The organism is Massilia sp. UMI-21 (genome assembly GCA_015277795.1).
Classification (GTDB): Bacteria; Pseudomonadota; Gammaproteobacteria; order Burkholderiales; family Burkholderiaceae_D; genus Telluria.
The window spans coordinates 1,778,956-1,836,626 of the sequence record CP063848.1 but is presented as its reverse complement, the minus strand read 5'-3'; the positions used below and the strand labels follow the sequence as shown (position 1 = coordinate 1,836,626).

At 67.0% G+C, this 57,671-nt stretch carries 48 protein-coding genes, 1 tRNA gene, 1 pseudogene and 1 riboswitch (2 of these 51 only partly in view); of the genes and pseudogenes, 10 read left to right on the top strand and 40 right to left on the bottom strand.

Annotated elements, in window-relative coordinates; genetic code table 11:
- The 27 genes and pseudogenes from IM543_08180 to IM543_08050 all read right to left on the bottom strand — a co-directional run.
- Positions 1 to 2,088 carry the 5' portion of a DUF4962 domain-containing protein gene (locus IM543_08180; GenBank protein QOY95797.1) on the bottom strand. It extends 147 nt beyond the left edge of the window, so 2,088 of the gene's 2,235 nt are visible here — the first part of the coding sequence; its start codon is at positions 2,086 to 2,088; its stop codon lies beyond the left edge, outside the window.
- 284 nt (positions 2,089 to 2,372) lie between these two features.
- Positions 2,373 to 3,170, bottom strand: coding sequence for a glycosyltransferase (locus IM543_08175; GenBank protein ID QOY95796.1), 798 nt, complete (start codon positions 3,168 to 3,170; stop codon positions 2,373 to 2,375).
- Complete coding sequence (locus IM543_08170) at positions 3,106 to 4,380, bottom strand: glycosyltransferase family 4 protein (protein QOY95795.1); 1,275 nt, start codon at positions 4,378 to 4,380, stop codon at positions 3,106 to 3,108. Before IM543_08170 ends, IM543_08175 begins: the two co-directional genes overlap by 65 nt.
- 91 nt (positions 4,381 to 4,471) lie before the next feature.
- Entirely contained in the window at positions 4,472 to 5,992 is a 1,521-nt protein-coding gene (locus IM543_08165; protein QOY95794.1) for an oligosaccharide flippase family protein, read from the bottom strand.
- The gene (locus IM543_08160) at positions 5,992 to 7,455 is read right to left on the bottom strand and encodes an O-antigen ligase family protein (protein QOY96581.1); all 1,464 of its coding nucleotides are present in this window, start codon (positions 7,453 to 7,455) and stop codon (positions 5,992 to 5,994) included. Before IM543_08160 ends, IM543_08165 begins: the two co-directional genes overlap by 1 nt.
- 41 nt (positions 7,456 to 7,496) lie before the next feature.
- A complete protein-coding gene (epsI, locus tag IM543_08155) occupies positions 7,497 to 8,216 on the bottom strand; it encodes an EpsI family protein (protein QOY95793.1) in 720 nt (239 codons plus the stop codon).
- Positions 8,213 to 9,169: an exosortase B gene (xrtB, locus tag IM543_08150; GenBank protein QOY96580.1), complete on the bottom strand. Its 957-nt coding sequence runs from the start codon at positions 9,167 to 9,169 to the stop codon at positions 8,213 to 8,215. Before xrtB ends, epsI begins: the two co-directional genes overlap by 4 nt.
- 37 nt (positions 9,170 to 9,206) lie before the next feature.
- A complete protein-coding gene (gene epsG / locus IM543_08145) occupies positions 9,207 to 10,076 on the bottom strand; it encodes a chain length determinant protein tyrosine kinase EpsG (GenBank protein QOY95792.1) in 870 nt (289 codons plus the stop codon).
- 87 nt (positions 10,077 to 10,163) lie between these two features.
- On the bottom strand, positions 10,164 to 11,570 hold the full coding sequence (gene epsF, locus IM543_08140; GenBank protein ID QOY95791.1) for a chain length determinant protein EpsF: 1,407 nt from the start codon (positions 11,568 to 11,570) through the stop codon (positions 10,164 to 10,166).
- Positions 11,571 to 11,759: 189 nt separating this feature from the next.
- The gene (gene epsE / locus IM543_08135) at positions 11,760 to 12,548 is read right to left on the bottom strand and encodes a polysaccharide export protein EpsE (GenBank protein QOY95790.1); all 789 of its coding nucleotides are present in this window, start codon (positions 12,546 to 12,548) and stop codon (positions 11,760 to 11,762) included.
- A 59-nt stretch (positions 12,549 to 12,607) separates the two neighbouring features.
- On the bottom strand, positions 12,608 to 13,663 hold the full coding sequence (gene epsD, locus IM543_08130) for a peptidyl-prolyl cis-trans isomerase, EpsD family (protein QOY95789.1): 1,056 nt from the start codon (positions 13,661 to 13,663) through the stop codon (positions 12,608 to 12,610).
- Between the two features lie 262 nt (positions 13,664 to 13,925).
- A pseudogene (locus IM543_08125) lies at positions 13,926 to 14,879 on the bottom strand (GDP-L-fucose synthase).
- 5 nt (positions 14,880 to 14,884) lie between these two features.
- Positions 14,885 to 16,000 (bottom strand): GDP-mannose 4,6-dehydratase, encoded by a 1,116-nt coding sequence (gene gmd / locus IM543_08120; protein QOY95788.1) that lies wholly within the window; start codon positions 15,998 to 16,000, stop codon positions 14,885 to 14,887.
- A gap of 306 nt (positions 16,001 to 16,306) precedes the next feature.
- The gene (locus IM543_08115) at positions 16,307 to 17,689 is read right to left on the bottom strand and encodes an undecaprenyl-phosphate glucose phosphotransferase (GenBank protein ID QOY95787.1); all 1,383 of its coding nucleotides are present in this window, start codon (positions 17,687 to 17,689) and stop codon (positions 16,307 to 16,309) included.
- A 27-nt stretch (positions 17,690 to 17,716) separates the two neighbouring features.
- A complete protein-coding gene (locus IM543_08110) occupies positions 17,717 to 18,910 on the bottom strand; it encodes an outer membrane beta-barrel protein (GenBank protein QOY96579.1) in 1,194 nt (397 codons plus the stop codon).
- A gap of 82 nt (positions 18,911 to 18,992) precedes the next feature.
- Complete coding sequence (locus IM543_08105) at positions 18,993 to 19,733, bottom strand: CAAX prenyl protease-related protein (protein ID QOY95786.1); 741 nt, start codon at positions 19,731 to 19,733, stop codon at positions 18,993 to 18,995.
- A 41-nt stretch (positions 19,734 to 19,774) separates the two neighbouring features.
- The gene (locus IM543_08100; protein QOY95785.1) at positions 19,775 to 21,721 is read right to left on the bottom strand and encodes an ATP-binding cassette domain-containing protein; all 1,947 of its coding nucleotides are present in this window, start codon (positions 21,719 to 21,721) and stop codon (positions 19,775 to 19,777) included.
- Positions 21,722 to 21,902: 181 nt separating this feature from the next.
- Positions 21,903 to 21,977: transfer RNA gene (locus IM543_08095), tRNA-Arg, on the bottom strand.
- Between the two features lie 216 nt (positions 21,978 to 22,193).
- Entirely contained in the window at positions 22,194 to 22,709 is a 516-nt protein-coding gene (locus IM543_08090; GenBank protein ID QOY95784.1) for a MarR family transcriptional regulator, read from the bottom strand.
- 8 nt (positions 22,710 to 22,717) lie between these two features.
- Complete coding sequence (locus IM543_08085; GenBank protein QOY95783.1) at positions 22,718 to 24,358, bottom strand: AMP-binding protein; 1,641 nt, start codon at positions 24,356 to 24,358, stop codon at positions 22,718 to 22,720.
- Positions 24,359 to 24,473: 115 nt separating this feature from the next.
- Positions 24,474 to 25,169: a response regulator gene (locus IM543_08080; GenBank protein ID QOY95782.1), complete on the bottom strand. Its 696-nt coding sequence runs from the start codon at positions 25,167 to 25,169 to the stop codon at positions 24,474 to 24,476.
- 76 nt (positions 25,170 to 25,245) lie between these two features.
- Complete coding sequence (locus IM543_08075) at positions 25,246 to 29,502, bottom strand: response regulator (GenBank protein QOY95781.1); 4,257 nt, start codon at positions 29,500 to 29,502, stop codon at positions 25,246 to 25,248.
- Complete coding sequence (locus IM543_08070; GenBank protein ID QOY95780.1) at positions 29,499 to 30,680, bottom strand: patatin-like phospholipase family protein; 1,182 nt, start codon at positions 30,678 to 30,680, stop codon at positions 29,499 to 29,501. Before IM543_08070 ends, IM543_08075 begins: the two co-directional genes overlap by 4 nt.
- 123 nt (positions 30,681 to 30,803) lie before the next feature.
- A complete protein-coding gene (locus IM543_08065; protein ID QOY95779.1) occupies positions 30,804 to 31,964 on the bottom strand; it encodes a 2OG-Fe(II) oxygenase in 1,161 nt (386 codons plus the stop codon).
- A gap of 100 nt (positions 31,965 to 32,064) precedes the next feature.
- Entirely contained in the window at positions 32,065 to 33,855 is a 1,791-nt protein-coding gene (gene ggt / locus IM543_08060) for a gamma-glutamyltransferase (GenBank protein QOY95778.1), read from the bottom strand.
- 103 nt (positions 33,856 to 33,958) lie between these two features.
- Positions 33,959 to 34,717, bottom strand: coding sequence for a 3-hydroxyacyl-CoA dehydrogenase (locus tag IM543_08055; GenBank protein QOY95777.1), 759 nt, complete (start codon positions 34,715 to 34,717; stop codon positions 33,959 to 33,961).
- A 131-nt stretch (positions 34,718 to 34,848) separates the two neighbouring features.
- Positions 34,849 to 35,532 carry a hypothetical protein gene (locus IM543_08050; GenBank protein QOY95776.1) on the bottom strand — a complete coding sequence of 228 codons (684 nt, stop codon included), beginning with the start codon at positions 35,530 to 35,532 and terminating at the stop codon, positions 34,849 to 34,851.
- Positions 35,533 to 35,695: 163 nt separating this feature from the next.
- Here IM543_08050 and IM543_08045 point away from each other — a divergent pair, with 163 nt between their 5' ends.
- Together IM543_08045 and IM543_08040 are read left to right on the top strand one after the other, a co-directional pair.
- Positions 35,696 to 36,208, top strand: a complete 513-nt coding sequence (locus tag IM543_08045) for a DsbA family protein (GenBank protein ID QOY95775.1) — start codon at positions 35,696 to 35,698, stop codon at positions 36,206 to 36,208.
- Between the two features lie 229 nt (positions 36,209 to 36,437).
- On the top strand, positions 36,438 to 37,016 hold the full coding sequence (locus IM543_08040; protein ID QOY95774.1) for a PEP-CTERM sorting domain-containing protein: 579 nt from the start codon (positions 36,438 to 36,440) through the stop codon (positions 37,014 to 37,016).
- Positions 37,017 to 37,300: 284 nt separating this feature from the next.
- On the opposite strand, the gene adk is transcribed toward IM543_08040, so the two are convergent.
- The 6 genes from adk to IM543_08010 all read right to left on the bottom strand — a co-directional run bounded on the left by adk (position 37,301) and on the right by IM543_08010 (position 41,218).
- On the bottom strand, positions 37,301 to 37,957 hold the full coding sequence (gene adk / locus IM543_08035; protein QOY95773.1) for an adenylate kinase: 657 nt from the start codon (positions 37,955 to 37,957) through the stop codon (positions 37,301 to 37,303).
- A 182-nt stretch (positions 37,958 to 38,139) separates the two neighbouring features.
- Entirely contained in the window at positions 38,140 to 38,892 is a 753-nt protein-coding gene (kdsB, locus tag IM543_08030) for a 3-deoxy-manno-octulosonate cytidylyltransferase (GenBank protein QOY95772.1), read from the bottom strand.
- A gap of 10 nt (positions 38,893 to 38,902) precedes the next feature.
- Positions 38,903 to 39,073 carry a Trm112 family protein gene (locus IM543_08025; protein QOY95771.1) on the bottom strand — a complete coding sequence of 57 codons (171 nt, stop codon included), beginning with the start codon at positions 39,071 to 39,073 and terminating at the stop codon, positions 38,903 to 38,905.
- Complete coding sequence (locus tag IM543_08020; protein ID QOY95770.1) at positions 39,054 to 40,082, bottom strand: tetraacyldisaccharide 4'-kinase; 1,029 nt, start codon at positions 40,080 to 40,082, stop codon at positions 39,054 to 39,056. The genes IM543_08025 and IM543_08020 overlap by 20 nt, the downstream gene beginning before the upstream one ends.
- A gap of 84 nt (positions 40,083 to 40,166) precedes the next feature.
- The gene (locus tag IM543_08015; GenBank protein ID QOY96578.1) at positions 40,167 to 40,610 is read right to left on the bottom strand and encodes a biopolymer transporter ExbD; all 444 of its coding nucleotides are present in this window, start codon (positions 40,608 to 40,610) and stop codon (positions 40,167 to 40,169) included.
- A complete protein-coding gene (locus IM543_08010) occupies positions 40,610 to 41,218 on the bottom strand; it encodes a MotA/TolQ/ExbB proton channel family protein (GenBank protein ID QOY95769.1) in 609 nt (202 codons plus the stop codon). Before IM543_08010 ends, IM543_08015 begins: the two co-directional genes overlap by 1 nt.
- Before the next feature lie 1,280 nt (positions 41,219 to 42,498).
- On the opposite strand from IM543_08010, the gene IM543_08005 reads away from it, so the two are divergent.
- From IM543_08005 to IM543_07985, 5 genes are all read left to right on the top strand, one after another.
- Positions 42,499 to 43,872 (top strand): exodeoxyribonuclease VII large subunit, encoded by a 1,374-nt coding sequence (locus IM543_08005; GenBank protein QOY95768.1) that lies wholly within the window; start codon positions 42,499 to 42,501, stop codon positions 43,870 to 43,872.
- 95 nt (positions 43,873 to 43,967) lie between these two features.
- Positions 43,968 to 44,546, top strand: coding sequence for a superoxide dismutase [Fe] (locus IM543_08000; protein ID QOY95767.1), 579 nt, complete (start codon positions 43,968 to 43,970; stop codon positions 44,544 to 44,546).
- A 160-nt stretch (positions 44,547 to 44,706) separates the two neighbouring features.
- On the top strand, positions 44,707 to 45,138 hold the full coding sequence (locus IM543_07995) for a hypothetical protein (GenBank protein ID QOY95766.1): 432 nt from the start codon (positions 44,707 to 44,709) through the stop codon (positions 45,136 to 45,138).
- Positions 45,135 to 46,427 carry a sorbosone dehydrogenase family protein gene (locus tag IM543_07990; GenBank protein QOY95765.1) on the top strand — a complete coding sequence of 431 codons (1,293 nt, stop codon included), beginning with the start codon at positions 45,135 to 45,137 and terminating at the stop codon, positions 46,425 to 46,427. The genes IM543_07995 and IM543_07990 overlap by 4 nt, the downstream gene beginning before the upstream one ends.
- Before the next feature lie 214 nt (positions 46,428 to 46,641).
- Entirely contained in the window at positions 46,642 to 47,331 is a 690-nt protein-coding gene (locus IM543_07985) for a response regulator transcription factor (protein ID QOY95764.1), read from the top strand.
- 26 nt (positions 47,332 to 47,357) lie between these two features.
- Here IM543_07985 and IM543_07980 read toward each other — a convergent pair whose 3' ends face one another.
- From IM543_07980 to IM543_07970, 3 genes are all read right to left on the bottom strand, one after another.
- Positions 47,358 to 48,080 carry a hypothetical protein gene (locus IM543_07980; protein QOY95763.1) on the bottom strand — a complete coding sequence of 241 codons (723 nt, stop codon included), beginning with the start codon at positions 48,078 to 48,080 and terminating at the stop codon, positions 47,358 to 47,360.
- Positions 48,080 to 48,922 carry a MipA/OmpV family protein gene (locus IM543_07975; GenBank protein ID QOY95762.1) on the bottom strand — a complete coding sequence of 281 codons (843 nt, stop codon included), beginning with the start codon at positions 48,920 to 48,922 and terminating at the stop codon, positions 48,080 to 48,082. Before IM543_07975 ends, IM543_07980 begins: the two co-directional genes overlap by 1 nt.
- Before the next feature lie 67 nt (positions 48,923 to 48,989).
- A complete protein-coding gene (locus IM543_07970) occupies positions 48,990 to 49,844 on the bottom strand; it encodes a hypothetical protein (protein ID QOY95761.1) in 855 nt (284 codons plus the stop codon).
- Between the two features lie 323 nt (positions 49,845 to 50,167).
- On the opposite strand from IM543_07970, the gene IM543_07965 reads away from it, so the two are divergent.
- Together IM543_07965 and IM543_07960 are read left to right on the top strand one after the other, a co-directional pair.
- The gene (locus tag IM543_07965) at positions 50,168 to 51,469 is read left to right on the top strand and encodes a two-component sensor histidine kinase (protein ID QOY95760.1); all 1,302 of its coding nucleotides are present in this window, start codon (positions 50,168 to 50,170) and stop codon (positions 51,467 to 51,469) included.
- Positions 51,470 to 51,538: 69 nt separating this feature from the next.
- Positions 51,539 to 52,123, top strand: coding sequence for a hypothetical protein (locus tag IM543_07960; GenBank protein QOY95759.1), 585 nt, complete (start codon positions 51,539 to 51,541; stop codon positions 52,121 to 52,123).
- A gap of 28 nt (positions 52,124 to 52,151) precedes the next feature.
- On the opposite strand, the gene IM543_07955 is transcribed toward IM543_07960, so the two are convergent.
- The 4 genes from IM543_07955 to IM543_07940 all read right to left on the bottom strand — a co-directional run bounded on the left by IM543_07955 (position 52,152) and on the right by IM543_07940 (position 56,220).
- Positions 52,152 to 52,481: a hypothetical protein gene (locus IM543_07955; protein ID QOY95758.1), complete on the bottom strand. Its 330-nt coding sequence runs from the start codon at positions 52,479 to 52,481 to the stop codon at positions 52,152 to 52,154.
- Positions 52,478 to 53,140 (bottom strand): thiol:disulfide interchange protein DsbA/DsbL, encoded by a 663-nt coding sequence (locus IM543_07950; protein ID QOY95757.1) that lies wholly within the window; start codon positions 53,138 to 53,140, stop codon positions 52,478 to 52,480. Before IM543_07950 ends, IM543_07955 begins: the two co-directional genes overlap by 4 nt.
- A 147-nt stretch (positions 53,141 to 53,287) precedes the next feature.
- Complete coding sequence (locus IM543_07945) at positions 53,288 to 54,193, bottom strand: cobalamin-binding protein (protein ID QOY95756.1); 906 nt, start codon at positions 54,191 to 54,193, stop codon at positions 53,288 to 53,290.
- A complete protein-coding gene (locus IM543_07940) occupies positions 54,193 to 56,220 on the bottom strand; it encodes a TonB-dependent receptor (GenBank protein QOY95755.1) in 2,028 nt (675 codons plus the stop codon). Before IM543_07940 ends, IM543_07945 begins: the two co-directional genes overlap by 1 nt.
- Positions 56,221 to 56,302: 82 nt before the next feature.
- Positions 56,303 to 56,540, bottom strand: a riboswitch (cobalamin riboswitch).
- Positions 56,541 to 56,666: 126 nt separating this feature from the next.
- Here IM543_07940 and IM543_07935 point away from each other — a divergent pair.
- Positions 56,667 to 57,671, top strand: partial view of a M1 family metallopeptidase gene (locus IM543_07935; GenBank protein QOY95754.1) — the 5' portion only. It continues 1,212 nt past the right edge of the window; the window shows 1,005 of its 2,217 coding nt (coding positions 1-1,005); its start codon is at positions 56,667 to 56,669; its stop codon lies off the right edge, out of view.

Sequence of the window (57,671 nt, the reverse complement as noted above, 5' to 3'; positions counted from 1 at the left end):
GCCATGGTCCTCGACCACGTTGGTCTTGGCGCCCGGACCGATCCACTTGGCGAAGCTGGCGTTCGCGTTCAGCGAGCGCACGCACAGGGTCTCGGTGCCGGCCGACACCTTGACGTTCTGGGCGTTCTCGACCGCCATGATGACCGGGGTGTGCATGTTCCACTCGTAGGTGCGGGCCACGGTGCTGGACAGGCGATCGCGCACCAGGATCGCATTGCCGGCGTTGCGCAGGTGCCAGACCTGGCGCTTGGCCATGGTCAACTGGCCACCGTACGCGGGCGTGGCGTCGCCTTCCGCGTAGTCATAGCTCGGCTGGGCGGTGAAGGCCGTGATCCTGCCGTTGCGCTGCAGCTGCTCGCGGTAGCCGTTCACCATCTGGCCCTTGCCGCCGTCGAAGGTGATCGCGTTCTGCGAACGGGTCTGGTGGTACCAGTCGGTCCAGTACGGCGAACCGTACCAGTCGTACCAGCCGGCCTTGACCAGCAGCGGCTGGCCGGCGCTCGACAGCAGCAGGCCGTTCTGGTCGCCGTGGCTGTGGTTGAACGAACCGTAGGGGCTGGACTTGAAGAAGGTCGAGATGCGCGAGGACGAAGCAAGATCGCTGTGCATCGCGACCCAGCCGACGGTCGGATAGAAGGCCGAGTTCTGCGGCGCTTCGCGGTAGGTGGTATAGCTGACCGGCAGCGGGTACTCGGCCTGCAGCAGCGACATCGCATCTTCCATGCCGGTGGTGTTCTTCACGTACCAGGAGGCGCGCGGCGACCACATGCGCGAGGCGAAGGCGCGGAACACGCGCGCATCCGGCTTGGTCTCCGAGGCGTCGCCGAAGGCATGCACGCGCGCGCCCGGCGGCGTGAATTCCATCGCGAAGTCGAGGAAGCCGAGGGTCCAGGGCTTGCCGAAGAAGTTCACGCCGCTGGCATGGGTCAGCGGGTCCCACAGGGCCAGCAGGTAGCCGGCCGCATATTCGGCGTAGGCGGTGCCGTTGGCGTAGCCGCCTTCCGGGCCGCCCCACGGGTTCGGGCTCAGCGCGTAGGCGCGGAACGAGAAATCGAACCAGGTCTGGGCTTCCGGGATGTCGCCCAGGGTCAGGGTCGAGATCAGCACCATGAACACCAGGCTGGTGTTGCCGTGCGAGTCGAACGGATACTGGTCGAGGCGGCCGTTGTCGCCCGCCAGGTTCTTGTAGATTTCGGTGGTGCGGACCTTGATCGACCCCAGCCAGCGCGCCTTGCGGGTCGCGTCGAGTGAGCCGGCCAGCAGGTCGATGGTCTTGGCCAGGCCCCAGGCGATCTGGCGGGTGGCCTGGTCCTGGTTGACGTAGCTGGTCGGGCCGGACGGGTTGAGCGCGGCCAGTTCGTCGCCGCGGCGCAGGGCTTCGTTCAGGTAGATGCTCTCGCCCTTCATGCGCCACATCAGCGCCGCCGCTTCCATCTGGCGGGTGGCCTCGTTGATGCGCTGGCGCACGTCGGTCTGCTGGGCCGCCATGGCGGCGGTCAGCGGCGAGCTGATGACGATCGTCCAGCGCGTGTCCGACAGGGACGGCACGGCGGCGATCTGGGCCTTGACCTCGTTGCCGAGGCGGCTCAGGTAAGGCTCCAGCGTGGTGCGCTTGGCGTAGTTCCAGGTCGAGAACGGCGTCACCGACGACGGGAGCGAGCGCGGGCGCGCTTTCGACAGGATGCGCTTGCGCAGGGTGGCGTTGTCCGGCACTTCGAATACGTTCGAGCGGCTGGTGATCGAGAAAGTACGCGGCGTCGACCAGTCATTGCTGCCCACCGGACGCACGCGCCAGGTGTAGTTGCCCATGGCCAGCGCCTTGGTCGGCAGGTACCAGTTACGCTCGACCACCACCTTGGTCGGCGTGCCGCCGACCGGGGTGATCTCGAGTTCGTAACTGGCCGGGCCGCTCGCATGGCGGGCCCAGGTGAAGCCGGGCGGGTTCTGGGCCTGCACCTGGTTCATTTCAGGCTTGGCCTGCACGACCAGGGGATCGGTCGACTGGACCCAGTCGGCGCGCGCGTTAACGCTCGCGAACAGCGAGGCGAAAGCAGCGGCCAGGACCAGGCTCTTCCGTTGAAATTGCATGTGGGTGCTCCGAGAAAAATCTTGAAATCGATGCGCCGCACCGACTGTACCGGCGGGCTTGAGAACGTGTTCTGCGCTTGCTGGCAGCTTACTCGACAGGGTTTATGCTAACCCAAAGCAAGTTGAATACAGGCAAATTCCCCAAAGAAATCACAGATTTTTTACTTGCTTTGCAGAAATCCCACGATAAAAATTCAACGTTAACCGAACAATATTTGCAGGCTTTTAACGATCATAAATTGCCTGCAAAGACAAAAACGCAAAGCTGTCAGTTTGCTACCGTTTCACTGGACCGCCAGGGCACGTGCTTCGGCCTGCAGCGCGCGTTGGCGCTTCAGGTAGCGCAGGCAGTAGATACCGAAGGCCAGCGGCGCCTTGTCCATGTGGCGCCGGCGCACCTTGAATTCTTCCTGGCGCGCCTTGATCCGGTTGGCCGAAGACACGCTGCCGGCGTGGTCGCGGAACACGGTCAGCGGCTGGTCGATCATGGCCGGCGGCGACACCGCCCCCAGCCGTAGCCAGAGGTCGATGTCCATCGCGTACTTGAGCTGTTCGTCGAAGCTGCCGACGCGTTCGAAGGCTGCCTTGCGCACGAACACCGCCGGGTGCGGGATCGAACTGCGCCCGGCCACGAAAGAGCGGTAGGAAAAGGCGGGCATCGCATACGGGGGCACCATCTTGCCGTCCTTCAGGATCTGGATATTGCCGTACACCCAGTCGACCGGGCGCCCGGCCGCCTTGGCCTGCTCGAACGTGCGCTTGACGGTGGCCAGCACGTCCGGACCGTTGTAATAGTCGTCCGAGTGCAGGTGGGCGATGTATTCGCCGCGGGCCGCTTCGATGCCCTGGTTCATGGCGCGGCTGATGCCGCCGCCGACGTCGCGCAGCACCCGCTTGTTGCCGGGCCTGTCGCTCAGGTAGGCGGCGATCATGTCCAGGGTGCCGTCGGTGGAGCCGCCGTCCACGAAGATGTGTTCGTAGTCCTGGCAGGTCTGCGACTGGACCGAGGCCAGGGTATCAGCCAGCGTGGCGGCGCTGTTCCAGGTGCACGTAACGATCGAGAAGGTTGGTTTGCTCTGCATACAACTCCAGTAAGCGAGGTAGTAGGCGCCCGGCGTCGGCGCCGAAGGAAAGCGGCGGCGCAAGCTGGCGCGGTGGTTCGGCGAGCTGGGCGCGCACGCGCTCGACCAGCTCGTCCATCGTGTCGGCCAGTTGCAACTGGCCGTCGTATTGCTGGTAGGCGGCCAGCTCGGGCGTGCCGCCGCGCGCCATCGCCACGCACTGGCGACCCAGGGCCAGCGCCTCGAGCACGGTGGTGCTGCAGGCTTCCTCGCACACCGAGGGCACCACGCACAGGTGGGCGCGTGCGCTCAGCGCCAGTGCGGCATCGTAGTCCTGCCAGCCCAGGAAACCCACCTGGGGACTGCTGTAGCGCGCCTGCAGCGTGGCCAGCAGCGGGCCATCGCCGGCGACCCGCAACTGCGCATGGGGCGGCAGGCGGCCCTGGCTGGCGGCCAGGAACTCGCCGAAGCCCTTGCCGGCGTCGACCCGGCCGACCAGCACCACCTCGCCCGGGGTCGGCGCCGGCGCCCGGCGCGCCACCGCCAGCAGGCGCGGATAGTCGACGAAGTTGTGGATCACGCGGCAGCGCGACAGGTCGGCATCCGGAACGGCGCGCAGGAACTGGCGGCGCAGGAAATCGGACACGAACACCGTCTTGTGGCGCGCGAAGGCGCGCGCGACCTGGCTGCGGTAGCCGTTGACGGCGATCGCGGTCACGGTCTTGCGCATCGCCCCGGCAGGCTTGTCCTTGCGCGCAATACAGGCCGAGCAGTCGCCCGGCACCAGGTTGTCGCACACGGCCTCGTCGCGAAAGCGCAGGTGGGTCAGGCACTCGCTGCCCTGGTCGTGGCGGGTCTGCACGTAGTTGATGCCCTCCTCCACGTGCAGCCCGACCATCGGCACGTGGCCGTGGTAGTGCACCACGTCGAAGCCCGGCGCGTGCTCGTTGATCGCCGTCGCGATCTTGCGTGCGAAGAAGGGCCGCTTGAGGGGGTTGAACACGCCCAGCTGCAGCTCTTTCCAGCCGGGGCGGGCAAGATCGAACCCGGGGCGGAAATGGCCCCTGAAGCCGATCTGCTCGGCGCAACGCTCGATGCCGCGGTCGTTGCGGCCCAGGATCTCGACGTCATGGCCTTCGGCCAGCAAGCGGTTGGCGAGCGTCACCACGTGCTTGCCGAGGCCGCCGACCTTGTCGCCCGGTAGATCTTCCGACACCATCAAAATGCGCATGTCACTCTCCACAGGCTTGGTTTTCCCATCACGCTTCGACCACATCCTTTCGTATCATGTTGCAGAGATTGCGCACCGCGCGCCGCCACCCTCAGCCGGCCGCCTGCGAGCGCGCCCGGCCGGCCTTCAGGCGCGACCAGGCCAGCAGGCGATCGTCGCGCTCGACCACGAACAGCGCGCCGTGCACGCCCAGCAGCAGCACCGTGACGCCCAGGATGAACACGAAGTCCCAGGCGCCGCGGTCGAACAACTGCTCGGCCGTGGTGGCGGCGATCGCCACCAGCGCCACCCCGGCCAGGCCGGGCGCATAGCCCTGGCCCAGCAGCCTGCCGAGCGTGGTCGGCACCGTGCGGCCGTGCACGTACAGCAGGAAGGCGCTGGTGAACACCAGCGAAGCGGCCAGGTGGCCCCAGGCCGCGCCGTCGATGCCCCAGCCCGCCACCCCGATCCAGACGATGCCCAGCCCGGCGATGGCGCGGGTGACCGCGAACAGGCCGGACACGCGCGGATGGCCCATGCCGTCGTTGACCAGCGAAGGCAGGCTGGTGAGCGAGTCGACGAACTGCGACAGCGCCATCACGGCCAGTACCGTGGCGCCGTTGCGGGCAAAGGCGTCGTTCATCCAGTAGCCGAGGATCTGGTGGGCGAACACCGCCACCAGCACCAGGATCGCGGCGTTCAGGTAGACCACGTAGCGCGTGGCCTTCAGGTAGACGCGGTCCAGGCGCGCCAGTTCGCCCGCCGCCGCCAGCGCGCTGGCGGCCGGGAAGAACACCCCGGACAGGCGGAAGGTCAGGCTCAGCACGCGGTTGGCAAGCGTGGCCGCCACCGTGAAATAGGCCAGGCCGGTCACGCCGACCAGGGCGCCGATGATCAGCTTGTCGGCATGGGCATACGACAGCGTGGCGAAACGCGACAGGAAGGAATAGGCCGAAAAGCCGAGCAGCGCGTTGCGAAAGCCCCGGCCCGGCCAGCGCCAGCGCATGCCGGGCAGCAGGCGCCGGATCGCGCCCCACAGGATGCAGCAATGGACGCTCGAGGCGAACACCCGTAGCAGGATCACTTCGAACAGGCCGTAGCCGAGCAGCAGCACGCCGACGGTGCCAAGGGGCACCAGGGTGCCGAACACCATTTCGAGGCGCGCCGAGATGTCGTAGCGCATCAGCGACTGCGGCACGCTGTTCAGGTAGCTCTGCAGCTGGCCCGCCAGGAAGCCGAGCGCCGCCAGCCGCAAGGTCGCGGTGGCTTCCGCCACCAGTGCCTGCGGCACCTCGAACACGCCGCCTGCGAACCAGGCGGCGCCGAAGAACAGGCCGAGCGCGCCCAGCACGCCGATGCCGGCATAGGTCGCCAGGCCGAAGGAGATGGTTTCGAAGATGCGCTCGTCATCCTTGCGGGCATTGTGCTCGGCGATGTACTTGACCGAACCGGCGGTGACGTTGATGTCGATGACGGCGAAATAGCCGACGATGGCCGTGACCAGCGAGTACACGCCATAGCTGGCGTCGCCCAGCCCCTTGACGACCAGCGGCACGGTGCCGAGCATGACCAGGGCGGGAATCGCGGCGCCGAGCAGGTTCGACCAGGCATTGCGGGCGAGGCGCAGGTTCATCAGGCGTGCACCAGGTGAGGACGCGGCGGCATGAAGGGCTTGAGCGCCGGCTTCGTTGCCGGGGCCGCCTTCGCCACCGCCGCCGCCACGTAAGGCAGGGCCAGGCAGATCGCCAGCATCTGGGTCGTGCGTACCTGCGGGAACGGCGTGCCGATCAGGAAGTCGGGAATCATGAAGGCGATCCCGGCCACGCCGGCCGTCGCCAGGCCGAGCAGTTCGGGCGGCAGGGTCTTGAGCGTGCGCCGCGCGAACAGCACGAAGGTCACGATGGTGCCGAACAGCAGGAAGGTGCCGAGCAGGCCGCTCTTGAGCGCGACATGCAGTGCGCCGCTGTGCAGGAACAGGCCGCCGTCGGGATTCTGCTGCCACGAGATGTACTGGTAGCCGGTGTAGCGCCCCCAGGAACCGATGCCGGTCAGGGGATTGGCCAGGAAGTCGGCCAGCGCGAACTTCAGCTCCAGCACCCGTTCGCTCTCGGGGCCGAAGCGGCGCGACTGCATGTCGTAGACCAGGCTCGACAGGCCACTACCCGCCCCCTTGGTCTGGGACAGGCGCTGCACCGCGACGTAGGCAAGCGCGGCCCCGACCACCGGCACCCCGGCCGTCATGAGCTGCATGCGGCGCTTGAGCGGGAAGCGCATCATGATCACCAGGAAGGCCAGCATGAAGCCGATCCAGGCGCTGCGGCGGTAGGACAGCAGGATGCACAGCGCGGTCGAGCACAGGGTCATCCATTCGATGGCGCGCCAGAATCTGGGACGGTCGACCTTGACCGTCTGGAACAGGTGGACGGCGGCGATCGCGAAGGCGACGGTGCACACCAGGCTGTCGTTGATGTCGAAGAAGGTCAGGCGGATCTTGATGGCGTTCAGGTTGGCATACACATTGTTCGGGTCGCCCCCGAAGGCGGCCCAGCGCGCCAGCCCGAACAGCGAGCGGCACAGGCCGACGATCAGGATGAAATGGGTGAGCTCGAGCACGTGCTCGCGGGTGCGGAAAGACAGCAGCATCAGCGAGATCAGCGGCGCCATCCAGACGATGTTGGAGAAGCCCTGCGGGGTAAGCGCCTCGGCCACGCCGACGTCGTTCATCAGGCCGACCGCGAGGTGCCCGGCCAGCAGCGCCAGCCAGGCCCAGAACCAGGGCCGCAGGTTGCAGGCCGGGGTCGGATAGCGCTGGAAGCTGGCGGCCACGCGGGCACAGGCCCAGGCCCCCAGCACGTACCACAGCAGCAGGCCGAACAGGAGCACGCCGGAGCCGCGGCTGTAGATGCTGCGGGTGGCGAAGATCGCCATGTTCCCGTAGCTGGTGGAGTTCATGCAGAAATAGATCGCCAGGTAGGGATAAACCAGGAAGCGCGGCCACACCAGCCCGATGCCGATCCCCACGACGGCCGCGATCGACAGGCCGATGATGAAGGCCCACGGGAGCGAATAATAGACGTACGGGATGATCGCGTTGATGTTCATCTGGTGCCGTTACCCTTTTCTCTGCCTTCTCTGCTTCAGCCCTGCGCCGCCGGCCCAGGCGCCGGCGCCGGCGCCAGGCCCGCGCCGACCAGGCGGGCGCGGTCGCGCGGCGCCATCACGCCCAGCATCTCGGCGACGAAGCGATCCTGCACCTGGTAGGCCCGGGCCTCGTTGGCCTGGATGGTCGAGACCCGCACCAGCATGCCGTCCGGAATCTCGCCCGACAGGCCGTAGGCCAGGCGGCGCAGCTTCTGCTGGATGCCGGCCCGCTCGGCGTGCTCGCCGATCGTGATCCAGTAGGTGATCGGTTCGTTGCGCTCGTGCAGGCGCGCCACCAGGCGCTTGACCGGGAGTTCGCCGAAGCGCGTGGGCAGCCCGCCCTCGTCTTCCTGCACCATCTGGAAACCCTGGGCCACGTAGCAGACCTCGGGCAGGTGCAGCTGCAGCGCCTTGCTCTGGTCGCCCCCGTAGGCGATCGAGAGCATCACGCGCTGGCCCTGGCCGTTGACGTAGGTACGCGACAGGGTCTGGTCGTAGATCTTCTCGAGCACGCTCTGCTGCTCGGGGTCGGGCTGGAGCGGCACCACCGAAGGGTCGATGCGCCAGTCGCCGAAGCGCTGCGGGATCATCTGTTCCAGGCTGAACTGTTCGTGGGCCTGGGGCACGCGCGCCTTGGGCGTGAGCGCGCCGGTCAGCGCCGAGGTGCCGGCCATGGCCACCCCGAGCACCAGGCTGATGGCGAAACGGCGATTCATGTTGCCTCCTTCATGATGGGCCGGCGCCCGCCGCCGCGCGGGCCGCCGTCGCCGCCGCCCGCTTCGCGGCGCTTGATCCACCACTGCAGGCCGTTGTCGACCGCCAGGATCAGCACCAGCGCGGTGATGAACAGGACCATGCCGGCAAAGCCGTGCAGGAAGCCCTGGCCGGCGGCATCGCCGAAGTAATAGGTGATCAGGGTCAGTGCGATCACGCGGATCACGTTGGCCGTGAACGAGATCGGGATGATCAGGACCGCCAGCGTGATGTTGCGAAAGGCCGAAGGATGGCGCATCAGGTTCAGGTAGAACAGGCCGAGCGCTTCCAGGGTGAGCAGGGTCTGCAGGCCGGCGCAGGCGTCGGCCACCAGCAGCTGGTACTGGCCCATTTGCAGCACCACCCCGGAACGCGAGATCGGGTAGCCCAGCGCGAACAGGATGTGCTCGGTAACATAGGACACCGCCATCTTCATCGGCATCGTCACTGCCGCCACCAGTTCGCTCGGCAGCGGCACCATGAACAGCATGAAGAAGAACGGGAACCAGAGCACGCGCAGGGCGCGGCTGCCGAACTTGAGCAGCATCACGGCCGCCATCACCACCAGGATCGACGCCACCTCGAACATCAGGATCTTCTGCGAGCGGCCCAGCAGGTGGAAGGCCAGGCCGATGGCCAGCACCGGCCAGCCGGTCCAGCTGCCGGGCGGCCGCTCGGCGGGATAGCCGATCGCGGCCATCGTCTCCGGCCACTTGCGCCAGATCAGCCACAGCGCCAGGAAGAAGATGATCGGGCCATGTCCCTGTTCCTCGCTGACCCAGGCGCCGGTGAACAGGTCGTAGAAGGTCGGCCCGAACAGGATCGCCAGGCCGGCGAAGATGGGCCACCATTCCGGCAGCGCGTTGCGCAGCGCCGCGAGGGTCGCGGACAGGCTGGGCGGCGCGTCGTACGGCATGGCTGCCGCGGATTGCTTGGGTGCGGCCGTCGCCATCTCAGAACTCCACCACCACCGAGCCGACCACTTCGGCGCCGGATTCGGCCATCTGTTCGGCCATGCGGCTGATGTTGGCGATACGGGTGCGGTGCTTGCAGGCCACCAGCAGCACGCCGCCGGCGCGTCCGGCCACCGCCAGCGCATCGGCCCCGGCCGCGAACGGCGGCAGGTCGTACAGCACCACGTCGTAGCGGCTCTCGAGCTGGGTATTCAGGTTGCGGAAGCCTTCGCGCGCCAGCAGTTCCTGCGGGTTCGGCGGCAGGGTGCCGGCCGGCATCAGGGACAGGTCGACGAAGGCCGGGACGCGCGCGATGACGTCGAGGTCGGCGCGCCCGGCCAGCAGGTCGGACAGGCCCTGGCGCGGCTTGACGCCGAACATTTCCTGCTGGCGCGGGCTGCGCAGGTTGGCGTCCACCAGCAGGGTCTGCTCGCCGAGCTGCGAGAACACCACCGCCAGGTTGGCCGCGAACAAGCTGGAGCCGTCTTCCGGAGTGACGCCGGCGATCGCCAGCGCGCGCCGGCCGCGGGCGAACCAGCGCAGCATCAGCTGGCTGCGGATCGCGCGCAAGGCCTCGACCTGGGGCGAAAAGGGGTCGTAGGCAGCCACCAGCTTCGGTGACAGGTTGGCCTGCCCCTTCTGCAGATACGGGTAGGAGAACTGGCGCGCCAGCACCTGCTGGATGTCGTCCTCGCTCACCAGTCCCAGGCGCACGGCGGCTTCGCCAAAGCGGATCCCGAGGTCCTTTTGCATGCGCAGGACACGCTCGGCGCTCTCGGGCGTGAGCTTGCCGGCATCGAGCAGCAGAGCGCCCATGCTCGAATCGGCGTTGTGGCCAGAAGGCAATGCTGATAGCACGGAAGAATTCATGGTCGTGTCCTATTCTTGTTGAAATGCGCCGGCGTCCTGCGCCTGCCTGGCGGCGCTTGCGCCGCGCGCCTCGTGAGCGCGCGGCCCTCAGTTCAGCCGGAGCAGACGGCGCGGGGCCATCAGCGCGCGGATGCCCTTGCCGCGCGGCCGCTTCATGCGCCACTCGATGGTGCCGAGCACCGGAATGCCGAGCATGTCCTTGACATCGCCGCTCGAGCGCACCGGGCGGTTGATCAGCTCCAGCAGCAGGGCCAGGCCGACGCCGAGGATGGTGCCCAGCAGGATCGATACCAGGGTATTGAGCAGCACGCGCGGGCCGGACGGCGCGGTGGGCGGCACCGCCGGATTCAGGATCGAGATGTCGGATTGCTCGGACTGGGCCTCGATGCGGGTCTGCGAGAAGCGGTTGCTGACGGCGTCGAAGGCGCGCTGGGCGCTGTCGAGGTCCTTCAGCATCACGCCGAGTTCGTCGCGGGTGCGGTTCAGCTCGAGCACGCGGGTCTTCTGGGCGGCCAGGGCGGCGCGCAGCTCGGCCTCGCGCTGGCGGTAGACCTGGGCGTTGGCGCCGACGCTCTTCGACACGCTGCCCAGGGCGGCGTTCAGTTCGGCGCGCATCTTGCCCACCTCGGCCTGAGCCGACTGGTAGGCCGGGTGGTTGCGGCCGTAGCGCGAAGCGGCCTCGGCCAGCTTGGCCTCGGCGCTCGCCAGGCTCACGCGCAGGCTCTGCACCAGGGCGTTGTTGGCGACGTCGGGCGAGCCCACGCCAGTGGCCATGCGCTCGCGCGAGCTGGCTTCCATGGCCTGGGTCTGGGCCGCGACCAGCTGGCCCGACAGGTCGTTCAGGCGCGACAGTTCGACGTCGACCCGGTTGTTGTCGAGGCTGACGATGCCCTTCTCTTGCTGGTACTTCGACAGGCGCGCCTGCGCGGCTTCCAGATTGTCGCGCAGCTGCTTGGTCTGTTCGTTGAAGTAGGACGATGCCTTCTTGGCAGGCTCGGTCTTGAGCTGGACGCTGATCTTCTGGTATTCGTCGGCGAAGGCGTTGGCGACGGCCGCGGCGAAGGTCGGGTCGGCGCCCTTGAAGCTGATCTCGACCACGCTCGACTCGCGCGACGGCATGATCTCGAGTTTCTTGAGCAGCAGGTCGGCCAGCCAGTCGCGCACCGTGCCCTTGCCTTCGCTGGCCTCGCGCCACTGGGCCTGCACGACCGGGCTCGACGCCAGGCGCAGCGCATCGACCACGCGCAGCGCCACGTTCTTGCTGCTGATGATGTCGATCTGGGTCGCCATATAGCCCGGCATCAGGTTGCCCGGCATGGTCAGCCCGCTCACCGGGTCCACGCCCTTGTAGTTCAGGAGCACGGATGCGGTTGCCTTGTAGGTCTTCTGCTGCATCAGGCTCCAGCCCAGCGCGAGCAGGACCGTGACCAGCAGGGTCGACAGGATGATCTTCTTCCTGGCAAGAAGGATCAGCAGGAATTGATGAACGTTCATGGCCTTACCTTTGCATCAGATGCCTTTGACAGCGGGTGGACAAAACGGGCGAATCGGGTGTGTCTTCGATACAAACGCTTTTTACGAGGGATCAACAGCGACAAACCGATGGGTGCCGAGAAACCGTAGCGCGCCGAAGCGCTGGCGCTCGAGAAGCGCGCCGGCGCGCAGCAGGTTTATCGGCATCGATCAGAACCAGCTTTCACGGACGATGATGACATCGTCGACCTGGACCGGATCGCTGGCCTTGACATTGATCGTCACCGGGTTGCCGCTGGCATCCTTGCGGGTGATCTTCATGCCGCTATCGCTGCCACGCATGTTCAGGCCGCCGCCGGCCGAGACGGCCTGCTGGACGGTCATGCCGCGCTCGAGACGGAACGGCCCCGGACGCTGGACTTCGCCGGTGACGTAGGCACGCGGGGCGCGCTCGACATAGATGATGTCGCCGCCGGCCACTTCGTAATCCTTGTTCAGCTCGCCATTGCGGACCATCGCGACGACGTCGATGGTCTCGCGGGTGGTGTTGCCGTCGCGGGTGCGCACCAAGCTGATGATGTCGCCGCCCTCGCCGTGGATGCCGCCGGCCATCGCCAGCAGGTCGAGCACCTTGCGGCGTCCTTCGACCGCATAGCGGCCCGGACGGTTCACATAGCCCAGCACCGAGACCTGCTGGCTGGCCAGCGTGGTCACCAGCATGTTGACCTGGGCCTTCTTGAGGTAACCGCCCTTCTCCAGCATGTCGCCGATCTTCTTCTCGGCCGCCGCCACCGACAGGCCGCCGACCGGCACCTGGCCCAGCAGCGGGAAGGTGATGTTGCCGCTTTCGCTGACGCGGGTCTCGAGCGAGAGGTCGGGGCTGCCGTAGACGGACAGCTTGACCACGTCGCCCGGTCCGAGCAGTACCTCGGCGGCGCCGGCGACGCCCATGCTCAACACGAGCGCAGCGGCCATCATCCACTTGACGAATCGTTTCATGATTGCTCCTTCAATTCCTGTTATTGCTGTTGGTTGGTGGGAACGATGCATCACGCCGCTTATTTCAGGCCCGCCACGCCACGGTCGAGCGCGGCCTTGTCGGCGGCGGCGCCGGCTGCGGGAGCGACCGAGGCGGTGCCGGCCGGCGCTTGCGCCGCGGTTCCGGCCACCGCGGTCGCGGCCGGATCCGGCGCGCCCGGCGGCGTGACGGCGGCCGGCGCGGCCGGGGCGTTCGGGTCCGGCGCGTAGTCCTTGTTCAGGTAAGCAATCTTGGCAGTGCCGCGCAGGCGCTGGATTTCGGCGGCGGCCAGCTCCTTGTTCTTCTTGTTCATCAGGTACTGGGCGATCTGCGGGCTGGCCACGTCCAGGGTGACCGGCGCATCGCGTACTTCGGCGATCGAGATCAGCATCGCACGGTCGCCTTCCTTGACGGCGAACAGCTGGCCCTTGGGCATCGACAGCAGCTTGCCCGAGAGCTGGGGATTCAGGTCGGCGGTGCTGCGGGTAACCTGGGCACGACCGTACTTGATATTGCGCGCGTCGAGGAACACGGCGACTTCTTCCAGCGACTTGGCGTTGTCGGCGGCGGCGCGCACTTCCGGGGTGAGGTCGTTCGCCGCGATGATCAGCTCGTTCATGGCGAACTGCTTGCGGTTGGAGAAGAACTGCGGGTTCTTGTTGAAGTAGTCTTCCACCTCGGCCGGCGTCGGACGGGCCGGCTCGCCCATGCGCTTCTGCATGTAGGCCTGGGCGATGATCAGCGAGCGCGCGCGCTCGATGGCCTGCATCACTTTCGGGTCACGGTCGATTTTTTCCTTGGCGGCCTCGCCTTCCAGCAGTTCGCGGTCGATCAGGGCCTGCAGCACCTGCTTGCTGGCCGTCTTCTGCTGCTGCGCGCCGACGCCCAGGCGCTGCAATTCCTCGTTCAGTTGCAGCACGGTGATTTCTTCACCGTTGACGCTGGCCAGGGCCTGGCCCGGCTTCGTTTCCTTGGGGGCATCATCCTTGCTGCAACCGGCCAGGGTCGCGGCGCACAGCACCAGGGCTGCCGCGGACAGCAGGCGCCTGGGGCTTGGGAAAGAGGTTTGATTGGCTGCCAAATGGAAGGTTTTCAAGATAGTTTCCTCGACGTTGGTTAGCGGGCACGCCCGCCACTGATTCCTCTGCTTATGCGTGACCCGCTCCGGAACCCGGTACTGAATCAGGACTCATCCATTCTGGGTTCCATACGATTCCTTCTCTGTTCGTCAATTAACATTCTGCTACCGCGCCGGCATGGCCGGACGTGCGGCATCCTCATGCCGCCACCCGCGCCGCCGCGCCCGGCGCGCGACCGAGCAGTTCGGCCGGCACGTCCTGCGCACCGGCCTCCTCCGCCTTCTGCTGGGCCACGAAGGCCTCGTAGGCGCGGCGCAGGCCTTCGTGCAGCGGCGTGCTGGCGCGCCAGCCGAGCGCGGCAAGCTTGGACACGTCGAGCAGCTTGCGCGGCGTGCCGTCCGGCTTGCCGGCATCGAACACGATCTGGCCGCGGTAGCCGACGGTATCGCCCACCAGCCGCGCGAGTTCGGCGATCGTGACGTCCTGGCCGGTGCCGACGTTGATGTGCGAATGCATGGGATCGGTATTCGCCGCGTACACCTCGTGCGCCAGGTTCATCACGTAGACGCTGGCGGCCGCCATGTCGTCCACGTACAGGAACTCGCGCATCGGCTTGCCGCTGCCCCAGATCACGACTTCCGGCGCACCGTTCTCGCGTGCCTCGTGGAAGCGGCGCAGCAGGGCCGGGATCACGTGGCTGTTTTCCGGATGGTAGTTGTCGCCCGGACCGTACAGGTTGGTCGGCATCACGCTGCGGTAATCGGTGCCGTACTGGCGGTTGTAGCTCTCGCACAGCTTGATGCCGGCGATCTTGGCCATCGCATAGGGTTCGTTGGTCGGTTCCAGGATGCCGTTCATCAGGTACTCCTCGCGGATCGGCTGGGCCGCCAGGCGGGGATAGATACAGGAGGAGCCGAGGAACAGCAGCTTGTCGACGCCGGCGCGCCAGGCCTCGTGGACCACGTTGGCCTGCACCATCATGTTGTCGTAGATGAACTCGGCCGGATAGCTGTTGTTGGCATGGATGCCGCCCACCTTGGCCGCGGCCAGGTAGACCTGGTCGATGTGCTCGGTCCGGAAGAACTCGCGGACCTGGGCCTGGTCGGTCAGTTCCAGCTCATGGTGGGTACGGGTGACGATGTTGGTGTGGCCCTGGGCGCGCAGGACGCGCACGATGGCCGAGCCGACCAGGCCACGATGGCCGGCGACATAGATGCGAGGCTGATTATTCAACACATTTACTCCAGTGAAAGTGCGACGTTGTAGCCATGCGATGCGAGCAGCTTGTGGCGGCGCGCCTTATCGAGGTCATGCGCCACCATCTCCTGCACCATCGCTTCGAAACTGGTCGTCGGCTCCCAGCCGAGGCGCTCGCGCGCACGGCGCGGGTCGCCCAGCAGGGTCTCGACCTCGGTCGGACGGAAATACTGCGGATCCACCGCCACGATCGGCTGGCCGACCGCCACGCCCGGCGCCTTCTCGCCATGCACGGCGGCCACCAGGCCGCGTTCCTCGACGCCCTGCCCCTGCCACGCGATCTCGATGCCGAGTTCGCGCGCGGCCACGTCGACGAAGTCGCGCACCGCGTACTGGCGCCCGGTGGCGATCACGAAGTCTTCGGGCTTTTCCTGCTGCAGCATCAGCCATTGCATCTGGACGTAGTCGCGCGCATGGCCCCAGTCGCGCAGCGCGTCCAGGTTGCCCAGGAAGAGCCGCGATTCCAGGCCCTGGGCGATATTCGCCAGCGCCCGGGTGATCTTGCGGGTGACGAAGGTCTCGCCGCGGCGCGGCGATTCGTGGTTGAACAGGATGCCGTTGCAGGCGTACATGCCGTAGGCCTCGCGGTAGTTCACGGTGATCCAGTAGGCGTACAGCTTGGCCACCGCATACGGGCTGCGCGGATAGAAGGGCGTGGTCTCGCGCTGGGGACTTTCCTGCACCAGTCCATACAGCTCGGAGGTCGAGGCCTGGTAGAAGCGGGTCTTCTTCTCCAGCCCCAGGAAGCGGATCGCTTCCAGCAGGCGCAGGGTGCCGATGCCGTCGACGTCGGCGGTGTATTCGGGAGACTCGAACGAGACCGCCACATGGCTCATCGCGCCCAGGTTGTAGACCTCGTCGGGCTGCACCTGCTGCAGGATGCGGGTCAGGTTCGAGGTATCGCTGAGGTCGCCGTAGTGGAGGAAGAAGCGCGGATCGTCGGCGTGCGGATCCTGGTAGATGTGATCGATGCGCCCGGTATTGAACAGGGAGGCGCGGCGCTTGATGCCGTGCACCTCGTAGCCCTTCTCGAGCAGCAGTTCCGCCAGGTAGGAACCATCCTGGCCGGTGACGCCGGTGATCAGTGCTTTCTTCATATAATTTTCCTATGCGAAACCAGACATGACAGCGGCCACGGCAGTTGCAAACTCATCAACAATTCTACGCAGCTGGCATGGTCATGCAAGCAAGATCCCAATCGTGCGCGCGGCTTTTAAGTTGACTTTAAGCGAATTGTTTCCAATTCGAACTTAAAGTATGTTCGCCAGTAAATAAAAGCATATTGTGCGCAGTTAATTACTTTTAGTGGAGCACGGCTCGCACGGCACCCTGCTGTTCGATGCGCGCGGCAAGGCCGGGTTCCATCGGGCGGCGGCCCGCGCCCGCACCCTGCGCAGCGGCGCTCAGTGCGCGTTCTCGCGGGTCAGCACGACCTTCACGGTCTTCACCAGGATCCACAGGTCGAGCCACAGCGACCAGTTGCGCAGGTAATCGAGGTCGCACTGGATCCGCGCTTCCATCTTGTCGAGCGTGGCCGTCTCGCCGCGCAGGCCATTTACCTGGGCCCAACCGGTAATCCCCGGGCGCACCTTGTGGCGCAGCATGTAGCCCTTGATCAGCTTGCGGTATTGCTCGTTATGGGCGACCGCGTGCGGCCGCGGCCCGACCAGGCTCATGCGCCCCTGCAGCACATTGATAAACTGCGGCAGCTCGTCGAGCGAGGTGCGGCGCAGGAAGCCTCCGATCTTCGTCACGCGCTGGTCGTCCTTGCGGGCCTGCACCACGTTCGCCCCGTCCTCGGTGACCGTCATCGAACGGAACTTGTAGACGAAGATTTCTTCGCCATACAGGCCATAGCGGCGCTGGCGGAAGATCGCCGGCCCCTTCGATGTCAGCTTCACGGCGAGCGCGATCACCAGCATCAGCGGTGCCAGCAGCACCAGGATGACACTGCCGATCAGGACGTCGCTGCCGCGCTTGATCACGCTGTTCCAGCCCATGAACGGGGTCTCGCTGATGGCGATCACCGGCATCCCGCCCACGGTATCGAAGCGTGCCTGCATCAGGTCGAACACATACACGTCGGGCAGGAAGTAGACCGAGGCGGTGGTGTCCTTGAGTTCGTCGATCAGCTTGCGGATGCGCGGCTGGGCCGAGATCGGCTGGCTGATGAAGATCATCTTGATGTTGTGCTTGCGCACGTAGTGGCAGACATCGGCCATGCCGCCCAGCACCGGATGCGCGATGTTGGCCGGCCTGCGCTCCTCGCCGCGGTCCTCGAAGAAGCCGCAGACTTCCATGAACAGGTTCGGGTGGCGCTCGCAGACGCCGGCGAACTTGATGCCGACATCGTTGACGCCGACCACCACGATCGAGCGCACTTCGCGCTTGCGGTCGCGGCTGCCGGTGGCCTTGCGCACCGCCAGGTGGCTGACCAGGATCGTCACCGGCGTGGCGACGAACCAGGCCAGCAGCACGCGTTCGTCGTAGAAGTATTTTAGGCCGCTGGCCGAGCCCAGGAAGTACAGTACGGCAATGGTCAGGCACCAGCCGAACACGGTGTCGCGCGCATACGCCAGCATGCGGCCGCTGCGCCAGGTGCGGTAGGGATCGACGTGCTGGTACACCGAAGTGGAGATGAAGAAGGCCAGGATCATCAGCACCAGCGAGTAGCCGGAAAACGGTTCACCGTAGTACAGGGTCGCCAGGTACAGGGTCCCCATGATGATCAGGGGATCGAGTACGCGCTGGAAAAACGAGATGATCGGGATGTCATTGACCGTCATGGTTCACTTCAGGAGTCCTGCAATGCTTCAGAACAGCACGTTCGCGTTCACCATGACGGTGTTGGCGTCGAATTTGCCCAGGTTGAGCGATTGCGAGCCGCTGCGCGCCTGGTGCTGCCAGCCCGCCGACACCGCGACCTTGCGTCTGAGCTGCCAGGTGGCGCGCAGGCTCGCGGTCTTGAGCGAGTCTTCCAGCGAGTCCGAGCCGTCGAAGGCGCGCCGTGCGTTGTAGGCGCGCTGCTCGTAGGCGGCGCTGGCGTCGACCTTGATCTTGCCGGTGGCCTGCCAGCTGGCGCCGATGCTGGCGCCGCGGTTCAGGGTATAGCTGACGATCGTGCTCTCGATCGGCGCGAATTCGCGCCACACCGAGGCCTGGTAGGTGATCTTGCCGCGCGGCTGGTAGCTGGCGTTCAGGCGGCCGTTGAAGCCGCTGGTCTTGCCCTCGCCGAACGACGGCTGCTCGCGCCGCACGTAGCCGCCCAGGGCCTGCAGCGTGGTCGAGCCGCTGGCGTACCAGTTGACGCGCACCTTCAGCTCGTCCTGGGTGAAGTCGTCGACCAGCACGCCGCTGGTCACCGGACGCCGGAACGGATATTCGCCCTTGACCCGGCGCGCCACCAGGCCCACCGAACTGCCGCTGCGTGGCCGGTACAGCAGCTCGGCCTCCACGGCCTTCTCGGTGCGGTTGTTGTAGCGCTGGCGCAGCAGCTCGTATTCGTAGCGCTCGCGGGTGAAGCCGGTGCGCAGCTTCCAGCTCGGGTGCAGTTTCCAGCCCGCATCGACCCACTGGCGGCGCCGTTCGCGCACGTTGCGCTCGTCGCTGAAGAAGTCGGTGTACGGCGCCAGCGTGCGGTCGTAGAGCGTGCCGGCCTGCCCTTCGAACTTGTTGCCCAGCTCCCAGAACCAGGTGGCCTGCAGGTCGCGGCCGTCGTAGTCGAGCTGCTTGAAGTAGTCGAAATTGACTTTCGAGACCTTGGCCACCACCGCCACGCGCTGGCGGCTGATGCGCTTGTTGTAGACCACGCCGGCATCGAGCTGGCGCCAGCGGTCGCTGCGCTTGCCGCCGAAGGCGGGACGGTTGTCCGGCACGCGCAGCAGGTTGTCGTCGTAGCCCCAGCCGATGCCGCCGTACAGCTTCAGGCTTTCTTCCTGCTGCGCACTGTTCTGTGCGGCAGCCTGGTGGAGCGGGAGGAGGAACAGTGCGCCGACCAGGGCGGCGATCGGGCGGAGGGTGTGGCGGCGTAAGGGCGTCATGTTGTTCGTCTTTTCTGAAGTCATTGCGCGTATGAAGGCTGCGTGCGGATTACCAGAAGGCCCAGCTGCCGGTGGCGACCACCCAGGCCCCGAGCAGGCCATTGGTGACAGCGTGGGCGATCACCGCGGACCAGAGATTGCGGTGCCGCATGTACAAGAGGCTATAGGCGACGCCGGCCACGATGCCGGCCAGCCACAGGTTGTGCTCGAAACCAAACAGGACGACCGACACCAGGAAGCCCCGGATGCCCACGCGCGCCGGCGCCAGCGCCTCGAAGTCGGCGGCATCGACCCAGCGCATGACGAAGGAGCGCCAGAACAGTTCTTCCATGACGGGCACGACCAGGGCCGCGCCGGCGATGCGGATGGCAACCAGGAGCCAGTCGAGCTCGCCGTTGGTGCGCGGGTCGTAGCCGGGGCTCGATCCGACCGTCATCCAGGGGGCGTCGAGATTGATCCAGAGAACCAGCACCAGGACGCCGACCGCCACCGACACCAGCAGTTGCAGCGTCCCCGGGAGCGGCATGCGCAGCTCGTGGTAGCGGCGCCAGGAAACTGCGAGCAGCAGCGCGACCACGCCGATCTGCGCCGGGTACAGCCAGCGCAACTCGGCACGGGACATGCCCGTGCGCTCGAGCATGTCGCCGAGGATGATGAAGAAGATGTAGGCGCCGAATGGCAGGATCCGCGCCCAGGCGGCGCGGCTGAAGAGGGGTGCGTCGACCGATCGAGCGGCAGGTGGCGATGGAGCGGAAGGTGGAGCAAAGCTCGGTTCGTTATGCTCGGTCATGTCCTTGTATCGCAGGCGCCTGGCCTGCCCCGTTCGTTACGCTACTCGCCTCTTGCTCGGGCTTCGATGCGCTCCCAGCGTTCGAGGGCGTCGAGCAGCAGGTCGTCGATCTCGGCGTGGCGCTCGCTCAGGCGGCGCGCGTCGCCGGGATTCTGCTTGTAGAAGTCGGGCGAATTCAGCTGGGCCGTAATCGCGGACTGCTCATCCTCAAGAGTGGCGATCAGCTGGGGAAGTTCCTCCAGCTCGCGCTGCTCCTTGTAGCTCAACTTTACCTTTTTACCAGACCCGCTCTGTGCGGTAGATGACATTTCACCAGCTTTGGCCGAGCCCTGGCCCGGCGCGGCCTCGGACCTGGCGGCGCTGGCGGCCGCCTTTTGCGCAGCGGCCGGCTCGCTGGCGCGCACGCGTTCCCAGTCGCTGTAGCCGCCCACGTATTCGCGCCACAGGCCCTGGCCTTCGGCCACGATCACCTGGGTGACGACGTTATCGAGGAAGGTCCGGTCGTGGCTGACCAGGAACACCGTACCGGTGTATTCCTCGAGCAACTCCTCGAGCAGCTCCAGGGTTTCGATGTCGAGGTCGTTGGTCGGTTCGTCCAGCACCAGGCAGTTGGCCGGCTTGGCGAACAGGCGCGCCAGCAGCAGGCGGTTGCGCTCGCCACCCGAGAGCGATTTCACGGGTGAGCGCGCACGCTCCGGCGCAAACAGGAAATCGTTGAGGTAGGTCATCACATGCTTCTTCTGACCATTGATCTCGACCCAGTCGCTGCCCGGCGAGATGGTGTCCGCCAGACTCGCCTCTTCGTTGAGCTGGGCGCGCATCTGGTCGAAATAGGCCACGTTCAGGCGAGTGCCGAGCTTGACCGTGCCGCTGTCGGCGGTCTCGTCGCCCAGGATGATCTTGAGCAAGGTGGTCTTGCCGGCGCCGTTCGCGCCGATCAGGCCGACCTTGTCGCCGCGCATGATCGTGCCGGTGAAGTTGCTAACGATAACTTTTTCACCGTAGGATTTGGAGATGTTTTCCATGTCGGCGACGATCTTGCCCGAGCGTTCGCCGGTGCCGACGTCGAGGCGGACCGTGCCCTGCTGATCGCGGCGCGCGGCGCGCTGCAGGCGCAGCGCCTCCAGACGGCGCACCCGGCCCTCGTCGCGGGTACGGCGCGCCTGCACGCCCTTGCGGATCCAGACCTCTTCCTGCGCCAGGAACTTGTCGAACTTGGCATTCTCGACTTCCTCGTTGGCCAGCAGCTCGCGCTTGCGTTCCTGGTAGGTCGAGAAGTTGCCCGGGAAGGACAGCAGGCGGCCGCGGTCGAGCTCGATGATGCGGGTGGCGACATTGTCGAGGAAGCTGCGGTCGTGGGTGATGAACAGCACCGAGCCGGTGTAGGCGCGCAGCAGGCCCTCGAGCCACTTGATCGAACTGAAGTCCAGGTGGTTGGTGGGCTCGTCCAGCAGCAGCACGTCGGGCGCCGAGACCAGGGCGACCGCGAGCGCCACGCGCTTTTGCATACCGCCCGACAGGGTGCCCATCTTCGCCTCGCGGTTCAGGCCGAGGCGGTCGAGCGTGGTGTCGACCTTGTGCGCCAGGTTCCAGCCGTCGACGGCATCGAGCTTGAGCTGGAGCTCGTGCATCCGCTCCATCAGGGCCTCGTCGTCATCGCCGCCGAACTGGCCGGTGAGCGCTTCGTACTCGGCCAGCATCGCCTGCTGCTCGCCCATGCCGGCCGCGACCGCATCGAACACGCTCGCTTCCGGATCGAACACCGGTTCCTGCTCGACGTAGGCGATCTTGACGCCCTGCTGCATCACCAGCAGGCCGTCGTCGAGCCGGGCGCGGCCCGAAATGATTTTCAGCAGCGAGGACTTGCCGGTGCCGTTGCGGCCGATCAGGCCGACGCGTTCGCCGACCTCCAGGGAAAAGTCAGCGTGGTCGAGCAGTGCGACGTGGCCGAAGGCCAGTTGCGCGGAAGAGAGGGAAATGACAGCCATGGTCCGTGGTCCGCCGGTCGCCGATGGAAGGCGCCGGCCGCAAAAGGTTGAATGAAACGCGCATTGTACCGACTGGCGCGCAAGGCCAGCAGTTTTGGCCGCCCGCCGCGCAAACGACGACAGCGGGCGCGCGTGCCGGCGGTATGTCTGGTAAGAAGGATTGCCCGGAGGGGCGAAGAAATGGTGTCGCCAGCAGGAATCGAACCTGCATCTAAGTCTTAGGAGGACCTTGTACTATCCATTGTACTATGGCGACACATCTGCCTGCCTGCGGCATCCGCAGCATGCAGTCACCTATTGTACCAGCGGTCTTGCCAAATCAGAACAGTGGCGCACATCCACGCTGTCTCGCGTTCCGCCGGAATATCTCGACGGCTTCGTGTCGGACTTTATTCCAGCGCAGGTTCATTATTGTTTTTGCAATACGTTCTACATTGCATTCGACAATTCCCCGGCACCGCGAACGCCCGCCTCATTTCGGCCCGGGCACCCGAAGCCGCTGCTTCATCGAGGCCAGCAGTGCGATCAGGCTGGCCTTGTCCTCGGCCGGGATGTCGGCCAGCATGTCGTCGAGCCAGCGCTCGTGCACGGCCGCCATCTCGCCGAAGGCGCTGCGGCCGGCCGGGGTCAGGCGCACCGCCCAGGCGCGCCGGTCTTGCGGATCGGGCACGCGCAGCACCAGCCCCTCGCGCTCGAGCTGGTCGGTAATGCCGGTGACGTTGCCGCCGGTGACCATCATGCGCCGGGACAGCTCGCCCATGCGCATGCCGTCGGGATGGCGCTCCAGCTGGGCCATCAGGTCGAAGCGAGGCAGCGTGATGCCGAAGCCGGCGCGCAGCCGGGTGCGGATCTCGTTCTCGATGCGCACGGTACACGACAGCATGCGCAGCCACAGCTTGAGCGACTGGTGGTGGTCCTGGGTCAAGCGGCTGGCCAGGTCGAGCCCGTCCTGCTCCCGCATTTGCTCACCGTCCTCCGGATCGGACATTTTTTTCCTCAGACCGCATCCATGCGTAATTTAAACCGTTGCAGTTTACCGGTTTCGGTGCGCGGCAGCTGTTCGCGAAAGCGCACCACCCGCGGATACTTGTAGGGCGCGATCTGCGCCTTGACGAATTCCTGCAGCGCCACGGCGGTCTCGCCGCCGGGCGCGACGCCCGGCTTGAGCACGACGTGGGCCTCGACCACCTGGCCGCGCTCCTCGTCGGCGCGCCCGACCACGCCGCACTCGGCCACCGCCGGGTGGCGCAGCAATGCTTCCTCGACTTCCGCGCCGGCGATGTTGTAGCCGGCCGAGATGATCATGTCGTCCAGCCGCGAGCGGTAGTAAAAATAGCCGTCGGCGTCCATCTCGTAGGCGTCGCCGGTGATGTTCCAGCCGTCCTGCACGTAGTTGCGCTGGCGCGGGTCGTCCAGGTAGCGGCAGCCGGTCGGCCCTTGCACCGCCAGGCGTCCCACCACGCCGGGCCCCAGCGCCTGCCCCTCCTCGTCGACGATGCGGGCCCGGTAGCCGGGCACCGGCTTGCCGGTCGCGCCCGGACGCACGTCGCTGCCGGCGGCCGAAATGAAGATATGCAGCATCTCGGTGGCCCCGATGCCATCGATCATGTCGAGCCCGGTGGCCGCCTTCCAGGCCTCGCGCGTGGCCACCGGCAGCGCTTCGCCGGCCGACACGCTGCGGCTCAGGCTGCGCAAATCGACGTCGGCCGCATGCTGGGCCATCTGGCGATAGAACGTGGGCGCAGTGAAGCACACCGTGGCGCGCTGCTCCTGGATCGCCGCCAGCAGGCGTTCCGGCGTGGGTTTTTCGATCAGCACGGCGCGCGCTCCCACCCGCAGCGGAAACAGCAGCAGCCCGCCCAGGCCGAAGGTGAAGGCCAGCGGCGGCGTGCCGGTGAAGACGTCGTCGATCCGCGCGCGCAACACATGGCGCGGGAAGCAGTCGCAGATCGCCAGCAGGTCGCGGTGGAAATGCATGGTGCCCTTGGGGACGCCGGTGGTGCCGGAGGTGAAACTGATCAGGCAGACGTCGTCGGCGGCCGTGTCGGCGGCAGCGAAGGGGGCCTCGTGGGCCGCCATGCGCGCTTCCAGCGACGCGTCCCCGGCCGCGCCCTGCGCATCGTCGAACAGCAGCAGCGGCAGCGCTTCGTGCGCCATCGCGTCGACCTCCGCGCGCAGTCCGGCCGCGCACAGGACGGCGCCGACGCGCGCGCGGTCGGCGATGGTGGCCAGTTCGCGCGCCCGCAGCAGCGGCATGGTCGGCACCGCGATGCAGCCGGCCTTGATCACGGCCAGGATGCAGGCCGCCATCATCGGACAGTTGGCGCCGCGCAGCAGCACGCGGCTGCCGGTCGCGAGCCGGAGGTCCTGGCGCAGCACGTGCGCGATGCGGTCGACCCGGGCACGCAGTTCGGCATAGCTGAGCCGCTCGCGGGCGCCGACCAGCGCCGAGCGTTCACCCCAGCCGCGCAGGCAGGCCGCATCGAGCAGCTCGGCCACGCTGTTCAGGCGCGGCGGGTACTGCAGTTCGGGAAGGTCGAACAGGAATGCGGGCCACTCGTCCGGCGGCGGCAGGTTGGCGCGGGCGAAGCCGTCGGCGTAGCCGGACGGCGCAAGTGCTGCGGAAACGTCGGTCATGTGGGAGCCCCTGTGGAAATTCCGACCATGGTGCAAGCGAAACGCGCTGTACTTCGCGCTTTACTTTAAATCTAAAGTAATTTGCCGGCAAGAGAATTCGGGCGCGGCCTTGCGCTCAGCCCTGGATGCGCCCTTGCTGGCGCGCGACCGCGGCAAGCGCATGGGCGAGCGCCGCCTGGATCGCCGGTGCCCGGTCTTGCGTCTGGTCTTGCGCCTGGTCTTGCGCCTGCGCCGGCTCCTGCGCCGCGGCGCGCAGCCGCGCCGCGCTGTCCGCCAGCCCGAGCGTGGCGCAGCCCTCGGCCAGGCGCTCCAGCTGCGCGGCCCGTTCCGGCGCCGCCGCGGCTGCGGCGAGCTGGCGCTGCAGGCCGTCGAGATAGAGCAGCAGGCGCCCGGGCGCGACGCCCAGGCGCTGCGCCACCGCGGCCGGGTCTTCGTCGGGCTGCGCCAGGCGCGCGAGCTGGGCCCGCACCTGCCCCACCGCGAAGGGCTTGACGATGTAGCCGTCGGCGCCCAGGCGCCCGGCCTCGGCCAGGGTATCGGAATCGGAGGCCGCCGACACCAGCACGAAGGGCAAGCCGGCCAGCGCAGGATCATCGCGGGCGGCGCGCACCCGCGCCAGCAGCGCCATGCCGTCCAGGCGCGGCATGCGCAAGTCGCAGAACACGACGCCGGGACGCAGCCCGTCCGCCAGCGCACGCCAGGCGTCCTCGCCGTCCTCGGCCTCCACGATGTCGTAGCGTCCGCAGCCGTCGACCAGATGCATCAGCATCATGCGCGACACCACGTCGTCATCCACCACCAGCACTTTCATCGAGCCTGTGCTCCCATTCCCTGCGTCAATGTTGTCATTATATGTACAGTGCGGCCAGCATGCCGCACAAGCGGGCTCAGGACTGCTCGAAAGCGTCCAGCTGGCGCCCGAGATGAACGAGGCCGGCCCGCAGGCGTTCGCGCTCGCCGGCATCGGCGGCCGCTTCGAGCGTCGCGCACAGCTGGCCGAGCCCGGATTCACCCAGGTAGGCGGCGCTGCCGCGCAGGCCGTGCAGCACCCTGCCCGCCGCCTCCAGGTCGTCCGCCTGCAGCGCCGCATCGAGTTCGGCGCGGCGGCGCGGCAGGTCGGCGGCGAAGGCGGCGCGCAGGCGCGCATCGAGGTCGCCGGCGCGGCGGCCGGGATTGACCGCCGCCGCCGCCGCCGCGTCCGCGTCCTGCGTCGCCGGCGCCACGCCGAACATCGCGTCCAGCGCGGCCAGGGGCGAAGCCAGCGACGGCATCGGCGGCAGCGCGATGCCGCGCCCGAGCTGGCGCTCGATGGCACGCGAAATCTGCTGGTGCAGCGCGTCCTCGTCGATCGGCTTGGTCAGGAAGGCGTCCATGCCGCAGGCCAGGTAGCGCGCGCGGTCCTCCCCGCTCGCGTTGGCGGTGAGGGCGACGATCATCATGTGCTGGTCGAGCACCGGCGCATCCGGCGTGCCGCCGGCGCGGATGAGGCGGGTGGCGGTGGCGCCGTCCATCTCGGGCATGCGCCCGTCCATCAGCACCAGGTCGTAGCGCACGCGGGCGCAGGCCGCCACCGCATCCAGTCCGTTCTCGGCGATATCGATCCGGTGGCCCATCTCCTCGACCATGGTGCGGGCGATGATCTGGTTGGTCGGGAAGTCCTCGGCGCACAGGACCCGCAGGCGGTGACTGTGGGGCGCGCGCAGCGCCTGTTCGACCTGCGGGGGCTCGATGCCGTCGGCCAGCGGCAGCAGCACGCTGAAGGTGCTGCCCTTGCCTTCGACGCTGTTGACGCCGATCGAACCGCCCATCAGCGCCACCAGCTGGCGGCAGATCGCCAGCCCGAGGCCGGTGCCGCCGTAGCGGCGCGTGGTCGTGGTGTCGGCCTGCTCGAACTTCTGGAACAGGCGCGGCAGCGCATCGGCCGGGATGCCGATGCCGGTGTCGCGCACCGTGAAGCGCACCATGTTCCAGCCTTCGCCACGCACCTGGTCTTCTTCGCGCAGCTCGACCTGCAGCGAGACCGAGCCGGAGCGGGTGAACTTGAAGGCATTCCCGACCAGGTTCACCAGCACCTGGCGCAGGCGGGTCGGATCGCCCACCACGAAGTGCGGCAAGGCCGGGTCGATGCCGACCTCGAAGCCGACGCTCTTGCCGGCGGCCTGCTCCTCGAACAGGCTGGCCACGCTGCCGACCTTGGCGCGCAGGTCGAAGTCGATGTTCTCGATGCTCAGCTTGCCCGCCTCGATCTTCGAGAAGTCGAGCAGGTCGTTGATGATCGCCAGCAGCGACTGGGCATTGCCCTGGCCGCGCTGGATCTGCTCGCGCGTGGTCTCGCGCAAGCCCGCATCGCGCAGGGCGAAGCCGAGCATGCCGATCACGCCGGCCAGCGGGGTGCGCATCTCGTGGCTCATGTTGGCCAGGAACTCCGACTTCTGGCGCGTCGCGTCCTCGGCGCGCTGCTTGGCCTGGCGCAGGAACTCCTCGTTCTCCTGCAGCGCGCGGTAGGCGCGCGCCAGCTCGTTGGACTGCTGGCGCACGCGCTGTTCCTGGTCGCGCAGCTCCTGGGTCTGGCGCTCGAGCATGCGGTTCTGCTGCTCGACCTGTTCGGTGCGCGCGCCGACCTGGCTTTCCAGCTGCTCCTTCTGGCGGCGCAGTCCCGACAGGCGCATCCGCACCGCGGCGTAGCCGAGCGTGGCCAGCAGCAGCGCCGCAAGCGCGCGGAACCATGGCGTGCCCCAGGGCGGCGGCTCGATCGTGATGGCCAGCGCCGCCGCCTGCTCGCTCCAGACGCCGTCCTTGTTGGCCGCGCGCAGCCGGAACACGTAGGTGCCGGGGTCGAGGTTGGTGTAGGTGGCAAAGCGCTTGGCGGCGTCTCCCTGCACCCAGTCCTGGTCGAAGCCGTCGAGCCGGTAGGCGAACCGGTTGCGCTCGGGGGCGGCGAAATGCAGCGCCGCGAACTCCAGCGAGAACACCGAGGCCTTGGCCGGCAGCGTCACCATCTCGGCATGCTCGATCGGTCCCTGGAGCGCACCCGGCAGCGCTTCCTCGACCGGCCGGTTGAAGATGGTCATCCCGGTGATCACCGGACGCGGCGCCACCCCGTTGTGGCGGATCGCGCGCGGATCGAAGGCGGTGATGCCGTTGAAGCCGCCGAAGTACAGGGTGCCGTCGGGCCCGCGCAATGCCGAGGAGTCGAAGAAGGCGCCTTCCGTGATGCCGTCGGCGGCGGTGTAGTTGCGCCAGCGCCTGGTGGCCGGGTCGAAGCGCGAGATGCCGCTGGTGGTGCTGACCCACAGGCGGCCATCGGCGTCTTCCAGTATCGCGGCAACGGCATCGTCGAGCAAGCCGTCGCGCGTGGTGTAGCGCACGAAGCTGACCGAGCCGTCGGCGGCCGTGACCATGCGGTTCAGGCCCACCGCCGTGCCGACCCAGATGTCGCCACGGCTGTCCTCGAACAGCGCGTGCACCTCGTCGTGGCTCAAGCTGTTCACATCGTAGGGATCGTGGCGGAAGTGGCGGAAGCGCCCGCTGGCGACGTCCATCAGGTCGAGGCCGTCGAAGGTGCCGACCCACATGCGGCCGCGCCGGTCCTGCAGCATCGGGCGCACGATGTCGTCGGCCAGGCTGGTCGACCGGTTCGGGTCGTGGCGCCAGCTCTCGATCATGCGGGTGGCCGGATCGAGCCGGTGCAGGCCGCCACGGGTGGCGATCCAGATTCCCCCGTCGCGCCCGGTGTACATGGCGCGCACGCTGTTGGCGTCGGCATCGCCGGGCAGCGCCTGGTGCACGAAACGGCGCGTCGCGGGATCGAACGACGTGATCCCGGTGCGGCTCCCGATCCACAGGCGGCCCATGGCGTCGCGGGCCAGCGCGGAAGCCGGCACATCGGCCAGGCTGTTCGGGTCTTTCGGGTCGGGGCGATGGACGGTGGTGGCGCCGGTGGCCAAGTCGACGTGGTTGAGGGCGGTGGCGGTGCCGACCCACAGCCGCTGCCCCGCTTCCGTCACGTCGGCGAGCAGCGCGCGCGCCTTGTTGTCGGCCAGGGTATGGCGCGCATCGCCGCTGCGCACGATGCGGGTGAAGCCGCCGCTGCCCAGGTCCACGCGCGATACTCCCGCATACCAGGTGCCGACCCAGAAGGTGCCGAGGCGGTCGCGGTACAGCGAAGCCACCTGGTTGTCGCCCAGGCTGTGGCGGTCGGTGACGATGTGCCGATGGCGCTCGAAGCCGTCATCGCGGCCGCGCCAGCGCAGCAGGCCCTCGTCGTGGGTGCCGATCCAGATGTCGTTGCCGGCGTCGCGGTACAAGGCCGTGATCCACCAGGGGCCGATGCCGTCCGCCGGGCCGAAACGGCGTGCCTTGCCCGCCTCCGGCCCGGTCAGGGCGCGGCGCTCCAGTCCGCCCAGGCGGCCCACCCACAGGCGCTGCTCGCCATCCACCATCAGGGCATGCACCGGGTTGCTGCGCGGCCCCAGGCCGGACGGATGGTGCTCGATGCGCCGGCGTTCCGGCCCCAGGCTGTCGAGTCCCCCGCCGGTGCCGATCCACAGGCGCCCGGCGCCATCGAGCGCCAGCGCATTCACGTTGTCGTCGCTCAGGCTGGCCTCGTTGCCACGCTCGTGGTGCCAGGTGGTGAAGCGGCGCAGCACCGTGTCGAAGTGCTGCAGGCCGTCGTTGGTGCCGATCCAGAGCCCGTCGCGGCCGTCGCCGACGATGGCACTGATGTGACGATTGCCGTTGCCGCGCCGCGCCGTCTCCTCCGGCACGAACAGGGTGAAGGACTGGGTGACCGGGTCGTACAGGTTCAGCCCGCCATCGGTGCCCAGCCACAGCCGGCCGTGGCGGTCGAGGTGCAGCACCCGCACCCAGCTGTTCGACAGCGAACGCGGCTTGCCCGGCACGGTGCGGTAGTTGATGACACGGTAGCCGTCGTAGCGCGACAGGCCGTTCTGGGTGCCGAACCACATGAAGCCGTCGCGGTCCTGGGCCACGGCCAGCACCGTTTCCTGGGCCAGCCCTTCGGCCACCGACAGGTGCTCGAAGCGCAGGGTCGGGCGCGGCGGGGCGGCCAGCGCGCCGCTGCACAAGGCCAGCAGCAGCAGCGGGAGCAGGCGCGCGGCCAGCAGGCGAAGCAGCGCGCTCATGCGGGGAAGAAGGCCAGCACGTCGTCGCGCCGGGCCAGTGTGTCGCGCTCGCCGAGGCGGATCAGCTCGCGCGTGTAGGCGCCCTCGAACAGCAGGTAGGACGCCAGCGCCGCGCCGCGGGTTTCGAGCGCGCCGATCCCGCCCAGCAGCGTGCGCACCGGGGCCGGCAGGTCGTGGACGTGGCGCAGCGCGATGTCGTCGAGCCGTTCGGAGGGCGCGATCACCAGCAGTTCCACGCGCCGCAGCGGCAGCGCCGCGCGCGCCGCGGGGGGCACGCCTTCGAGGGTCTGGTTGACCCGCTGCAGGCGTTCGACGTCGGCCGCCAGGCTGTCGAGGAAGATCGAGGACAGCGCATGGCCGGCGATCTGCGCCAGGCTCGGGTAGCCGCCGCTGGTGGCCGGGCCCTGGGCCGGGTCGGGCGCCGGCTCCGACATCCGCCCTGCCCCCACCACCAGCACCCGGGTCGCGCCCAGGTGGATCGCCGGCGCGATCGGCGCCAACTGGCGCATCGAGCCGTCGCCGCAGTATTCGCGCCGTCCGCCCAGGTACAGCGGCACCGCCGGAAAGATGAAGGGAATCGCGCTCGAGGCCAGCAGGTGCTCGACGCCGATCTGGGTCGACATCGCCAGCCGCTGGTGGCGCAGCCAGGGCGCGATCTCGCGCGCCGCCTGGTAGAAGGTGATGTGCTGGCCGCTCGAATAGGACGAGGCGGTGATGGCCAGCGCGTGCAGCACGCCGTCGGCCAGGGCCGCATCCAGGCGCGGCAGGTCCAGCACGCGATGCAGCAGGCCGGCCAGCGGGGTGTTGTCGAGCAGGGACTGGGGCGGCGCGGCGTGCCACTTGCGCAGCAGCCAGCCGAACGACAGCAAGGACAGCCAGCGCGCCCCGGAGCGCAGCACCGCCAGCGAATCGGCACGGTAGACCTGGTGCGCCTGCACGCCCTCCCACACGTTCAGGAGACCGCGCACGGCGCTGGTGAAGTCATCGGCGCGGCAGGCCAGCGCGGTCGCGTTCAGGGCGCCGGCCGAGGTGCCGCAGATGATGTCGAAGGGAGAACGCAGGGCCGGACGGCCGGCGTCGGCCAGGATGCGGGCGATCGCATGCATCACGCCGGCCTGATAGGCGGCGCGTGCTCCACCGCCTGTGAGGACCAGGCCCGTTTTTGCTTGACTGTCCACCCGCCAAGCTTAGCAAAAGTCAGCTGTCTGTTGGGAAATAAATAGGGTGTAGTTGGATTTCGCCGACGTTCGATCCACCCCGAGCGCATGGCCGCGCCGCATCCGGCGCCGGGCTGCCCATGCTCACGGCCCCGCGCCGGCCGCGCGGGCCAGTGCGGCATATTCGCTTTCTCCCTTGGCGCGGTCGAAGACCTGGCCGGTCAGCGAAGACGCATTCTCCTGGCGCTGGCGGGCCCCCGCCTCGTCGTAGAAGAACGGCAGGAACGCATAGCGCACGCCCGACCCGACCGGCGTCGCCTCATGCAGGAGCGAACACGAGAACACGATGGCGCCGCCGCTGGGGGCACGGTAGGTGCGCGGGCCGAATTCCGGGAAACGCAGGTCGCCACCGGTGTAGTCGCCGGCATTGAGATTGATCGTGCAGGCGAAACGCCGGTGCGCCGTGCCCAGCGTCGTGTTGTCCTTGTGCGGACGAAAAAAGCCGCCGCTCGCGGCGTCGTAGCGGGCCACCAGGAAGCGTTCCATGCGCGTCGCGTCGAACTGGAAGGCGCGCTTGATCTGGGGAAGCAGGCGGCGCTCCAGGCAGGCCCGGATGCTTGCCCTGACGCCGTCCAGCTCCGGGATGGTGTCGAAGGCGAAGTCGTGGCGGCGCTTGAAGCCTGCTTCCCTGACCTCGACCGTTTTGCCCGCCACCTCGCGCATGAACCCGGATTCCTGCCCGCCGTACCGTTGGTAAAGCGCGATGAGCTGCCGGCACAAGGCGTCGTCGAATACGCGCGGCAGGACCAGCACCGGCGCATTGAGCGCCGTCCCGGCGTGCTCCGCGACGGGAGGCAGACCCGCGATCACCGCGTCGAGCGCGGCATTGTGCCGCTGCGCCGCGGTCAAGGGAATATGGGCGATCACCCGGAGCATCGGATCGAGCACCAGCGTGAATGCCTGGAACTCCCGGCCGCCCGGGGCGGCTGCGTCGATCGCCCCGAAGACCCTGGAGAGCGCCAGCCCGGCGTCCCAGAAATAGCGGATGCCCGGAATCCTGTCGCGCAGCCGTCCGCAGGCTTCGTCGTCCGGGTCGACGGAGACGCCGAAAAAACTCGCATGGCGGTCATCGAAGACATCCTGCCGGCGCTCGACATGGGCGACCACCTGCCTGACCCGCGGGTCCGAAGCGCTGCCGAGAAAACTCAGGACCACGTAGCGTCCGGCTACCGTATAAAACGTGTAGCGCGGATTGCTTGTCGTACGTGCCTTGAACTCGGGTATCGGGTCGCCTGGCAAGAACACGGCGCATCTCCTGTGACTGGCGGATGCGGCCGATTCTAGCAGACGCGGCCGCCCCGGCGCCGGCGATCAGGCCCGCGGCCGCGCGGCCGTGCGGCCACGCTCAGTCGCCCTTGGCCACGCCCTCGCGGCGCGGATCGGCCCCGCCGTACCACAGCGGCACGCCATGCACCTCGATGCGCTGGATGCCGTGCAGGCCCGAGGTCTGCTCGCTCAGGCGCAGCTTGTGGCCGCGCGCCTCGAGCATCTCGATGGTGGCGGACGGGAAGCGCCCCGCTTCGAGTTCGGTCGGGCCGTTGCGGCTGCCGAAGTTGGGCAGCGAGATCGCCTGCTGCACGTTCAGGCCCCAGTCGAGGGTGCCGACCAGCACCTTGGCGACGTAGTTGATGATGGCCGGACCGCCCGGCGAACCGACGGTGAGCACCAGCCTGCCGGTCTGGCGGTCGAACACCACGGTCGGCGACATCGCGCTGCGCGGGCGCTTGCCCGCCTCCACGCGGTTGGCGATCGGGCCGTCGGCGTCACGCGACGCGAACGAGAAATCGGTCAGCTGGTTGTTCAGGATGAAGCCGTCGACCATCTGGCGCGACCCGAAGGCGTCCTCGATGGTGGTGGTCATCGCCAGGCCGGCGCCGAACCCGTCGACCACCGCCACGTGCGAGGTCGACGGGTTCTCGATGGCGTTGTCCTTGCCCCAGTGCCAGGCCATCTCCATGCCGGGCGGCTTGCCGGCCGGCGCCTCGCCCATCGAGCGCGGCCCCACCAGCCTGGCGCGCTCGGCCAGGTAGGTCTTGTCGATCAGGCTGGGCACGCCGCGGCCCGGCAGCGGCACGAAGTCGGTGTCGGCCGCGTAGCGGTTGCGGTCGGCGTAGGCCAGGCGGCCCACTTCGCTGAACAGGTGCACGGCATCCGGTCCCGGCACGCCGTTGGCGGGCGCCAGCGCCTTCATGTCGAAGGTCTCGAACATGCCCAGCATCTGGGCCACGGCGATGCCGCCGGAAGAAGGCGGCGGCATGCCGCATACCGTATAGGCGCGATAATCGCTGCACACCGGCGTGCGGACCTTGGGCCGGTAGTCGGCGATGTCGGCGGCGCTGAGCAGGCCGGGGTTGGTCGGGTGGCCCTGCACCTTGGCCGCGATGTCGCGCGCGATGTGGCCGTGATAGAACGCGTCGGCGCCGCCTTCGGCGATCTCGCGCAGGGTCCTGGCCAGCGCCGGGTTCTTCAGGATGTGGCCGACCGGCCAGGGCTGGCCGCCGTTGCCGTAGAAGTAGCGGGCCGCCACCGGATCCTTGCGCAGGTTGCGCTCGCCCGACAGCAGCGCATGCAGGCGCGGACTGACCGCGAAGCCCTGTTCCGACAGCCTGATGGCCGGTGCGAACAAGACCTTCCACGGCAGTTTGCCGTGCTGGCGATGCGCCAGTTCGAGCATGCGCAGCACGCCCGGCGCGCCCACCGAGCGGCCGCCGACGATGCCCTCGGTCCGCGACAGCGGCGTGCCGTCGGGGCGCTGGAACAGGTGTTCGTCGGCTTTGCCCGGTGCGGTCTCGCGGCCGTCGAAGGCCTGGGTCTGGCGGCCGTCGTAGTGGACCAGGAAGGCGCCGCCGCCGATCCCGGAGGATTGCGGCTCGACCAGGGTCAACACCATCTGGGTGGCGATGGCGGCGTCGATCGCGCTGCCGCCCTGCCTGAGCATCTGGTAGCCGGCCTCCACCGCCAGCGGATTGGCGGCGGCCACCATGTATTTCTGTGCCGGCCAGCCGGCCTTGTGGGCGTAGCCGGTGGCGGCTTCGGGGGCGGCCTGGCGTGCGTCCTGCGCCAGGACGGAGGGGCTGACGCCGAGTGCCAGTGCCAGCGCCGATGCCAGTGCCGGCAGGGCGCGGCGGATTGTCATGTTCGTCAAATCGTCTCTCCAAAAGCAAAACGGGCGCGCGGCTCGCGCCACGCGCCCGACATCTTCCCATCGTACAACAATTGGAAGCTGCCTTCAGGCCCGCTTATTTTGGCTGCATGCGAATCGCGCCGTCGAGGCGGATCGTTTCACCGTTGAGCATCACGTTTTCGATGATGGCCTTGGCCAGGTGCGCATACTCGTTCGGCATGCCGAGGCGCGGCGGGAACGGCACCATCTTGCCCAGCGAATCGCGCACTTCCTGCGGCATCCCCATCAGCATCGGAGTCTCGAAGATGCCCGGGGCGATGGTCATCACGCGCACGCCGCTGCGCGCCAGGTCGCGCGCCATCGGCAGGGTCATGCCGGCGACGGCCGCTTTCGAGGAGCCGTAGGCTGCCTGGCCGATCTGGCCGTCGAAGGCCGCCACCGAGGCGGTGTTGATGATGATGCCGCGCTCGCCGTACTCGCCGGCGTCGAGCTTGCCCATCGCGTCGGCCGCCAGGCGGCACATGTTGAAGGTACCGACCAGGTTGATGTTCACCGCGCGCTGGAAGGCATCCAGTGGGTGCGGGCCGTCCTTGCCGACGGTCTTGATCGCCGGCGCCACGCCGGCGCAGTTGACCAGGCCGCGCAAGGAGCCCAGCTTGGCGGCTGCCTCGACGACCGCCAGGCCATCCGCCTCCGAAGTGACGTCGCACTTGACGAACTGGCCGCCCAGTTCGCCGGCCAGGGCGGCGCCGGCTTCCACCTGCACGTCGGCGATGACGACCTTGCCGCCCGCTTGAGCAATCATGCGCGCCGTGGCTGCGCCGAGGCCCGACGCGCCGCCGGTCACGATGAACACATTGTCCTGAATCTGCATGGTTTTCCCTTTTAAAAGTTCTAGTGCCGCCGTCTTCGAGCGGGTGACGTTTACGTTAACGTCAAACAGCGGCATTGTAGCGAACTTTTGGCCGGAAAAACCATTTTGCCGACTCAGCTATGCTTGCGGCCTCACAGGCATTGCATGTTGGCGCCGTTGCGCGTGCACAGGCGGCCGTCGCTGCTGACGGTGGTATTGCCGGCCCCGCCGGCATTGTAGGTGGCGCCAGCCGCGTCGGTGCAGCCGCTGCCCACGCAGCCCACCACCTGGCTGGTCTGCGGGCCGACCGGGGCCGGCACGGCCCGCGCCGGCGCCGGCAGGAACGGCGGCGGCGGGACCGGCACGGCGATGCGCGGCGTGCCTTCGATGCGCTGGACCGCACCCGGACGGCGTTGCGCCTGCTTGTCCTTCCCGGCCTGCTGCCGGCGCTCGGGCCGGCCCTGGCGTTCCTGCTGGGTCTGCGGTTGTTCGCGTTCTTGTTGCGCCCGCCCGGACTGTTGCGGCGGCGTACCCTGCGGCGCCGGACGGGCCGAGGGATCGGCCGCGCCGGGCTTGCCGGTGATCGGCTCCTGGCCGGCACGCTCCTCCTGCGCCTGGGGGCGGGCCGAGCCCGCCATGGGCGCCGAACCGGCCCGGCTCGGCCGCTCGGTGGTGGCCGGCATCGACTGCGGATCCAGCACCGGGCCGTAGGCGGCGCTGTCATCCACCGGCTTACCGGTGGGCGGCGGCGGCATGGCCGGCGCCGCGTTCTGGGCCAGTGCGCCCGCCGAACCCAGCGCGAACAGCACGGCGATCATGGACTTGATGGGACTCATGGCGTACCTCATGCGATGCGAATGGTGGACAGGCCATTATGTGCGCCTGCAGGCGGCGTGGGCGCACGCGACACACGCCTTTACATGATTGATGGGCGGTAACGGACGACCTGCCCAGCGGCAGGCATGCGAAGATCAGGCCGTTCACATCACAGGAGCGAGCATGAGCCAGGTGCAGATCATGGAAGGCGACCACGTCCGAGGCAGTCCCGATGCCGACGTCGTGATCATCGAGTACGGAGATTTCCAGTGCCCCTACTGCGCACGTGCCCATCCGACCCTGTCCGGTCTGCAGCAGCAGTATGGCGAGCGCATCACACTGGTGTACCGGCACTTGCCGCTCGGCATACACCCGTATGCGGAAGCGGCCGCCGAGGCGGCCGAGGCGGCCGCACATCAAGGCAGGTTCTGGGACATGCACGACAGCCTGTTCGCGCACCAGGCGCAGATGGCCCCAGCCCAGTTGCCGCTGCTGGCGCAACAGTTGGGACTGGACGCAGCGCGCTTCGACGAAGACCTGTCGAGGCGCAAGCACCGCGAGCGGATCCAGCGCCAGGCGGCCGAAGGCAAGGCACTGGGAGCGGACGGAACGCCGAGTTTCTTCATCAACGGCGAGCGCTACCACGGGGACTCCGACCGGGATTCGCTCACGGCGGCGGTGGAACGCCACCTGTAAGGCGGTCGGCCCGCAAGACCGGCGCGGCACGCAGTCGCATGGAGGAACCAGGTCCGGCTGTTTTCTCGTCGGTCGCGGCAATCCGCACTGTCGAAAATAATTACAGTAAATGCAAGCCCGGCCACGCCAGTTACTGTAAGTATATTGTTTTTGTTGGGATATTTCCTTTTGGCATGAACGTTGCTTATTGAACTGAAGAAGTTCTATAAATCAACTCCAAAGGGATTCCATGCATATCCAGTCTTTGCTGCGCGCCGCTGTCGCTACCACCGTCTTCGCCGTCGCCTCTTTCGCCAACGCAGGCGTGCTCAGCGCCCCAAGCTCCTGGACCGCCAGCGGCGATGCCGATGCCACGGCCATTACCGCGACGGCCTCCGGCGTCGAAATGTTCTATTCGCGTGGCACCTATTTCTGTGCCGGTTGCGGCAATAATTACTTCACGTTCAGTGCCGCAGTGGACAACACTGGCAGCGGCGGCTTCGATTTCTCGTATAACGCCTTCAACGGCTGGTTCATGGCCGGTTCCGACCTGACCATTCTGGTCAACGATATCGCCGTCGCTTCGTATGGCGGCGACAATATCCACAACAGCTTTTCGTATGCCTTCACGGCAGGCGACATCCTGAGCCTGCGCGCCCATGAAACCAACGGCGACTCGCAGCCCTACATTGACGGCCGCATCATGCTGAGCAACTTCAGCGGTGCGCTGGCGGCGAACGACGTGCCCGAGCCAGCAAGCCTGGCCCTGGTGGGCCTGGGCCTGCTGGGCGCCGCCGCAGCCCGGCGCAAGTCGGCGCAGGCCAAGTAAGCGCGTTCCAAAGGCGGCGCAACGTTCCGCCCATGACGCCGTCCGGTCAAAGCTGGACGGCGTCGAGCCTGGGCGGCGGATGGCATTCGGGGCGCACTGTTTCTTGAAGCTGGCTTGCGTGCGGGGCCGCTTCCTGTCCCCCATCCATGGCGAACGCTGCCGGCGCCATTTTTGTTTCCTGCCGCAGAACGAAGAACGGCCCGGCCGAGCATCGACCGGGCCGTCAAGACCTCTCGACTTTGCCGCCCCCGCCTCACGCGGGAGCGTGCCAGCCGCGCGCCGGATTACTCCGACAGCGCCGCGAAGGCGGCGTCGCGCACCCCCTCGACCGGGCCGACGCCCGAAATCTTGCGGTACTTCGGCGCGCCCGGCAGGCCCGACTGGGCCCAGTTGTTGTAGTAGCCGAGCAGTACTTCGGTCTGGTTGTGGTACACGGCCAGACGCTTCAGGACGGTCTCTTCCTTGTCGTCGTCGCGCTGCACCAGCGGCTCGCCGCTGACGTCGTCGACGCCTTCGACCTTCGGCGGATTGAACTTGGTGTGGTACACGCGGCCCGAGGCCGGGTGCGAGCGGCGGCCCGACATGCGCTCGACGATCAGGTCGTCCGGCACATCGATTTCCAGCACGTAGTCGATCATGACGCCGCAGTCTTTCATGGCGTCGGCCTGCGCGATGGTGCGTGGGAAGCCGTCGAACAGGTAGCCGTTGGCGCAGTCGCTTTCTTTCAGGCGCTCTTTCACCAGGCCGATGATGATGTCGTCCGAGACCAGCTGGCCCGCGTCCATCACCTTCTTGGCAGCCATGCCCAGTTCGGTTCCAGCCTTGATCGCGGCGCGCAGCATGTCGCCGGTGGAGATCTGCGGGATGTTGAACTTTTCCTTGATGAAATTGGCTTGAGTGCCCTTACCGGCGCCGGGTGCTCCTAACAGAATGAGACGCATGAGTTTCCTAGATTCTTAGAGGATGTTGATAATTTTTATGTGCGCGAAGGCTCGCGCTTGATGCATATCTGCTTACTTGATACGAAAGTTACCACAAAAGTCAGCTTTAACGCCAATCTCGGGGCCTTCCACCGGCGAGTTTTGATATAGCGCAGACAATACAAACACAGCGCAATCGGCGTTCAGGCAAAGTAGTGGCGGCGTACGCGCTCCAGGTCGTCCGGGGTATCGACCCCTGCCGGCGGCGCGCTGTCGGTGATGTGCACGGCGATCGGGTATCCGTGCCAGAGCACGCGCAATTGCTCCAGCGCCTCGATGGTTTCAAGGGGCGCGCTCTCCAGTGCCGGATAAGCCTGGAGGAAAGCGTTGCTGTAGGCGTACAGGCCGACGTGGCGCAGCGGCGCATAGCCGGCCGGCAGCGACTCCCTGGCTGCGGCAAAGGCGTCGCGGTGCCAGGGGATCGTGGCGCGCGAGAAATACAATGCCCTGCCCGCCTTGTCGAGCACGACCTTGACCACGTTCGGGTTGAAGACGTCGGCGACCTCGAGGATCGGGTGGGCAACGGTGGCCATCGGCACGCCGTCGCGAATCAGTGCGGCGCAGGCCGCCAGCAGCGCCGGGTCGATCAGCGGCTCGTCGCCCTGCAGGTTGACCACCACCGCATCCGGCGCCAGGCCCAGCTGGCGGGCGACTTCGGCGATGCGGTCGGTACCGGACGGGTGGTCGGCGCGGGTCATGCAAGCTTCGATGCCGTGCGCGGCGCAGGCGGCGGCAATGCTCGGCGCGTCGGTGGCGACGATGATGCGCGCGGCCCCCGAGTCGCGCGCGCGCTCGGCCACGCGTACCACCATCGGCTTGCCGCCGAGGTCGGCCAGCGGCTTGTTCGGCAGGCGGGTCGACGCCAGCCGCGCCGGAATGATGACGGTAAAGCTCATGCCGATACGCTCATGCCGGCTCGATCTTGCGCGCCTGGTCGGCCCACATGATCGGGATGCCATCGCGAATCGGATAGGCAAGGCGGTCTGCGCGGCAGATCAGTTCCTGCGCCTTCTTGTCGTACTCGAGCGGGCTCTTGCACAGGGGGCACACCAGGATATCAAGCAATCGAGCGTCCACGACATTTCTCCACGATTTGTTCGGCCAGCGCGGGATCGATCCGCGCCGTCACGGGCACGACCCACAGCCGTGGATCGTCCTTCAGGTTATCAAGTTGCCGACATTTTACTGCATCCTTCTCGGTGATCAGGATGACATCGGCGTCGACCGCGTCGAAGGGGCGGTCGAGGAAGTCGTGGTGGTCCGGCAGCGGCAGCTCGTCGAAGCGCAGCCCGGCCGCGCGCAGCATGGCGAAGAAGCGGCCCGGGTTGCCGATGCCGGCGGCGGCCACGATGCGCCGGCCCTGCAGGCGCCCCAGGGGCAGGCAGGCTTCCGGACGCATCAGGGGCTCGGCGAAGTCGCCCTCCAGCCTCATGCGGAAGGGCTGGCCGCCGACCGCGCGCGCCAGCTGTGGCGTGATCTCCGGCGCGTTGATCACCGTGAAGTCGCGACGGCGCGAAGGCGGCTCGCGCAGCGGCCCGGCCGGCAGCAGCCAGCCGTTGCCGACGCCGCGGCCGTCGAACAGGACGATCTCGATGTCGCGCGCCAGGGCGTAATGCTGCAGGCCGTCGTCGGCGATCAGGACGTCGACCTCCGGATGCGCCGCCAGCAGCGCCCTGCCCGCCTGCGCACGGTCGCGGCCGACCACCACCGGGCAATCGGCGCGGGCGGCGATCAGCAGCGGTTCGTCGCCCACTTCGGCGGGGCTGGAGCGGGGGCCGACCGCGCGCGGCGCCGACCCGGCGCCGCCATGGCCGCGCGAGATCACGCCCGGCCGCATGCCGGCAGCGCGCAGGCATTGCGCCAGCCAGATCGTCAGCGGGGTCTTGCCGGTCCCGCCGATAAAGATGTTGCCGACCACGATGACCGGTACCGGCAGGCGGGTGCTGTTCTTCAGGCCGAGGCGGTACAGCAGGGCGCGGACCGCGGCCAGCAGCCGGAACAGCAGCGCGAGCGGCAGCAGCGCCACGGCCAGGAGGCCGCGCCGCAGCCAGGCGCGGGTGAGCGTTGATTCGAGGGAGTGAGCCATGAGGAGGCGAGCGCCGGGGCGCCCGCTTGCGTTGATCCTGCTGGTTTTTTGCTGGTTTTTTGCTTGTGTTTCGCTTGTTTCTTCTTATTTCTTGGTGCCGGTCTGGGCGGCGAAGGTCAGCTTGTCGTAGCCGGCCACGCGCGCCGCTTCCAGCACGTTGATCACCATCTGGTGCATCGCGAACTGGTCGGCGTTGACGATCACGACCGGGTCCGCGGCCGGCTGGCCGTCGGGGCCGCCGCTGCGGGCCGCGTTCTTCAGGTCCTCGGCCAGCCCGGCCACGCTGTGGAAGGCTACCGGTACGTTGTTGACCGTGTAGTTGCCCTTGGCGTCGATGGTGACATTGATCTCGAAGGGGCGCTGCTCGACCTTCTCGGCATCGGCCGTCGGCAGCGTGATCTGCAGTTCGGTGAACTTGCTGTAGGTGGTAGAGACCATCAGGAAGATCAGGACCACCAGCAGCACGTCGATGAACGGAATCAGGTTGATCTCCGGTTCCTCGCGCTGCCGGCCGCGGCGGAAGTTCATCATTTGCGGGTCCCGTGCACGACGTCGACGAATTTCACGGCCTGCAGCTCCATCTCGACGATGAAGCTGTCGACCAGGGCGCGGAAGTGGCGGTAGAACACCAGGGCCGGCATGGCGATGGCCAGGCCGAAGCCGGTGTTGTACAGGGCCACCGAGATGCCGTGCGCCAGCTGGGCCGGGTTGCTGCCGCCGGTCGGGCTCTGGGCGCCGAAGATCTCGATCATGCCGACCACGGTGCCGAACAGGCCCATCAGCGGCGCCAGCGAGGCGATGGTGCCGAGCGTGGTCAGGAAGCGTTCCAGGCCATGGGCGACGCCGCGGCCCGCTTCCTCGATCGATTCCTTCATCACGTCGCGCGGGGCGTCGACGTTGCGCAGCGCGGCGGCCAGCACGGTGCCGAGCGGCGAGTTGTGCTCGAGCTTGTCGACCACGTCGGGGGTGATCTTGCCGGAACGATAGACACGGATCACGTCATCCAGCAATTGCTTCGGGAGAATCTTCTCGCGGCGCAGGTAGATCAGGCGTTCCACGATCAAGGCAACCGCAACGATCGAGGCAATCAGCAACAGCCAGATGGGCCAGCCTGCAGCTTGAAAAATGGCGAGCAAGAGAAACTCCTGTAGGAAAGAAAATCAATTCAGCAATGTAACAAGTTGCTAGCAGTGCGGCAAGTGTGGTTCTGCACAAGTTCTGTGGATAAAAATGTGTGCAAGCACCGGATCCAGGTCAAAGCGCCTTGATTTCAAAGGACATTTTGCGGCTGCGCAAGAAAACGGCACATGTCAGATGCGCATCCTGGCTGGGCTGGTCCAATTTTCAAGGCGGCATTGAGATAGCTCAAGCGTTCGCAGTTACGAACACATTCTGTGGACAAAATTGTGTGCAATGGCAGCCCCGACAAGCTAAGTCATTGTTTTTCATCAGGAAACTTCCATGGCGCAAAAAATGAGCAGTGTCGCCTTCCTCCCGCGCAGCATCCACCCTGCCGGCTTCCTCACACTTTTTGTGGACAAAAATGTGAGCAATGCCGCTTTTTTATCATTAAGGCTTTGATTTTAAACATAAAATCAAAACTGCACAAAATTTAATCACAGGCCCGTATCGCCACGGTTTATGTGCATTTCCGGGCTTTCCTGCATGACTTATATTGCCTTGCCGATGTTGCGGCAAAGAAAATTCATATCTCCACAGTATTTGTGGATAAGATTGTGATGAAGCATGTAGGGGCTGGATTAAGTGCTTGATTTTAAACACATCGAACGCAACTGCACGCAAAACATGCAGGGGGCATTCCATCGTCCCCGCCAAGGCGTGCAGCGCCTGCGGGAGGACCAGCTCGGCAGCGCCATGCCGATCCGGCGTCCTCGCCCCTCAGCCGTCACCGGCGTTCTGCACACATTTTGTGGACAAAATTGTGCGCAAGCCTACGAACACTAGCTTAAGTCATTGATCTACAACAATAAAACTTCCTAGCGTCATTTTTGGGCAGGCGGGCACCCCGCTTGCCGCCCATGCATGCCGCATGCGGGCGGCGCGCGCCATGCGCACCCTATGCACATATTTTGTGGACAACAACGCGAACAAGCCCGGCATATCCGGGATAAGTCATTGATGTGTAAGGGATGCGGCCCAGCAGCACGTAAATTGTGCAGCCGCAGGTCTTATGGATGAGTTGCCCACAGATTTTGTGGATAAGCCCATGTCGAAACATGAAGATCGCTTCGCAAGCCCTTGATTTAAAACGGTTTCAATAGAATGCATTGAAAAACGGCAACTTAGGGTGAAATGCTGCAAGCATCGCGCCGGCCGCGCACGCCTGCAGACAGCCCTTGTCGTTTTCGCCAGGATATGACATAAGCATCCCTTTTGCCGTCTACCGAGCCGCCCCATGGAATCCCCCCGCGATGCCGACCCCGCCTACACCGCCCCGCCCGTCCTGAGCGTGAGCGCCCTGAACCAGCAGGTGGCGCGCCTGCTCGAACGAAGTTTTCCGCTGGTCTGGATCGGCGGCGAAATCTCGAACTTCACGCGCGCCAGTTCCGGCCACTGGTACTTCACGCTGAAGGACGATGCCGCCCAGGTGCGCGCGGTCATGTTCCGCAGCCGCGCCCAATACGCCGGCTTCCATCCGCGCGAAGGCGACAAGGTCGAGGTGCGCGCCCTGGTCACCCTGTACGGGGCGCGCGGCGACTACCAGATCAATGTCGAGACCATCCGCCGCGCCGGCGTGGGCCAGCTCTACGAAGCCTTCCTGAGGCTCAAGGAAAAGCTGTCGGGCCAGGGCCTGTTCGATGCCGAACGCAAGCGCCCGCTGCCGCTGTTCCCGCGCACCGTCGGCATCGTCACCAGCCCGCAGGCGGCCGCCCTGCGCGACGTGCTGACCGCGCTGCGCCGACGCGCGCCGCACGTGCACGTGATCCTGTACCCGGCCCCGGTGCAGGGCCAGTTCGCCGCCGACAAGATCGCCGAAGCCATCATGACGGCATCGCGCCGCGGGGAAGCCGACGTGCTGCTGGTGTGCCGCGGCGGCGGCTCGATCGAAGACCTGTGGAGTTTTAACGAAGAATGCGTGGCGCGCGCCATCGACGCCTGCCAGATCCCGGTGATCTCGGGCGTGGGCCACGAGACCGACGTCACCATCGCCGACTTCGCCGCCGACGTGCGCGCCGCCACCCCGACCGCCGCCGCCGAACTGGCGGCCACGCCGCGTACCGACTGGCTGGCCTCGCTGTCGGGCGACGCCCAGGACCTGCGCCGCGCCATGCGCCGCACGCTGTCGGAAGCCAGCCAGGGACTGGACGGGCTCGGCCGCCGCCTGCTGAACCCCTCGGCCCAGATTCGCCACCAGCGCGTGAAACTGCTGTCGATGGCGGCCGCGCTGACCCATGCGGTGCGCACCCCGGTCAACCGCCAGAACCTGGTGCTGGCCCAGCTGCAGCAGCGCTGGATGCGCCACCGGCCCGACATGCGGGCCCTGCGCGCCCAGCTGCTGGCTGACGGGCGCTACCTGAATACCAGTCTGTGCAACAGTATCAAACAGCGGCGCGATGCCCTGCATGCGCTGGCGGCCCAGCTCGAGCTGCTGAACCCGCAACGCACGCTCGAGCGCGGCTACGCGATCGTACGCAATGCCAGGGGCGAGGTGCTGCGCGACCCGGCGCAGGTCAAGGCGCGCAACAAGCTGAAGGTCCGACTGGCCGGCGGCAGCGCCGAGATCGTGGTGTCGAGCGTACAAGCCGTGCCGGGAGCAGCACCCGAGTGAGTACGACTGGCCAAGCATGCAACATCCGGTCATCCGGTTTAGAATAACGCCGCTCTGGAACAAAACCTGTCCAACCAACGCACAAGGAATAAAACATGGAACATACCCTGCCGCCGCTGCCTTACGCCAAAGACGCCCTGCAGCCGCACATCTCGGCCGAGACCCTGGAATACCACTACGGCAAGCACCACCAGACCTATGTCACCAACCTGAACAACATGATCAAGGGGACCGAGTACGAAAACATGTCCCTGGAAGAGATCATCAAGAAGTCCTCGGGCGGTGTGTTCAACAACTCGGCCCAGGTCTGGAACCATACCTTCTTCTGGAACTGCATGACCCCGAACGGCGCCGGCGCACCGAGCGGCAAGGCGCTTGACGCCATCAACGCCAAGTGGGGCTCGTTCGACAAGTTCAAGGAAGAGTTCAACAAGTCGGCCCTGGGCAACTTCGGCTCGGGCTGGACCTGGCTGGTGCAAAAGACCGACGGCAGCGTCGACATCGTCAACACCTCGAACGCCGGCACCCCGCTGACCACCACGGACAAGCCGCTCCTGACCGCCGACGTCTGGGAACACGCCTACTACATCGACTACCGCAACGCCCGCGCCAAGTTCCTGGACGCGTTCTGGAACGTGGCGAACTGGGACTTCGTGAACCAGAACATGGCGTAAGCCGTTCTCCTCAAGCGTCTTGACGAGCACGACAAGTGGCCCGCCCAGTGCGGGCCACTTGCATGATGGGCCACGCATCCCGCCATGGGCGCAAGCATGCGCCAGGAATTTGAACTAGTCCGTATGATGTGACTTGTCATTTCATCATCAAGGACTCACCATGTCTTCCGTTACGACGGCTCACGCCATCTATCGCAGCCCGCCAGGTCCGGTCCATGCGATCCTGCTCGGCGGCAGCGTTTCCCTGTTTCTCGGCGCCCTGCTGAGCGACTTTGCCTACTACAACACCTACCACATCCAGTGGACCATCTTCGCGTCATGGCTGGTTGCCGGCGGTCTGCTGTTCTCGGGTTTGGCGCTCGTGTTCGCGCTGGTGAGCCTGGTCCGCGCCGAGCGCAAGGCGGGCCGCACCCTGGCGTACTTCGTGCTGCTGCTGGTGACCTGGGTGCTTGGGCTGGTCAATGCCTTCGAACACGCGAAGGATGCCTGGGCCGCCATGCCCGCCAGTCTGATCCTCTCGGTGGTCGTCGCGATCCTGATCTGCATCGCGGCCTGGCTGCGTTTCAACCCACATTCGGGAGACACACAATGACGCCATTGCGCATCGTGACATTATTGGGCATGACGCTGCTGTTGAACGCGTGCTCCGAGAAGGGCGAAAGCATCCAGGCACGCGGACCGGACCCGAAATTGCCGGCGCCGCAGCGCGGCTTGCTGCCGAACATGAAAATTGCCGAACCGGCCGAATGGGGCCAGCAGAAGCCGGTCGTACCCGAGGGCTTCACGATCGAGGCCATCGCCACCGGCCTGAAAATCCCGCGCCAGACGCTGGTTCTTCCGAATGGCGATATCCTGGTGGCGGAAGGACGCGGCGGCAATGCACCCAAGCTGAAACCCAAAGACATCATTGCCGGCTATATCAAGGCCAAGGGGAACACCCAGGTCAAGGGCGGCAATCGACTGACCCTGCTGCGCGACGCCGACGGCGACGGCCGCTATGAGCTCGCAACGGTGTTCGCCGACAAGCTCAACGCCCCTTACGGGCTGGCGTATGCCAATAACAAGCTGTATGTCGCCAACCAGGACGAGCTGGTCCGCTTCGACTACCAGGACGGCCAGACCAAGGCCGGCGGCCCGCCGGTCAGCGTCACGAAACTGCCTTCCGAAATCAACCACCACTGGACCAAGTCGCTCGCGATCAGCCCGGACGGGCGCTTCCTGTATGTCGGGATCGGCTCGAACAGCAATATCACCGAGCGCGGCATGGACGCCGAAGTCGACCGCGCCATGATCTGGCAGGTCGATGCCGAGACCGGCGCATACAAGCCGTATGCCACCGGCGTGCGCAATCCGACCGCCCTGGCCTTCCAGCCCGACACCAAGCAGTTGTGGGCGGTCGCCAACGAGCGTGACGAGCTGGGGCCGGACCTGGTGCCGGATTACCTGACCTCGGTGCGCGAAGGTGGTTTCTATGGCTGGCCCTACAGTTACTGGGGACAGAACGTCGATCCCCGCGTCAAGCCGCAGAATCCTGAAAAGGTCGCCGCCGCCATCAAGCCCGACTACAGCCTGGGTTCGCACGTCGCCGCGCTCGGCCTGGACTTTTCCGTGCCGGCGATGGGCGCAGCCTATGCGAACGGCGCATTCATTGGCGAACACGGCAGTTGGAACCGTGCCGATCCTGTCGGTTACAAGGTCATCTTCGTGCCCTTCAGCAACGGGGTCCCGTCCGGCAAGCCGATCGACTTCGCCACCGGCTTCCGTGATGCCGAAGGCAAGACCCGTGGACGGCCGGTGGGTGTCACCGTCGATCCGCGCGGTGCGCTGATCATTGCGGACGACCTGTCGAACACCGTGTGGCGGGTGCGGCCAACGCGCTGACCGCGACTTGACGCCGGCGGCGGCCGGTGGCCAGGTGGCGTCGGCACCGGGCGCGTGCCCCTGCCGACCGCTGCCGACCGCGTCCGGTCACCGTCGCCATGGCGGCGCCTGGCCCCATCATTGTCATCAAACTGTATGCAAATGTCCCCCCTTTGTAGGGGCTGTGCCATCAAGCATTGAGTCTTATACAATCTCGGACGAAGGAGATACGAGAATGTACCGAGTGATGCTGGTGGAAGACGATGCGCGTTTGGCGGAACTCGTCACCGAATACCTGTCTGGCTATGAATTCGCGGTCGACCTGGTCAGCCGCGGCGACGGGGCGCTGGAACGCTTCAAGGCGCTGTCGCCCGACGTCGTGGTGCTCGACCTGATGCTGCCGGGCCTGGACGGCATGGTGGTGTGCCGCCAGATCCGCGAGATGTCCGAAGTGCCGATCCTGATCCTGACCGCGCGCGAAGACTCCTACGACGAAGTCTCGGGCCTGGAACAGGGCGCGGACGATTTCGTCAACAAGCCGGTGCAGCCGCGGGTGCTGCTGGCGCGCCTGCGCGCCCTGATGCGGCGCACCACCCAGGCCAAGGGCGGCCTCGATGCGCGCGTGCTGCAGTTCGGCGCGCTGCGGATCGTCACCAGCGACCGCAGCGTGGTCTGGCGCGGCGAAACCTGCGTGCTGTCGAATACCGAATACAAGCTGCTGCTGGTGCTGGCCGAGGCGGCCGGCCGCGTGCTCTCGCGCGACGCCCTGCTCAAGAAGATGCGCGGCATCGAGTTCGACGGCCTGGACCGCAGTATCGACAACTGCATCTCGAAGCTGCGCCGCAAGTTCGAGGATGCCGACTCGGAGAAGATCAAGACGGTGTGGGGCGAAGGCTACCTGTTCTCGCCTTCCGCCTGGGACTGAGACTTCCTGCGGGGTGTGCGGCCGCTTTATTCGAACAGCGGCACGATCGCCAGCGGCGCGCTAAACGTAATCACCTGGGCGCGCTCCGGACCGAAACGGTAGGTGGCGGACGGAAAATCCGCGTCCATGTCGCCGCCGAAGGCCGGCCCCGGCGCCACCGGCAGCGGCTGCTCGCCCTCGGCACGGCGCAGCTTGACCGAGGTCTCCACGCCCTTTTTCGGAAACACCATGCGCACGCCCACGCACTGGCGCGAGCGCGCCGTGGCATCGATGTGGCGGGCAAAGCCGAGCGCCTGTTCGCAGGCGGCGCGCAGTTCGGCGCTGTCATAGGTATTGTCGGCCTGGGCGGCGATCGTCACCCGCGAGCGCAGGCTGAACGGACCGATGCGGCGGCTCGGCGCCAGTACGGCGTTCTCGTCGTAGGCCGCCTTTACCAGCGGCAGTACACCGCGCCCCAGCGGATCGAGCGCGAGGCTGGTCTGCACGGTCTTGCCGCTCAGCACCAGTTGCAGGCCCATCCGCGGGGCATCGTCCAGGGCGGCCCGCAGCGCGCCAGGCTCACGCGGCACCAGTTGCACGTGGTTTTGCAGCAGGCTCTTGGGGCCGCCGTATTTTTCGAACACCACCACCGACCGGTAGGCATCGCGGTAGCTGGCCCACTCCGACGCGTGCGGCTGCGCCTGTGCCGCGGCCAGGGTGGCCGTGCCCAGGAGACAAACGCATGCGGTGGCGTGTGCGAGTCGCATCATCAGAAGCGGTAGGCGAAGGCGGTCGAAACCGTCAGGTTGTTGGGCCGCTCGACGAGCGGGCTGCGGCGCGCATCGCCCGCCAGGCGCGACGCCTGCACGCTCGAGCTCAGCATCCAGGACGGCGACAGCGCCCAGTTCCAGCGCGCGCCGATGTGCATGTCTTTCAGGCCGCCTTCCGGACGGTAGGCGGGATTGCCGCTGGACTCGGCCTGCGCGGCGGTGACGCCGAAGTAGCTCTGTTGGTAAGCCCGGTTGGCGAAGCCGAGGCCGGCCGATACCGACACCGTGTGGTGCGGGGCCACCTGCATCGCCAGGCGCTGGATACCCAGTTCGGCGCGCACGCCCTTGCGGTCGTTGCCGGCGCCGGCCTGTACGCTGCTGGTCAGGCGCCATACCGGCGACAGGTAATGGTTGAAGAAGGCGCCCGCTTCCGGGCGCGCCTTGATCTCGCCCATGCCGGCCAGCGGATTGCCGCTGGCAAAGGTGCGCACGGCGATCGGCAGCATGCCCGCGCCCTCGAAGCCGCCGAGCTCGCCGCCGGAGCCCGATTCGCTGCGGCGCGGATGCAGCGACAGCAGCGGTCCATATTCGACGGTCGGGCTGGACGACAGGTGCATCCCCGCACTCATGCCCGACACGAACACACCATTGCTCCACTGGACCTGAAGCAGCGGCAATGCCCTGGTTTTCCTGCTGTCCGCCCCCTCGTACCGCGGTGCCGACACGACGCCCAGCCCCGCATACATATCGCGGCTGCCATCGGGCATCGGGTTGGTGGTCGGCGTCTGTGCGCTTGCGGCGCTGCCCGAGACGACCAGGACCAAGGCGAAAAGCTTTTTCATGTATTCAACAATCGAGAGTTCGGCGATCCGATATTTTACGTCGAGCAAGACGAACTCTCACGAATTGTTACTGCAGGGTACGCACTTCACGAATAAAGTGTACCGGCGCCTCGCTGCGGTTCACGATCACCAGGGCCGCCGGATGAACGACCGCCATGCTGCAGACCATGCCGGGCCCCGGCACGGTATCGACATAAAGCACGTTGAGTTTGCCGTCGCGGAAGTCCACCGCGGAGATCGCGGTCGTACGGCAGCCGTCGGGCTGGGCGCCGCGGAACACGCCGATCACCATCTGCCGGCTGAAATCGACCTTCGGCAGCGCCACCTCCGAGCCGGCGTGTTCGGCCCACAGGGCCGTCCAGGCGGCGGCGTCCTTGATCACGACCTCGCGCGGGGTCGCGATCTTGGAAAAGCGCTCGCTCACGATGGTCTGGTAGGCGATCGGGCTGCCCGACTTGGGCAGGAAATCGACCGGCTCGACCTGGTGACCGGCGCCCAGTCCGAGGTCGGCCTTGTCGAGGTTCTCCAGCATGGTGTCGAACAGCGGACGCAGGGTGGCGTCGGTGCAGCTGGTGCGTGGGCCGGCGATGGTCTGGCCTGCCGAGCACAGCACGGCTTGCGGCGTCGGGCCCATCAAGACCTGGCCGTACGCGTTGTCGGCGCAGTTGCCGGCGCGGTCCCACAGCACGTACTTGCTGTCGACAACATACAGCTTGTTGCGGGTCGAGGCGCACGACGCCTCCTGGGCCATCTGGATGTACTCGGAAACGACCGGAACGCCCCCATTGGGCTCGCCGACGGTGATGCCCTGGCCGGCCTGCCGGCTCGTGACGGTGCTGCCGTCGATGTTACCGCCACCGCAGGCCGCCAGGACCAGGCCGGCTACCGCGGCGGTGACAAGAGTGCGTCCAACCAAGCTCATCTTTTTCTTCTCCACGCGTAGCCGGTGCCCGGGGCGCACCGATCGTTTCCTTAGGAATAAAAAAACCCGCCGACACTCGCATATCAGGCGGGCAAACGGAAAACCAGATAATCCTTAACCTGATGCTTCCCATGGTAAGGAGTCGTGTCCATCCATTCCCCCTCGAACTGTCGATGAATTGTCATCAATTTGTAAGACTGCGGAAGCGAGCGATGAACGCGCAATCAGCGAGCAATATAGTTCTTTGCTCCTATACAATGCTGTCAAGGAGATACTATGTGTTTGGCAGCACCCCGTAACCGCCAGTGGAGCAGGACGGGCACATGAACCGGATATTCTTTCGTTTCTTCGTGCTGGTCATGCTGTCGATCACGGCGGCGACCTTCGTGATCTATTTTGCATTCAGTCGGCTGTTCGGGGATCCGCTCGAGGACATCGCACGCAGCCAGGCCGCGGCCCAGATTTTCTTGCTGGAACAATACGTCGACCAGGCGCCGGCGGACGAATGGCTCAGCCGCCTGAACAACGTGCGGGTCGTGTCCGACGTGCGCTACGACCTGATCCCGCTGGCCGATGCGCGCAGCGCCCTGCCCGCCGGCGACCGCGCCCGGCTCGACCGAGGCAAGATCGTGCTCGACCCGGCCGGCCGCAGCTTCTACCGGCGCGTCGACCTGGAGGGAGAACGCTACATCGGCAGCCACGAAGAAGTGCTGCGCGCACAGAACCTGCCGATCGACATCGGGCAGGCGCTCAAGATGGAAGCGCTGCGCTACGTGATCGTCGCGGTGGCGCTGCTGGTGCCGATCGCACTGTGGTCACGCTCGCACTGGCAGGGCCTGCAAGCGCTGTCGCGCCTGGCGGACGAGTTCGGCAGCGGCAGGCTGGGCGCGCGCGCGCAGATGAAGCCGTCGGCCAGCATCTATCCGCTGGCCGAGCGCATCAACCACATGGCCGATCGCATCGAAGACTTGCTGGAAGCCCAGAAAAGCCTGCTGCACTCGGTCTCGCACGAGTTGCGCACCCCGATCGCGCGGCTGGAATTCGGCCTGGAACTGCTGGATGCGCGCGCCAAGGATCCGGACCTGAGCAAGCGCATCGCGGCGATGGAGGGCGACTTGCGCGAGCTCGATTCCCTGGTCAAGGAATTGCTCGACATGAGCAAGCTCGACAGCGCACGCGGACTGCAGGCCGCGCCGGGCGAGCTCGCGCCCTTGCTGCGCGAATGCATCGACATGCTGCCGCCTTCGCCGCACGCGCTCGACTGCCAGCTGGCCGCGGACCTCGGCGAGCTGGCGCTCGACCGGCGCCTGCTGGCGCGCGCCGTCTGCAACCTGCTGCGCAATGCCCAGAAGTACGCGGGCAGCCGCATCCTGCTGTCGGCCACGCGCAGCAGCGAGCAGGTCGAGATCACCGTCGAGGACGACGGCCCCGGCATTCCGCCGGACGAGCGCGACAAGGTCTTCGAACCCTTCTACCGCCTCGACCGCAGCCGCGACCGCGCCACCGGCGGCTTCGGCCTCGGCCTGTCGATCGCGCGCAAGGCAGTGGCGCTGCACGGCGGCAGCCTGGGCGTGGACGACTCGCCGCTGGGCGGGGCGCGCTTCGTCATCCGCCTCCCTGCCTGACACTGGCATGCAGACAATGGACACGGCATACTTCGGGGACGACATCTCACGCACGAATGGAGGCCAGGCATGAGCATCGCTTTACGTTGCCGCTGCGGCCAGCTGCGCGGCCAGGTCGACAGCCGGCGCGTGGCCGCGCGTGTCGTCTGCTACTGCAAGGACTGCCAGGCATACGGCCGTTTCCTCGGCGCCGGCGTGCTCGACGCCGCGGGCGGCACCGAAGTTGCCGCCACCCTGCCCGCCGCGGTGCGCGTCGAGGCCGGCCTGGCGCACCTGGCCTGCATGTCGCTCGGCCCGCGGGGCATTTACCGCTGGTACGCCGCCTGCTGCCGCACCCCGATCGGCAACACGCCGCGCGATCCGCGCACTTCCTACCTGGGTCTGGTGCGGGCCTGCCTCGATGCGCCGGACGCCGGGCTCGAACGCGAACTCGGGCCCGTGCGCTGCCGGGTCGCGACCAGGTCGGCACAGGCGCCGGTCTCCGCCAGCGGCCTGGCAAGCGCCTCGGCCGTGTGCAGGATCGGCATGATGATCGTGAAGGCGCGCCTGGGCGGCGGCTACAAGGAAAATCCCTTCTTCCAGCCTAACACCGACGCGCCGGTGAAACCGGTGCAGGTGCTGTCGCTGGAAGAAAGAAAAGCGCTGACCCCTTAGTTTGCCCCCAGGTCGGCGCGTGGAATGATCAGCGTTCGCCGCGCTCGGGACGCGCACGCACGTGCGTGATGCCGTACCACAGGTGCTCCCACCAGTGCTCGCGCGAATGCACGGTCACGAGGCAGGCCTTGTCGATGCCGCCCTTGAAGAGCGGGTCGGGGCATTTGTTGGTCATCAGGGCGTAGCGCTGGTTCTCGGCATTGACGAGGGCGATGGCGAGCCAGATGGCGATGCCCGCGAAGAGCACCGCCAGCGACCACGCGATGTGGTTCACATTGCTGGTTTCAAACAGCTCGTCCTCGTTGGGCCGGGACCCGTCGTACATCTTGAGGACTTCGCGTTCGACGTCATTGCTCATTTGCTGGCAGCCGCCTTCTTGACGAGTGCGTCCATGACCTGGGTGGTCGCCTGCATGGTTTCGGCCATGCCTTGCAGCTTGTTGGCTTCGGACACCTGGCCCGGCGACACCACGTACTTGCCGTCGATGATGATGGTCGGGGTACCGGTGACCTTGTAGTTGTTCGAGATCTGGCTCAGGCGGCGCAGCTTGGTGGTCACGCCGAACGAGTTCCAGGTTTCCATGAACTTGGCCTTGTCCAGGCCATTCTTGACGGCCCACTCGATGATCTGGTCATCCTTCATCAGGCGCTGGCGCTGCACATGCACGGCCTGGAAGACACGCGGGTGGTACTGCTCGAGCTTGCCCATTGCTTCCAGCGTCAGGAACAGGTGCGCTTCCGGATCGGCCGGGCCCTGGAACGGCAGGTGGATGCGGCGCATGACGATATTGTCGCCCTGCTTCTTGACCCATCCGTTCAGGGTCGGCTCGAGCGCGTTACACGCCGGGCAGTGATACGCGAAGAATTCGATGACCTCGACCTTCTTGCCCGACGCCTGCACCGGCTGCGGCGCACTCAGGGTCTGGTAGTCGACCCCGTTCTTCGGGTCGGCCGGGGACGCGAACGCGGTGCTGGCGACCATGGTCGCGGCGATGAGGGCAAAACGCAGAGAACGCATAGGTTTCCTTCCACAATTGATTGAGCAAACGCCGGGAGATTACCACTTTTTTGGCTTGCCCTCCCAATGAGGGAGGGAATTTTGCATTTGCTTACGGAATTAACGCGGGTGATACGCGGGGCTTGTCGATCCAGCCTCAGTTCATACTCAGTGGCGCCGGCGCTGCCGCACCCCTTCCAGCGCTTCGCACAAGGCTGCCGCCCCCTCGATTGCGCGCGGCCCCGGGCGCGTGAGCAATTCCCCGTCCACGCTCAGCAAGTTGCCCCGCTTCACAGCCGTCATGCTCCGGTACGGTTCCCACAGCCGCACGCCCGGATTGGCCGGGTCGGTGCGCTGGCCCGCCAGGATGGCTTCCGGATCGGCCGCCAGCACCGCCTCGATGCTGACTTCCGGGGCCACCACCTTCAGCGCGCCGAACACGTTGCGCCCGCCGCACACGCGGATCGCATCGCTGGCGATCTGCGCATCGTTGAGGGTGTACAGCGGCTGGTCCCAGATCTGGTAGAACACCGTCACCGGCGAACGCTTGCCGTAGCGCGCGCCCAGGGCCGCCAGCCTGGCGCGCAGGCCGGCGGCGACGCCGGCGGCCGCCTGCTGCGTGCCCAGCAGTTGCCCAAGGCGCTCGACGTTGTCGGCCACTTGCCCAAGCGTGCGCGGCTCGCTGTGAAAGACCGGCACGCCGAGCGACGCGAGCTGGGCGATCTGGCGCGCGGTGTTGCCGGAGTGCCAGACCACGATCAGGTCGGGCTTCAGGGCCAGCACCCGCTCCATGTCGATCACGCTGTTGCTGCCGACCAGCGGCAGCTTCTTCGCCGCTTCCGGGTAGTCGCTGTAGTTCATCGCCCCGACCACCTGCTTGCCGCCGCCGGCCGCGAACAGCAGTTCGGTGGCGTGCGGCGCCATCGAGATGACGCGGCGCGCCGGCTGCTGCAGCGTGACGCGGCGGCCGGCATCGTCGACCACCGTCACCGCGGCCCGGGCGCCGGCGGCCAGCACCAGCGCGGCGGCCGCGGCGGCAAAGGCGGCGCCAAGGGCGCGTCGGAGCGCGGCCATCAGAAGTCGTACCGCAGCGACAGCTTCAGCTGGCGGCCGTCGCTCGGGTAGATGCCCGCGCGGCAGCCGAAGGCGTTGCTGTAGTACTGGCGGTCGGCCAGGTTCAGCGCGCTGAACGCCGCTTCCCAGCCGCCCGTGCGGTAGGCGTAGCGGGCGTCGATCGTGGTGTAGGACGGAATGCGGGCGCCGCAGCCGTTGCTGAAGTCGCTGCCGTAGCGCTGGCTGTCGACCCACTGGGCGCCGAGGTCGGCGCTGTGGCCGCCGAGCCTGCCCGTGGGAGTCCAGGCCAGGCGCGCGGTGACGACATTCTGCGGCACCAGCACCATCTCGCGGCCGGCGTTCGAGCCGCCGGTGAATTCGGCGTCCACGCGCTGCCACTGGCCGCTCAGGCGCAGGTCCTGGCGCAAGGCGTAGCGGCCCTCGAATTCGATGCCCTGGCGGCGGGTCGGGTCGAGGTTGGTGTTGGCGCCCCAGCCGATGGTCGGGTCGTAGAAGATCTCGTTGCGCAGGCGGTGGCGGAACAGGCGCGCGCTGAGCTGGCGCTCGCTACTGCCTGCGGTGACGCCCAGCTCGAGGTCGCGCGAGGTCTGCGGCGCCAATACTTCCGGGCCCGCGCGCAGGCTGTTCTCGTCCACGTTGGCGATCCGGTAGCTGCGTCCCAGCCTGGCGAACAACGTCAGCTGCGGCATCGGGTCGACGCTGCCTTCCAGCGTCCAGGCATTGATCGACTGCCTGCGGTGCTCGCCGGCGACCGGCGGGTAGGCCAGCGGGTCCGAATACTCCTTGGTGAAGCGCTCGTGGCGGCCGCCGATGGCCAGGCGCGCGTTGTGCAGCCCGGCCTGCGGGGCGTTCCACACGAGCTCGTTGCGCAGGTAGACGGCCTGCGAGTCCTGCCCGGCGTCGCCGAGCGAAAAATCGGATTCGGTCTGGCGGTCCCAGCGCACCAGGTCGATGCCGGCCACCAGTTCGTTGCGCTTGTCGCCATCGGCGCCGGTGTGGCGCAGGCGCGGCGAGAACTGGGTCTGGCTGGCGTCGTAACGCGAGCGCGATGCGGTCTTGCTGCCGTTGAACAGGTAGAAGTAGTTGGCAGTCACCTCGCGCGCGCGGCGCGACAGCTCGGCGGCCAGTTCGAGGCCACCGATGCGGTGTTCCGCGAAGGCGCTGATGCGGTCGGTGTCGAGGGTGCCGAAGTCGTCGGGCGTGACGCTCTGGCGCGGATTGGCCAGGAACTGCTCCTCGGTCAGCGAACCCGGGAAGCGCGCGTCCTGCTCCGAACGCTCGAAGCGCAGCCCGGCGCGGCCGGCGCCGTAGCGGTACTGGATGCCGCCGCTCGCGGTCTTCTGCCTGAACGCGCTGTTGGCGCGGTAGTTGTCGGTGCCGCGGTCGGCCACCGCCAAATCGAAGGACAGCGGGCCGGCGCCATGGCTGACCGAGGCGCGCAGGTCGTGCGCATCCGCATTGCTCACATCATAGCGCCCGGCTTCCGCGAACAGCGAACCGTGGGTGCCCTGCTGGACGCCACGGCGCGTGATGATGTTGATCACGCCGCCGGTTGCGCCTTCGCCCCACAAGACGCTGCTGCCGCCGCGCCCGATCTCGATGCGCTCGACGATATCGACCGGAATGCTCGACAGGACCGCATTGGCCAGCTCGTTCTCGTTGAGGCGCACGCCGTCGACCAGGATCACCAGGTTCTGGGCGCTGTTGGCACCGAAGCCGCGCAGGTCGAGCGCGAAGTCGGGCGAGGCATCCAGGCTCTGGCGGCCGTAGACGCCGCCGAGCTTGCGGATCGCGGCATTGACGTCGGTGGCGCCGGCACGGCGGATGTCATCGCGCGTGATGACGGTGGCGCCGATCGGCGCGCTGGCGGCCTGGGCCGGGAAGCGCGCGCCGGTGATGACGATCGATGGAAAGCCTTCCTGCGCGAACGCATGTGGGGCGAAGCTGGACAGCGACAGCGACAGCGCGCAGGCCAGCGCGAGCGGCTTGATGGCCGGCGCGCTGCGTGGAACGACAGCAGATTTCATGTTGGATGTTCTCGGTAATGGCACCGGCCTGCGTCCCCGCACACCGGAGTTCAACGAAAGCCCCGGCGTGCATCGAGCACGCAGGCGCTTCCACCTGTCTGGCCGGTATCCGGGCTTACAAGACCGACTGCCCCACCTTCCTATGCGCGAACGCACAGTGGTTTTTGGAGCAGCCTATCGCGCTCGGACGAGCGCGATGCTTGTTGACCGTTGCGGGGGCAGCACATCTCGGCAGCAGCGCGTAGCGCCTTCGCCTCGTGTTTCCCGTTTAACTGCGCATGCGGAGCACATGCGCGGGCACCAGAACGCAAGAATTATAACCTGACAAGCTTTCCCCGCCTTCCGTCGCCATTATTCGTGCTTCTATCCTAAACGCGTGGAAATTTGCCGCTCTTCCGGATATAGTCGTGTTCATACAAAAACAACATCGACCAGGGGAGTCCCGCATGCAGATACCAATCAGCCGACCAGGCTTGCGCGCCTTGCTTGGCGCCGCACTGCTCGCCGCCGGCGCCGCCTCGGCGTGGTGGGCCCGGGCGGACGCCCCGGCGCCGGCCATGCCGCCTTCACCCGACGGCATCGCCCTGGCCGCGCCCGACGCCGCCGCCGTGACCGTGCCCAGCAGTCCTGATGCCTGGGGCGGCATTCGCAACGGCGAGCACGCCACCCTGTCCGACCGGGTGGTGAGCTACCGCATCGACGCCACCCTCGACCCGGACAAGCACCTGGTCACCGGCCGCCAGCAGCTCAGCTGGCGCAACCGCAGCGCGGTGCCGGTGCGCAGCGTCTACGTCCATCTCTACATGAACGCCTTCGAGGGCCAGGGCAGCAGCTTCTTCACCGAGCAGCGCCTGCGCGGCGAGGGTTTCCGCAGCGGCGTGGACGCGGGCGACGGCGACTGGGGCCACATCGCCCTGCGCAGCGTGCAGCAGGGCGGCGCAGCGGTGCCCTGGCGCTTCGTCCAGCCCGACCGCGGGCCAATCACCGACCACACGGTGGCGCGCTTCGACCTGCCGGCGCCGGTGGCGCCGGGCGCCAGCACCACGCTCGACATCGCCTTCAGCACCCAGTTGCCGCGCGTGATCGCGCGCACCGGCCACGTCGGCAGCTTCCACCTGGTGGCGCAGTGGTTCCCGAAGATCGCGGTGCTCGAACTGCCGGGCGAACGCGGCGCCACCGCGCCGCGCTGGAATGCGCACGAATTTCATATGGAATCGGAGTTCTACGCCGATTTCGGCAGCTACGACGTGCGCCTGACGGTCCCGAAGGACTATACCGTCGGCGCCACCGGCGAACTGCAGGGTGCGCCGGTCGAGAAGAACGGCATGCGCACCCATCGCTACGTGCAGCACGACGTCCACGACTTCGCCTGGACCGCCGACAAGCGCAGCGCGCCGCCGCTGGTGGAAACCTGGACCGGTCCGGGCAGCCCGACCGTGACGGTCCAGGTG

What these genes read in the sequence shown, in the direction of transcription:
- IM543_08175 (QOY95796.1), bottom strand. Translation starts at nt 3,170, where the DNA reads ATGCAGAGCAAACCAACCTTCTCGATCGTTACGTGCACCTGGAACAGC.
- IM543_08170 (QOY95795.1), bottom strand. Translation starts at nt 4,380, where the DNA reads ATGCGCATTTTGATGGTGTCGGAAGATCTACCGGGCGACAAGGTCGGC.
- IM543_08165 (QOY95794.1), bottom strand. Translation starts at nt 5,992, where the DNA reads ATGAACCTGCGCCTCGCCCGCAATGCCTGGTCGAACCTGCTCGGCGCC.
- epsI (QOY95793.1), bottom strand. Translation starts at nt 8,216, where the DNA reads ATGAATCGCCGTTTCGCCATCAGCCTGGTGCTCGGGGTGGCCATGGCC.
- xrtB (QOY96580.1), bottom strand. Translation starts at nt 9,169, where the DNA reads ATGCCGTACGACGCGCCGCCCAGCCTGTCCGCGACCCTCGCGGCGCTG.
- epsG (QOY95792.1), bottom strand. Translation starts at nt 10,076, where the DNA reads ATGAATTCTTCCGTGCTATCAGCATTGCCTTCTGGCCACAACGCCGAT.
- epsF (QOY95791.1), bottom strand. Translation starts at nt 11,570, where the DNA reads ATGAACGTTCATCAATTCCTGCTGATCCTTCTTGCCAGGAAGAAGATC.
- epsE (QOY95790.1), bottom strand. Translation starts at nt 12,548, where the DNA reads ATGAAACGATTCGTCAAGTGGATGATGGCCGCTGCGCTCGTGTTGAGC.
- gmd (QOY95788.1), bottom strand. Translation starts at nt 16,000, where the DNA reads ATGAAGAAAGCACTGATCACCGGCGTCACCGGCCAGGATGGTTCCTAC.
- IM543_08115 (QOY95787.1), bottom strand. Translation starts at nt 17,689, where the DNA reads ATGACGGTCAATGACATCCCGATCATCTCGTTTTTCCAGCGCGTACTC.
- IM543_08105 (QOY95786.1), bottom strand. Translation starts at nt 19,733, where the DNA reads ATGACCGAGCATAACGAACCGAGCTTTGCTCCACCTTCCGCTCCATCG.
- IM543_08100 (QOY95785.1), bottom strand. Translation starts at nt 21,721, where the DNA reads ATGGCTGTCATTTCCCTCTCTTCCGCGCAACTGGCCTTCGGCCACGTC.
- IM543_08090 (QOY95784.1), bottom strand. Translation starts at nt 22,709, where the DNA reads ATGTCCGATCCGGAGGACGGTGAGCAAATGCGGGAGCAGGACGGGCTC.
- IM543_08085 (QOY95783.1), bottom strand. Translation starts at nt 24,358, where the DNA reads ATGACCGACGTTTCCGCAGCACTTGCGCCGTCCGGCTACGCCGACGGC.
- IM543_08080 (QOY95782.1), bottom strand. Translation starts at nt 25,169, where the DNA reads ATGAAAGTGCTGGTGGTGGATGACGACGTGGTGTCGCGCATGATGCTG.
- IM543_08075 (QOY95781.1), bottom strand. Translation starts at nt 29,502, where the DNA reads ATGAGCGCGCTGCTTCGCCTGCTGGCCGCGCGCCTGCTCCCGCTGCTG.
- ggt (QOY95778.1), bottom strand. Translation starts at nt 33,855, where the DNA reads ATGACAATCCGCCGCGCCCTGCCGGCACTGGCATCGGCGCTGGCACTG.
- IM543_08055 (QOY95777.1), bottom strand. Translation starts at nt 34,717, where the DNA reads ATGCAGATTCAGGACAATGTGTTCATCGTGACCGGCGGCGCGTCGGGC.
- IM543_08050 (QOY95776.1), bottom strand. Translation starts at nt 35,532, where the DNA reads ATGAGTCCCATCAAGTCCATGATCGCCGTGCTGTTCGCGCTGGGTTCG.
- IM543_08045 (QOY95775.1), top strand. Translation starts at nt 35,696, where the DNA reads ATGAGCCAGGTGCAGATCATGGAAGGCGACCACGTCCGAGGCAGTCCC.
- IM543_08040 (QOY95774.1), top strand. Translation starts at nt 36,438, where the DNA reads ATGCATATCCAGTCTTTGCTGCGCGCCGCTGTCGCTACCACCGTCTTC.
- adk (QOY95773.1), bottom strand. Translation starts at nt 37,957, where the DNA reads ATGCGTCTCATTCTGTTAGGAGCACCCGGCGCCGGTAAGGGCACTCAA.
- kdsB (QOY95772.1), bottom strand. Translation starts at nt 38,892, where the DNA reads ATGAGCTTTACCGTCATCATTCCGGCGCGGCTGGCGTCGACCCGCCTG.
- IM543_08020 (QOY95770.1), bottom strand. Translation starts at nt 40,082, where the DNA reads ATGGCTCACTCCCTCGAATCAACGCTCACCCGCGCCTGGCTGCGGCGC.
- IM543_08015 (QOY96578.1), bottom strand. Translation starts at nt 40,610, where the DNA reads ATGAACTTCCGCCGCGGCCGGCAGCGCGAGGAACCGGAGATCAACCTG.
- IM543_08005 (QOY95768.1), top strand. Translation starts at nt 42,499, where the DNA reads ATGGAATCCCCCCGCGATGCCGACCCCGCCTACACCGCCCCGCCCGTC.
- IM543_08000 (QOY95767.1), top strand. Translation starts at nt 43,968, where the DNA reads ATGGAACATACCCTGCCGCCGCTGCCTTACGCCAAAGACGCCCTGCAG.
- IM543_07995 (QOY95766.1), top strand. Translation starts at nt 44,707, where the DNA reads ATGTCTTCCGTTACGACGGCTCACGCCATCTATCGCAGCCCGCCAGGT.
- IM543_07990 (QOY95765.1), top strand. Translation starts at nt 45,135, where the DNA reads ATGACGCCATTGCGCATCGTGACATTATTGGGCATGACGCTGCTGTTG.
- IM543_07985 (QOY95764.1), top strand. Translation starts at nt 46,642, where the DNA reads ATGTACCGAGTGATGCTGGTGGAAGACGATGCGCGTTTGGCGGAACTC.
- IM543_07980 (QOY95763.1), bottom strand. Translation starts at nt 48,080, where the DNA reads ATGATGCGACTCGCACACGCCACCGCATGCGTTTGTCTCCTGGGCACG.
- IM543_07975 (QOY95762.1), bottom strand. Translation starts at nt 48,922, where the DNA reads ATGAAAAAGCTTTTCGCCTTGGTCCTGGTCGTCTCGGGCAGCGCCGCA.
- IM543_07970 (QOY95761.1), bottom strand. Translation starts at nt 49,844, where the DNA reads ATGAGCTTGGTTGGACGCACTCTTGTCACCGCCGCGGTAGCCGGCCTG.
- IM543_07965 (QOY95760.1), top strand. Translation starts at nt 50,168, where the DNA reads ATGAACCGGATATTCTTTCGTTTCTTCGTGCTGGTCATGCTGTCGATC.
- IM543_07960 (QOY95759.1), top strand. Translation starts at nt 51,539, where the DNA reads ATGAGCATCGCTTTACGTTGCCGCTGCGGCCAGCTGCGCGGCCAGGTC.
- IM543_07955 (QOY95758.1), bottom strand. Translation starts at nt 52,481, where the DNA reads ATGAGCAATGACGTCGAACGCGAAGTCCTCAAGATGTACGACGGGTCC.
- IM543_07950 (QOY95757.1), bottom strand. Translation starts at nt 53,140, where the DNA reads ATGCGTTCTCTGCGTTTTGCCCTCATCGCCGCGACCATGGTCGCCAGC.
- IM543_07945 (QOY95756.1), bottom strand. Translation starts at nt 54,193, where the DNA reads ATGGCCGCGCTCCGACGCGCCCTTGGCGCCGCCTTTGCCGCCGCGGCC.
- IM543_07940 (QOY95755.1), bottom strand. Translation starts at nt 56,220, where the DNA reads ATGAAATCTGCTGTCGTTCCACGCAGCGCGCCGGCCATCAAGCCGCTC.